Annotated in this window: 45 protein-coding genes (2 of these 45 only partly in view); 32 read left to right on the top strand and 13 right to left on the bottom strand. The window is 56.8% G+C overall.

Annotation, left to right across the window (positions count from 1 at the left end; genetic code table 11):
- Positions 1–1,539 carry the 3' portion of an SLC13 family permease gene (locus tag NUX24_RS07560; RefSeq protein WP_257830673.1) on the top strand. The gene continues 294 nt to the left of window position 1, outside the view, so only the last 1,539 of its 1,833 coding nucleotides appear in the window; the start codon falls outside the window, past its left edge; the stop codon is at positions 1,537–1,539.
- A gap of 79 nt (positions 1,540–1,618) precedes the next feature.
- Here NUX24_RS07560 and yfbR read toward each other — a convergent pair whose 3' ends face one another.
- Both yfbR and alaA read right to left on the bottom strand, forming a co-directional pair.
- On the bottom strand, positions 1,619–2,218 hold the full coding sequence (gene yfbR, locus NUX24_RS07565) for a 5'-deoxynucleotidase (RefSeq protein ID WP_023312539.1): 600 nt from the start codon (positions 2,216–2,218) through the stop codon (positions 1,619–1,621).
- A gap of 94 nt (positions 2,219–2,312) precedes the next feature.
- Positions 2,313–3,527, bottom strand: a complete 1,215-nt coding sequence (gene alaA / locus NUX24_RS07570; protein WP_008500204.1) for an alanine transaminase AlaA — start codon at positions 3,525–3,527, stop codon at positions 2,313–2,315.
- A 937-nt stretch (positions 3,528–4,464) separates the two neighbouring features.
- Between alaA and lrhA the strand changes: the two genes are divergently transcribed.
- The 14 genes from lrhA (at position 4,465) to nuoN (ending at position 20,975) form a co-directional block, all read left to right on the top strand.
- Positions 4,465–5,403, top strand: a complete 939-nt coding sequence (lrhA, locus tag NUX24_RS07575; RefSeq protein ID WP_047174162.1) for a transcriptional regulator LrhA — start codon at positions 4,465–4,467, stop codon at positions 5,401–5,403.
- Between the two features lie 631 nt (positions 5,404–6,034).
- Entirely contained in the window at positions 6,035–6,475 is a 441-nt protein-coding gene (gene nuoA, locus NUX24_RS07580; protein WP_257830678.1) for an NADH-quinone oxidoreductase subunit NuoA, read from the top strand.
- A gap of 15 nt (positions 6,476–6,490) precedes the next feature.
- Entirely contained in the window at positions 6,491–7,165 is a 675-nt protein-coding gene (nuoB, locus tag NUX24_RS07585) for an NADH-quinone oxidoreductase subunit NuoB (protein WP_003861482.1), read from the top strand.
- 89 nt (positions 7,166–7,254) lie between these two features.
- A complete protein-coding gene (gene nuoC / locus NUX24_RS07590; protein WP_023312537.1) occupies positions 7,255–9,057 on the top strand; it encodes an NADH-quinone oxidoreductase subunit C/D in 1,803 nt (600 codons plus the stop codon).
- A gap of 2 nt (positions 9,058–9,059) precedes the next feature.
- Complete coding sequence (gene nuoE, locus NUX24_RS07595; protein WP_006176513.1) at positions 9,060–9,560, top strand: NADH-quinone oxidoreductase subunit NuoE; 501 nt, start codon at positions 9,060–9,062, stop codon at positions 9,558–9,560.
- The gene (gene nuoF, locus NUX24_RS07600) at positions 9,557–10,894 is read left to right on the top strand and encodes an NADH-quinone oxidoreductase subunit NuoF (protein ID WP_023312536.1); all 1,338 of its coding nucleotides are present in this window, start codon (positions 9,557–9,559) and stop codon (positions 10,892–10,894) included. The genes nuoE and nuoF overlap by 4 nt, the downstream gene beginning before the upstream one ends.
- A gap of 55 nt (positions 10,895–10,949) precedes the next feature.
- Positions 10,950–13,673, top strand: coding sequence for an NADH-quinone oxidoreductase subunit NuoG (gene nuoG, locus NUX24_RS07605; protein WP_257830680.1), 2,724 nt, complete (start codon positions 10,950–10,952; stop codon positions 13,671–13,673).
- Positions 13,670–14,647: an NADH-quinone oxidoreductase subunit NuoH gene (gene nuoH, locus NUX24_RS07610; RefSeq protein WP_008500211.1), complete on the top strand. Its 978-nt coding sequence runs from the start codon at positions 13,670–13,672 to the stop codon at positions 14,645–14,647. The genes nuoG and nuoH overlap by 4 nt, the downstream gene beginning before the upstream one ends.
- Positions 14,648–14,660: 13 nt before the next feature.
- Positions 14,661–15,203 (top strand): NADH-quinone oxidoreductase subunit NuoI, encoded by a 543-nt coding sequence (gene nuoI, locus NUX24_RS07615; RefSeq protein ID WP_003861491.1) that lies wholly within the window; start codon positions 14,661–14,663, stop codon positions 15,201–15,203.
- A gap of 10 nt (positions 15,204–15,213) precedes the next feature.
- Complete coding sequence (gene nuoJ / locus NUX24_RS07620; RefSeq protein ID WP_023312534.1) at positions 15,214–15,768, top strand: NADH-quinone oxidoreductase subunit J; 555 nt, start codon at positions 15,214–15,216, stop codon at positions 15,766–15,768.
- A complete protein-coding gene (nuoK, locus tag NUX24_RS07625; RefSeq protein ID WP_003861496.1) occupies positions 15,765–16,067 on the top strand; it encodes an NADH-quinone oxidoreductase subunit NuoK in 303 nt (100 codons plus the stop codon). The genes nuoJ and nuoK overlap by 4 nt, the downstream gene beginning before the upstream one ends.
- The gene (nuoL, locus tag NUX24_RS07630; protein WP_014884634.1) at positions 16,064–17,905 is read left to right on the top strand and encodes an NADH-quinone oxidoreductase subunit L; all 1,842 of its coding nucleotides are present in this window, start codon (positions 16,064–16,066) and stop codon (positions 17,903–17,905) included. Before nuoK ends, nuoL begins: the two co-directional genes overlap by 4 nt.
- A gap of 76 nt (positions 17,906–17,981) precedes the next feature.
- Positions 17,982–19,511 (top strand): NADH-quinone oxidoreductase subunit M, encoded by a 1,530-nt coding sequence (gene nuoM / locus NUX24_RS07635; protein WP_023312532.1) that lies wholly within the window; start codon positions 17,982–17,984, stop codon positions 19,509–19,511.
- Between the two features lie 6 nt (positions 19,512–19,517).
- Entirely contained in the window at positions 19,518–20,975 is a 1,458-nt protein-coding gene (nuoN, locus tag NUX24_RS07640; protein ID WP_047652564.1) for an NADH-quinone oxidoreductase subunit NuoN, read from the top strand.
- 85 nt (positions 20,976–21,060) lie between these two features.
- On the opposite strand, the gene NUX24_RS07645 is transcribed toward nuoN, so the two are convergent.
- Together NUX24_RS07645 and rbn are read right to left on the bottom strand one after the other, a co-directional pair.
- A complete protein-coding gene (locus NUX24_RS07645) occupies positions 21,061–22,065 on the bottom strand; it encodes a chemotaxis protein (protein WP_033146077.1) in 1,005 nt (334 codons plus the stop codon).
- 64 nt (positions 22,066–22,129) lie between these two features.
- The gene (rbn, locus tag NUX24_RS07650; RefSeq protein ID WP_257830685.1) at positions 22,130–23,047 is read right to left on the bottom strand and encodes a ribonuclease BN; all 918 of its coding nucleotides are present in this window, start codon (positions 23,045–23,047) and stop codon (positions 22,130–22,132) included.
- 71 nt (positions 23,048–23,118) lie between these two features.
- On the opposite strand from rbn, the gene NUX24_RS07655 reads away from it, so the two are divergent.
- From NUX24_RS07655 to NUX24_RS07700, 10 genes are all read left to right on the top strand, one after another.
- Positions 23,119–23,580, top strand: a complete 462-nt coding sequence (locus NUX24_RS07655; RefSeq protein ID WP_047652562.1) for a GNAT family N-acetyltransferase — start codon at positions 23,119–23,121, stop codon at positions 23,578–23,580.
- Between the two features lie 53 nt (positions 23,581–23,633).
- Positions 23,634–23,939, top strand: coding sequence for a stress response protein ElaB (gene elaB, locus NUX24_RS07660; protein WP_008500219.1), 306 nt, complete (start codon positions 23,634–23,636; stop codon positions 23,937–23,939).
- Positions 23,940–24,025: 86 nt separating this feature from the next.
- Positions 24,026–25,321, top strand: a complete 1,296-nt coding sequence (gene menF, locus NUX24_RS07665) for an isochorismate synthase MenF (RefSeq protein ID WP_257830687.1) — start codon at positions 24,026–24,028, stop codon at positions 25,319–25,321.
- 88 nt (positions 25,322–25,409) lie between these two features.
- Positions 25,410–27,080: a 2-succinyl-5-enolpyruvyl-6-hydroxy-3-cyclohexene-1-carboxylic-acid synthase gene (gene menD / locus NUX24_RS07670; protein ID WP_257830688.1), complete on the top strand. Its 1,671-nt coding sequence runs from the start codon at positions 25,410–25,412 to the stop codon at positions 27,078–27,080.
- The gene (gene menH / locus NUX24_RS07675) at positions 27,077–27,853 is read left to right on the top strand and encodes a 2-succinyl-6-hydroxy-2,4-cyclohexadiene-1-carboxylate synthase (protein WP_257830689.1); all 777 of its coding nucleotides are present in this window, start codon (positions 27,077–27,079) and stop codon (positions 27,851–27,853) included. Before menD ends, menH begins: the two co-directional genes overlap by 4 nt.
- Positions 27,850–28,707 (top strand): 1,4-dihydroxy-2-naphthoyl-CoA synthase, encoded by an 858-nt coding sequence (gene menB, locus NUX24_RS07680; protein ID WP_023312524.1) that lies wholly within the window; start codon positions 27,850–27,852, stop codon positions 28,705–28,707. The genes menH and menB overlap by 4 nt, the downstream gene beginning before the upstream one ends.
- The gene (menC, locus tag NUX24_RS07685) at positions 28,707–29,672 is read left to right on the top strand and encodes an o-succinylbenzoate synthase (protein ID WP_257830690.1); all 966 of its coding nucleotides are present in this window, start codon (positions 28,707–28,709) and stop codon (positions 29,670–29,672) included. Before menB ends, menC begins: the two co-directional genes overlap by 1 nt.
- A complete protein-coding gene (gene menE / locus NUX24_RS07690) occupies positions 29,669–31,030 on the top strand; it encodes an o-succinylbenzoate--CoA ligase (RefSeq protein WP_257830691.1) in 1,362 nt (453 codons plus the stop codon). Before menC ends, menE begins: the two co-directional genes overlap by 4 nt.
- Positions 31,031–31,154: 124 nt before the next feature.
- Positions 31,155–31,694, top strand: coding sequence for a YfaZ family outer membrane protein (locus tag NUX24_RS07695; protein ID WP_045354282.1), 540 nt, complete (start codon positions 31,155–31,157; stop codon positions 31,692–31,694).
- A 93-nt stretch (positions 31,695–31,787) separates the two neighbouring features.
- Entirely contained in the window at positions 31,788–32,987 is a 1,200-nt protein-coding gene (locus NUX24_RS07700; protein WP_257830692.1) for a nicotinamide mononucleotide deamidase-related protein YfaY, read from the top strand.
- A 33-nt stretch (positions 32,988–33,020) separates the two neighbouring features.
- On the opposite strand, the gene glpC is transcribed toward NUX24_RS07700, so the two are convergent.
- Genes glpC through glpA form a run of 3 tightly spaced genes read right to left on the bottom strand, consistent with a single transcriptional unit; the run spans position 33,021 to position 37,043 of the window.
- Positions 33,021–34,211, bottom strand: coding sequence for an anaerobic glycerol-3-phosphate dehydrogenase subunit GlpC (gene glpC / locus NUX24_RS07705; protein WP_257830693.1), 1,191 nt, complete (start codon positions 34,209–34,211; stop codon positions 33,021–33,023).
- Positions 34,208–35,425: a glycerol-3-phosphate dehydrogenase subunit GlpB gene (gene glpB, locus NUX24_RS07710; protein ID WP_257830694.1), complete on the bottom strand. Its 1,218-nt coding sequence runs from the start codon at positions 35,423–35,425 to the stop codon at positions 34,208–34,210. Before glpB ends, glpC begins: the two co-directional genes overlap by 4 nt.
- Entirely contained in the window at positions 35,415–37,043 is a 1,629-nt protein-coding gene (gene glpA, locus NUX24_RS07715; protein WP_257830695.1) for an anaerobic glycerol-3-phosphate dehydrogenase subunit A, read from the bottom strand. Before glpA ends, glpB begins: the two co-directional genes overlap by 11 nt.
- Before the next feature lie 252 nt (positions 37,044–37,295).
- Between glpA and glpT the strand changes: the two genes are divergently transcribed.
- Both glpT and glpQ read left to right on the top strand, forming a co-directional pair.
- Positions 37,296–38,648 carry a glycerol-3-phosphate transporter gene (glpT, locus tag NUX24_RS07720; protein WP_257830696.1) on the top strand — a complete coding sequence of 451 codons (1,353 nt, stop codon included), beginning with the start codon at positions 37,296–37,298 and terminating at the stop codon, positions 38,646–38,648.
- An 11-nt stretch (positions 38,649–38,659) separates the two neighbouring features.
- A complete protein-coding gene (gene glpQ / locus NUX24_RS07725) occupies positions 38,660–39,712 on the top strand; it encodes a glycerophosphodiester phosphodiesterase (RefSeq protein WP_257830697.1) in 1,053 nt (350 codons plus the stop codon).
- A gap of 23 nt (positions 39,713–39,735) precedes the next feature.
- On the opposite strand, the gene yfaE is transcribed toward glpQ, so the two are convergent.
- The 4 genes from yfaE to ubiG form a co-directional block, all read right to left on the bottom strand.
- A complete protein-coding gene (yfaE, locus tag NUX24_RS07730) occupies positions 39,736–39,990 on the bottom strand; it encodes a class I ribonucleotide reductase maintenance protein YfaE (protein ID WP_008500234.1) in 255 nt (84 codons plus the stop codon).
- Positions 39,990–41,120, bottom strand: a complete 1,131-nt coding sequence (gene nrdB, locus NUX24_RS07735; RefSeq protein ID WP_045888629.1) for a class Ia ribonucleoside-diphosphate reductase subunit beta — start codon at positions 41,118–41,120, stop codon at positions 39,990–39,992. The genes yfaE and nrdB overlap by 1 nt, the downstream gene beginning before the upstream one ends.
- 49 nt (positions 41,121–41,169) lie before the next feature.
- Complete coding sequence (gene nrdA, locus NUX24_RS07740) at positions 41,170–43,455, bottom strand: class 1a ribonucleoside-diphosphate reductase subunit alpha (protein WP_045402753.1); 2,286 nt, start codon at positions 43,453–43,455, stop codon at positions 41,170–41,172.
- Positions 43,456–43,802: 347 nt separating this feature from the next.
- On the bottom strand, positions 43,803–44,531 hold the full coding sequence (gene ubiG / locus NUX24_RS07745) for a bifunctional 2-polyprenyl-6-hydroxyphenol methylase/3-demethylubiquinol 3-O-methyltransferase UbiG (RefSeq protein ID WP_193806120.1): 729 nt from the start codon (positions 44,529–44,531) through the stop codon (positions 43,803–43,805).
- A 146-nt stretch (positions 44,532–44,677) separates the two neighbouring features.
- On the opposite strand from ubiG, the gene gyrA reads away from it, so the two are divergent.
- Complete coding sequence (gyrA, locus tag NUX24_RS07750; protein ID WP_039263204.1) at positions 44,678–47,314, top strand: DNA topoisomerase (ATP-hydrolyzing) subunit A; 2,637 nt, start codon at positions 44,678–44,680, stop codon at positions 47,312–47,314.
- A 135-nt stretch (positions 47,315–47,449) separates the two neighbouring features.
- On the top strand, positions 47,450–50,296 hold the full coding sequence (gene rcsC, locus NUX24_RS07755; protein WP_257830702.1) for a two-component system sensor histidine kinase RcsC: 2,847 nt from the start codon (positions 47,450–47,452) through the stop codon (positions 50,294–50,296).
- Between the two features lie 90 nt (positions 50,297–50,386).
- On the opposite strand, the gene rcsB is transcribed toward rcsC, so the two are convergent.
- On the bottom strand, positions 50,387–51,037 hold the full coding sequence (gene rcsB, locus NUX24_RS07760; RefSeq protein ID WP_006176468.1) for a response regulator transcription factor RcsB: 651 nt from the start codon (positions 51,035–51,037) through the stop codon (positions 50,387–50,389).
- Positions 51,038–51,053: 16 nt separating this feature from the next.
- On the bottom strand, positions 51,054–53,726 hold the full coding sequence (gene rcsD / locus NUX24_RS07765; protein WP_058841535.1) for a phosphotransferase RcsD: 2,673 nt from the start codon (positions 53,724–53,726) through the stop codon (positions 51,054–51,056).
- A 743-nt stretch (positions 53,727–54,469) separates the two neighbouring features.
- Between rcsD and NUX24_RS07770 the strand changes: the two genes are divergently transcribed.
- The 3 genes from NUX24_RS07770 to ada all read left to right on the top strand — a co-directional run.
- Entirely contained in the window at positions 54,470–55,582 is a 1,113-nt protein-coding gene (locus NUX24_RS07770; RefSeq protein WP_047652546.1) for a porin OmpC, read from the top strand.
- 114 nt (positions 55,583–55,696) lie between these two features.
- Complete coding sequence (gene apbE / locus NUX24_RS07775) at positions 55,697–56,752, top strand: FAD:protein FMN transferase ApbE (RefSeq protein ID WP_257830706.1); 1,056 nt, start codon at positions 55,697–55,699, stop codon at positions 56,750–56,752.
- A 72-nt stretch (positions 56,753–56,824) separates the two neighbouring features.
- A protein-coding gene (gene ada / locus NUX24_RS07780; protein WP_126329764.1) for a bifunctional DNA-binding transcriptional regulator/O6-methylguanine-DNA methyltransferase Ada crosses the window boundary here: on the top strand, positions 56,825–57,671 show its 5' portion. It continues 212 nt past the right edge of the window; only the first 847 of its 1,059 coding nucleotides appear in the window; it begins with the start codon at positions 56,825–56,827; its stop codon lies off the right edge, out of view.

Here is a 57,671-nt window from a genome sequence, read left to right on the forward strand (position 1 = left end):
ATGGTGACCGTCGCCGGACTGGGAGCGTTTATGAGCTCAACGGGCGTGGTCGCCATCTTTATCCCGGTGGTGCTGAGCGTCTCCATGCGGATGCAGATCTCGCCGTCGCGCCTGATGATGCCCCTGAGTTTTGCCGGTTTGATCAGCGGCATGATGACGCTGGTGGCAACGCCGCCGAACCTGGTCGTCAACAGCGAGCTTATCCGGGAAGGATTTCAGGGCTTCAGTTTTTTCAGCGTCACCCCGCTTGGGCTGGTCATTCTGGTGATGGGCGTGGTCTACATGCTGCTGACCCGGTTTGCCCTGAAAGGTGAAAAACAGGACAAAAATAAAGAAGGGTGGAAGCGACGCACCTTCCGCGATCTGATTAAAGAGTACCGTCTCACCGGGCGCGCGCGCCGTCTGGCTATTCGTCCCGGTTCGCCGATGGTGGGACAGCGTCTTGACGACCTGAAGCTGCGTGAGCGCTATGGCGCGAACGTGATCGGCGTAGAACGCTGGCGTCGTTTTCGCCGGGTGATCGTCAACGTCAACGGGGTGTCGGAATTCCGCGCGCGGGACGTCCTGCTGATTGATATGTCCACCGCGGACGTGGATCTGCGCGAGTTTTGCAGCGAACAGCTGCTGGAACCGATGGTACTGCGCGGGGAGTATTTCTCCGATCAGGCGCTGGATGTCGGCATGGCCGAAGTATCGCTGATCCCGGAATCGGAACTGTTGGGTAAAACCGTGCGGGAAATGGGATTCCGAACCCGCTATGGCCTGAATGTCGTGGGGCTGAAGCGCGATGGCGTGGCGATGGAAGGGGCGGTGGTGGATGAGCCGATCCTGCTGGGCGATATCTTCCTCGTTGTCGGTAACTGGAAGCTGATTAGCCAGCTCGGGCAAAAAGGGCGCGATTTTGTGGTGCTCAACATGCCTGTCGAGGAGAGCGACGCATCGCCGGCGCACAGCCAGGCGCCCCATGCGATTTTTTGTCTGGTGCTTATGGTGGCGCTGATGCTGACCGATGAAATCCCCAATCCGGTCGCGGCAATTATCGCCTGCCTGTTGATGGGCAAATTCCGCTGCATTGACGCCGAAAGCGCGTATAAAGCCATTCACTGGCCGAGCATTATTCTCATCGTCGGGATGATGCCCTTCGCCCTGGCGCTGCAAAAAACCGGCGGGGTGGATCTGATCGTTAAAGGCTTAATGGACGTTGGCGGCGGGTATGGGCCGTACATGATGCTGGTCTGTCTGTTTATCATGTGCGCCACCATCGGTCTGTTTATCTCCAACACCGCGACGGCGGTACTGATGGCGCCGATTGCGCTGGCGATGGCCAAATCCATGGGCGTGTCGCCGTATCCCTTTGCGATGATGGTGGCGATGGCTGCTTCCGCGGCATTTATGACGCCGGTCTCTTCACCGGTTAACACGCTGGTGCTGGGGCCCGGGAATTATAGGTTCAGTGATTTCGTGAAGCTGGGCGTGCCGTTCACCGTGCTGGTGATGTTGGTGTGCGTGATATTGATACCGGTCCTGTTCCCGTTCTGATAATTTTGCCGGGTGGCGACTGCGCCTTACCCGGCCAACAACCCGTAGGCCCTGCAAGCGCAGCGCCGCTGGGCGAAAATCAGAGTGGCGAATCCTGGCTAATCTCATCCAGCGATAGATGGAAGCTCGGTACAAACACCTGCATAAAGTAATCCATCTCTTCGCTGCGGCGGGATTCCAGCGTTTTTTCCAGACGCGTTTTTGCCAGTAAAAATTCGTTATTCCCCGCGGACAGCTCTTCCAGACACTTCAGGTAGGCGCAGAGCGCGTCGGCCTGCTTGACCAGCGACTTTTCATCTTCCGTGTACTGATGCTCATCGATGAGCGGCTCAAAAATGTCGCGCAACTCATCCGGCACCATGTCAATCAGCTTCTGCTGGGCAATCTTCTCGATAGCCTTATATTCCTGCGCAATTTGCGAGTTGAAATATTTCACCGGCGTGGGCAGGTCGCCGGTCAACACCTCCGACGCATCGTGGTACATCGCCAGCAGGGCGATGCGCTCTGGATTGACCTGACCGTTGAATTTGCGGTTTTTAATGGCGGCCAGCGCATGAGCAACCATGGCAACCTGCAGACTGTGCTCTGACACGTTCTCTGTGCGCACGTTGCGCATCAGCGGCCAGCGGTTGATGAGTTTCAGGCGGGAGAGGTGGGCGAAGAAATGACTCTGACTCATAGGTTACCTTTTGTCTTCACTGCGACAGGCGTTCATTGTGCGGGGAGGGGAGGGAAGATGCAAATCAGGCTACCGAAGTAGCCTGATTTTAAGATTACTGATGGTACCCGGAGAGGAAGCGCCCGAAGCGGCTGATGGCCATTTCGAGGTCATCTTCGCGCGGCAGCGTCACGATACGCACGTGATCCGGCCACGGCCAGTTAAACGCCGTCCCCTGAACCAGCAGCACTTTTTCCTGCAGCAGGAAATCCAGCACCATTTTCTGGTCGTCATGAATATTGAAGCGCTTTGCGTCAATTTTCGGGAACATATAAAGCGCGCCATTCGGCTTCACGCAGGAGACGCCCGGTATATCGTTGATCAGCTCCCACGCGCGGTTGCGCTGTTCGTACAGGCGACCACCGGGAACGATGAACTCGCTAATGCTCTGATAACCACCCAGCGCCGTCTGGATCGCGTGCTGCGCCGGAACGTTGGCACATAAACGCATAGAGGCCAGCATTTCCAGCCCTTCAATATAGCCTTTGGCATGCTTTTTCGGACCGTTTAATACCATCCACCCCTGACGGAAACCGGCCACGCGGTAGGTTTTAGACAGGCCGTTAAAGGTGACGGTCAGCAGATCCGGGGCCAGCGCGGCGATGGAGTGGTGCTGTGCCGCGTCGTACAGGATCTTGTCGTAAATTTCGTCGGCAAAGATGATCAGGTTGTGCTGGCGGGCGAGCTCGACGATCTCCATCAGCAGCTCTTTTGAGTACACCGCGCCCGTTGGGTTGTTCGGGTTAATGATCACGATGCCGCGCGTGCGGGGGGTGATTTTTGCGCGAATATCATCGAGGTCCGGGAACCAGTCGGAGGACTCGTCGCACAGATAGTGCACGGCTTTCCCGCTCGACAGTGATACGGCAGCCGTCCACAGCGGATAGTCCGGCGCGGGAACCAGCATTTCGTCCCCGCTGTTCAGCAGCGCCTGCATTGCCTGCACGATCAGTTCAGAGACGCCGTTGCCGATATAAATATCTTCAACGGTAACATCGCGCATACCGCGTGCCTGATAATGCTGCATGATGGCTTTACGTGCGGAGTAAAGGCCTTTTGAATCGCAATAGCCTTGCGCAGTAGGAAGGTTGCGGATCACGTCAACCAGAATTTCATCCGGCGCTTCAAAACCAAATGGCGCAGGGTTACCAATGTTGAGTTTCAGAACCTTGTTGCCTTCCTCTTCAAGGCGTTTTGCCTCTTTCAGAACCGGGCCGCGGATGTCATAACAGACGTTATCTAGCTTGCTGGATTTTTCGATAGGGGACATGAACCTTTAACCTTTTCGCTATTATTGCCACTCCCTGCCGTGGAAGTCAGCACGGAATAATGTACTCCCCCCTCGCTTCGTTTTGAAGGGTGTGCAGTAGAAGATTTTGTGCCGGAAGCAAAATTTTGATAAATCTTTTTCGCTGTGCGTTAGCTTTTTCACTGTCTTAAAGTTGTGCTCATCGCGATATGACAGGTTAAATATGCTATTCCTTTGACAAAATTCTGTATATTGTGCTGGTGAAAATAAGTGGTGAACCTGACAAGGGTAGCAATCACCCTGAGTGACTTTTCGTAAAACCTGAATGCTTGATACATGTGCCTGTAAAAGCATAATGTGGCTAAAAGTTACTCATGTGAAATTAATGTTAAGTGCCATTAATGAATGGTCTTAATCTAAATTAAAATTTATTTATTATTAACCTATAAAATGCAACTTTAGTTAATTTTAATAAAATTAGTTTAGAAGCTTAACATTCTTCTTTAATCCTCAATATTGCAATAATACTTATAAATAAAGTGGATTTGGGTTAAGATGTCTTTCAGGAAAGCAGAGGACAGATGCAAAAATTTTGTATATCTGGCACTGGCTTTTCGAATTAATTGATTGTTATTGTTGGAATTATCTCTGGCTGGAGTGTGTCGAACATCTCCTGCTACGTTGACAGCGCTGCGATAAAGATGGCAGAAAAGGTGTTATACCTTTAATGTAATTTACATAAACCTGCGAACATCTAAATATCCTTAACGTTTAAGAGAATAAAAATAACGTCATGAAACGTGCTTTCTGACTGTTGATATAAAGCAGCACAATAACTATCTGTCAGGCAGTCTGCCGGGCCGGGATGCGAGGGAAAACCTTCAGAGGGAATTGCTTAACTGTTACACACAGCTTCAACCCGGGCAGCTCCGCACGAGCAACCTGAAAGTGAATAGATATGATAAATGCAAATCGTCCGATAATGAATCTCGACCTCGATCTGCTGAGAACGTTTGTTGCGGTCGCCGATCTCAACACTTTTGCAGCAGCTGCTGCCGCCGTTTGCCGAACTCAGTCCGCCGTTAGCCAGCAAATGCAGCGGCTGGAGCAACTGGTTGGTAAAGAGCTTTTTGCACGTCACGGGCGTAATAAGCTCTTAACGGAACACGGTATTCAGCTACTGGGTTATGCCAGGAAAATTCTTCGCTTTAATGATGAAGCATGTATGTCATTAATGTTTAGCAACCTTCAAGGGGTGCTAACGTTAGGCGCATCTGATGAGTCAGCGGATACAATATTGCCGTTTCTTCTCAACCGTATTAGTTCGGTTTATCCGAAGCTTGCGCTGGACGTTAGCGTAAAACGTAATGCCTTTATGGTTGAGATGTTAAATGAGCATAAAGTCGACCTTGTAGTGACTACGCATCGTCCCGGGCAGTTTGATTGCCTGACGTTGCGCACATCACCTACGCACTGGTATTGCGCAGCCGAGTACGTGCTGCAAAAAGGGGAGCCGGTTCCGCTGGTCTTACTGGATGACCCGAGCCCGTTCCGCGATATGGTGCTTACGGCGCTGAATGAGGCCAACATTCCTTGGCGACTGGCGTATGTGGCTTCCACGCTGCCAGCGGTTCGTGCCGCCGTGAAGGCCGGTCTGGGCGTAACGGCCCGTCCGGTAGAGATGATGAGTCCCGATCTGCGCGTCCTGGGGAAATCCGATGGTCTCCCTGCGCTGCCGGATACGGAATATCTGCTCTGCCACAATTCGTCCAGCCATAACGAGTTGGCCAAAGTGGTGTTCGAGGCGATGGAAAACTACCATAACCCGTGGCAGTTTGAGCGCATTACCTCCGAAGGGGGGGATGACTCCCTGATCGTTGAAGGGGATTTTGAGTGATCGATAGCTCAATATTCTGGTAACAAAATGTAAGTGTAAAAAAAAGCCACTCGTGTGATTTTCACATGCAGTGGCTTTTTTTAAACAACAATACCCGCTTAAGGGACATGGATTTTCAGGGTGCTATCTTACTTATCAATGAGTTGGATGCTTTGGCTTAAAACTTGTCCACTTTCCGTTCTAACTTCAACCATATCCCTCTCATGTTAAAAAAACAGGAAATATGTTGCCGTTTTCCATGTCGAATTAACAAAAGCGTGTCACAGATCAAGAAAATACTCCTATTTGGGGGGAGGAATCGTTGGCAAATCCTGTCAAAATAGGAGGGTTATTTTTTTTACTTCCGAAACGGACACGATTCAACAACATACATTTGACGGAAAGTCATGCACCCACCAGGGTTAAAGGGCACCAAATGTTAATGAGAATCGCTCGATGTAATTTAATGTGAAGAAACCTTTGTTAAAGTTGACAATAGGTTATAGAAAGGAGTAAAAAACCCCATCATTTCGCTGTCTACGTCTCATTTCTGACAGTTAGTGTAAGGTTATTTGTTCCTCCCCATGAATCGATGTGATGCCCATCTGCCAGCAAGAGCAGTGTCGTAGGTATCACTTTTGATGAGTAAGCAATGAGTATGTCAACATCCACAGAAGTCATCGCTCATCACTGGGCATTCGCAATCTTTCTTATTGTAGCCATTGGCCTGTGCTGCCTGATGTTAGTCGGCGGCTGGTTCCTGGGCGGTCGCGCCCGTGCAAGGCACAAAAACACCCCTTTCGAATCAGGTATTGATTCGGTAGGTACCGCTCGCTTACGCCTGTCTGCCAAGTTCTATCTGGTAGCCATGTTCTTCGTCATCTTCGACGTGGAAGCGCTTTACCTTTTCGCATGGTCAACGTCCATCCGCGAAAGTGGTTGGGTGGGCTTTGTCGAGGCCGCAATTTTCATTTTAGTGCTACTGGCCGGTCTGGTTTATCTGGTGCGTATTGGCGCGCTTGACTGGACGCCTGCGCGTTCACGTCGTGAACATGTCAACCCGGAAAACAGTATCTCTAATCGTCAGCAGTAACAGCGAGGCAATAAGATGGATTATACGCTCACCCGCATAGATCCTAACGGTGAGAATGACCGTTACCCCCTGCAAAAACAGGAGATCGTAACCGACCCCCTGGAGCAAGAAGTCAATAAAAGCGTGTACATGGGCAAACTCGAACATGCCATGCACGATATGGTCAACTGGGGTCGTAAGAACTCCATCTGGCCTTACAACTTTGGCCTTTCTTGCTGCTACGTTGAAATGGTGACGTCATTCACTGCGGTGCATGACGTTGCGCGTTTTGGGGCCGAGGTACTCCGTGCTTCCCCGCGTCAGGCTGACCTGATGGTGGTTGCCGGTACGTGCTTTACCAAGATGGCACCTGTTATTCAGCGTCTTTATGACCAGATGCTGGAGCCAAAATGGGTTATCTCCATGGGCGCATGTGCAAACTCTGGCGGTATGTACGACATTTATTCCGTCGTGCAGGGCGTAGATAAATTTATCCCAGTGGATGTGTACATCCCGGGTTGTCCGCCACGTCCGGAAGCCTACATGCAGGCGCTGATGCTGCTGCAGGAGTCTATCGGTAAAGAACGTCGCCCACTGTCGTGGGTGGTTGGCGATCAGGGTGTGTATCGCGCGAACATGCAGTCTGAGCGCGAGCGTAAACGTGGTGAACGTATTGCCGTCACCAACCTGCGTACGCCTGACGAAATTTAATTTGCGCCTGTAGGCCTGGAGAACACCTTCGCATATCACTACTCAAATAGCGCGAAGCCAGGCTCTACAGTCACCACGGACCATTTGCAATGGTGAACAATATGACCGACTTAACCGCGCAAGAAGCCGCCTGGCAGACCCGGGATCATCTGGATGACCCAGTCATTGGCGAACTGCGCAACCGTTTTGGGCCGGATGCCTTTACTGTTCAGGCTACCCGCACCGGGGTACCCGTTGTTTGGGTGAAGCGTGAGCAATTACTGGAAGTTGTCGATTTCCTCAAGAAATTGCCAAAACCGTACGTCATGCTGTTTGACTTACACGGCATGGATGAACGTCTGCGTACCCACCGCCAGGGTCTCCCTGCTGCGGATTTTTCCGTTTTCTACCACCTGATCTCAATAGACCGTAATACGGATATCATGCTCAAGGTGGCATTGTCTGAAAACGACATGCATCTGCCGACGATCACCAAACTTTTCCCGAACGCGAACTGGTATGAGCGTGAAACCTGGGAAATGTTCGGCATGACCTTCGACGGCCACCCGCATCTGACGCGCATCATGATGCCGCAGACCTGGACCGGCCACCCGCTGCGTAAAGACTACCCTGCGCGTGCAACCGAATTCGATCCGTTTGAGCTGACTAAAGCCAAGCAGGATTTGGAAATGGAAGCGCTGACCTTCAAACCGGAAGACTGGGGCATGAAGCGCGGTACCGACAACGAGGACTTCATGTTCCTCAACCTCGGTCCAAACCACCCGTCTGCGCACGGTGCATTCCGTATTATTCTTCAGCTTGATGGCGAAGAGATTGTCGACTGCGTGCCTGACATCGGCTACCACCACCGTGGCGCTGAGAAGATGGGCGAGCGTCAGTCCTGGCACAGCTACATTCCGTATACCGACCGTATCGAGTACCTCGGCGGCTGCGTCAACGAGATGCCATACGTGCTGGCTGTTGAGAAACTGGCGGGTATCGTTACGCCGGATCGCGTTAACGTGATTCGCGTTATGCTCTCAGAACTGTTCCGTATCAACAGCCACCTGCTGTACATCTCCACGTTCATTCAGGACGTCGGCGCGATGACCCCGGTCTTCTTCGCCTTTACCGACCGTCAGAAAATCTACGATCTGGTGGAAGCGATTACCGGTTTCCGTATGCACCCGGCCTGGTTCCGTATCGGCGGCGTGGCACACGATCTGCCGCGCGGCTGGGACCGTCTGCTGCGTGAGTTCCTCGACTGGATGCCAAAACGTCTGGCGTCATACGAGAAAGCCGCGCTGCGTAACACCATTCTGAAAGGCCGTTCCCAGGGCGTTGCTGCCTACGGCGCGAAAGAAGCGCTGGAGTGGGGGACGACAGGTGCAGGTCTGCGTGCGACCGGTATTGATTTCGACGTGCGTAAAGCCCGTCCTTACTCTGGCTACGAGAACTTCGACTTTGAAGTCCCGGTGGGCGGCGGTGTCTCCGACTGCTACACCCGCGTGATGCTGAAAGTAGAAGAGCTGCGTCAGAGTCTGCGCATCCTTGAGCAGTGCCTCAACAACATGCCGGAAGGCCCGTTCAAGGCGGATCACCCGCTGACGACGCCGCCACCGAAAGAGCGCACGCTGCAACATATCGAAACCCTGATCACCCACTTCCTGCAGGTTTCCTGGGGTCCGGTCATGCCGGCGCAAGAATCCTTCCAGATGATTGAAGCGACCAAGGGTATTAACAGTTACTACCTGACCAGTGACGGCAGCACCATGAGCTACCGTACCCGCGTGCGTACGCCGAGCTTTGCGCACCTGCAGCAGATCCCGTCCGCCATCCGCGGCAGTCTGGTCTCCGACCTGATTGTGTATCTGGGTAGTATCGATTTTGTTATGTCAGATGTGGACCGCTAATTATGCACGAGAATCAACAACCACAAACCGAGGCTTTTGAGCTGAGTGAAGCAGAACGTGCCGCCATTGAGCACGAGATGCACCACTACGAAGACCCGCGTGCGGCGTCCATTGAAGCGCTGAAAATCGTACAGAAACAGCGTGGTTGGGTGCCGGATGGGGCGATCTATGAGATCGCGAAAGTGCTGGGTATTCCGGCAAGCGACGTAGAAGGCGTGGCCACGTTCTACAGCCAGATCTTCCGTCAGCCGGTTGGCCGCCATGTGATCCGCTACTGTGACAGCGTGGTCTGCCACATTACCGGTTATCAGGGTATTCAGGCTGCGATTGAGAAAAAGCTCAATATCAAGCCGGGCCAGACCACGTTCGATGGACGCTTTACCCTGCTGCCAACCTGCTGCCTGGGTAACTGCGACAAGGGGCCGACCATGATGATTGATGAGGACACTCACAGCCATCTGACGCCGGAAGCGATTCCTGACCTGCTGGAGCAGTACAAATGAAAACTGTAATTCGTACTGCTGAGACGCATCCGCTGACCTGGCGTCTGCGCGATGACAAACAGCCGGTATGGCTCGACGAATACCAGAGCAAAAACGGCTATGCCGGCGCGCGTAAAGCCCTTGGCGGCATGGCGCCGGACGACATCGTTAACGCAGTGAAAGACTCCGGCCTGAAAGGGCGCGGCGGTGCGGGCTTCTCCACCGGTCTGAAGTGGAGCCTGATGCCGAAAGACGAATCCATGAACATCCGTTACCTGCTGTGTAACGCCGATGAAATGGAGCCGGGCACCTATAAAGACCGCCTGCTGATGGAACAGCTGCCGCACCTGCTGGTGGAAGGCATGCTGATCTCCGCGTTCGCGCTGAAAGCCTACCGTGGCTACATCTTCCTGCGCGGTGAGTACATTGAAGCGGCGGAAAACCTGCGTCGCGCGATTGCCGAAGCCACCGAAGCAGGCCTGCTGGGTAAAAACATCCTGGGAACCGGCTTTGACTTTGAGCTGTTCGTGCACACCGGTGCAGGGCGTTATATCTGCGGTGAAGAAACCGCGCTGATTAACTCCCTGGAAGGCCGCCGCGCGAACCCGCGTTCCAAGCCACCGTTCCCGGCAAGTTCCGGCGTATGGGGTAAACCGACCTGCGTAAACAACGTTGAAACCCTGTGTAACGTTCCGGCTATCCTCGCCAACGGCGTGGAGTGGTATCAGGGCATCTCCTCAAGCAAAGATGCCGGAACCAAGCTGATGGGCTTCTCTGGTCGCGTTAAAAATCCTGGCGTCTGGGAACTGCCGTTCGGTACCACCGCACGCGAAATTCTTGAAGATTATGCCGGCGGCATGCGCGATGGCCTGAAATTCAAAGCCTGGCAGCCGGGTGGGGCAGGGACAGACTTCCTGACCGAAGCCCACCTTGATCTGCCAATGGAATTCGAAAGTATTGGTAAAGCAGGCAGCCGTCTGGGTACGGCGCTGGCGATGGCCGTCGACCACGAGATCGGCATGGTCTCGCTGGTGCGTAACCTGGAAGAGTTCTTCGCCCGTGAGTCCTGCGGCTGGTGTACACCGTGCCGTGATGGTCTGCCGTGGAGCGTGAAGATCCTGCGTGCAATCGAACGTGGCGAAGGCCAGCCTGGGGATATCGAGACGCTTGAGCAACTGTGTCGATTCTTAGGCCCGGGTAAAACCTTCTGTGCCCACGCACCGGGTGCCGTCGAACCTCTGCAGAGCGCGATCAAATATTTCCGCGACGAGTTCGAAGCAGGCATCAAGCAGCCGTTCAGCAATACCCATGCCATCAATGGGATTCAGCCGAACCTGCTTAAAGCGCGCTGGTAACGACAAGAATTTTGATTAACGCTCGGTTTCGACCGAGCCAACTGGAAGCATGCTAATGGCTACGATTCATGTAGACGGCAAAGAATACGAAGTCAACGGGGCGGACAACCTGCTGGAAGCTTGTCTGTCTCTTGGCCTCGATATTCCGTACTTTTGCTGGCATCCGGCGCTGGGCAGCGTCGGTGCTTGCCGCCAGTGTGCGGTGAAGCAATATCAAAACGCGGAAGACACGCGTGGTCGCCTGGTGATGTCCTGTATGACGCCAGCCACCGAAGGCACTTTTATTTCGATTGATGACGAAGAAGCCAAACAGTTCCGCGAAAGCGTTGTGGAATGGTTGATGACCAACCACCCGCACGACTGTCCGGTCTGTGAAGAGGGCGGTAACTGCCACCTTCAGGATATGACCGTGATGACCGGCCACAGCTTCCGTCGCTATCGCTTTACCAAGCGTACCCACCGTAACCAGGACCTGGGGCCGTTCATCTCTCACGAAATGAACCGCTGCATCGCCTGCTACCGCTGCGTGCGTTACTACAAAGACTACGCAGACGGTCAGGATCTGGGCGTGTATGGCGCGCATGACAACGTCTACTTTGGTCGTCCGGAAGACGGTACGCTGGAAAGCGAATTCTCCGGTAACCTGGTAGAAATCTGCCCGACCGGCGTATTCACGGATAAAACCCACTCCGAGCGTTACAACCGTAAATGGGACATGCAGTTTGCGCCAAGCATCTGCCAGCAGTGTTCCCTCGGCTGTAACACCAGCCCGGGTGAGCGTTACGGCGAACTGCGTCGTATCGAAAACCGTTACAACGGTACCGTTAACCACTACTTCCTCTGCGACCGCGGTCGTTTCGGCTATGGCTATGTGAACCTGAAAGACCGTCCGCGTCAGCCGGTTCAGCGCCGTGGTGACGACTTCATTACCCTGAACGCCGAGCAGGCGATGCAGGGCGCGGCAGATATTCTGCGCCAGTCGAAGAAAGTGATCGGTATCGGCTCCCCGCGCGCCAGCATTGAAAGCAACTTCGCGCTGCGCGAGCTGGTTGGCGCGGAAAACTTCTATACCGGTATCGCTCAGGGCGAGCAGGAACGTCTGCAGCTGGTACTGAAAGTGCTGCGTGAAGGCGGTATTCATACCCCTGCGCTGCGCGAAATTGAATCTTATGATGCGGTCCTGGTGCTGGGTGAAGACCTGACGCAGACGGGCGCACGTGCGGCTCTGGCGGTTCGCCAGGCGGTGAAGGGGAAAGCACGTGAAATGGCAGCGGCGCAGAAAGTGGCTGACTGGCAGATTGCGGCGATCCTCAACATCGGCCAGCGCGCGAAGCATCCTCTGTTTGTGACCAACGTCGACAACACCCGTCTGGACGATATCGCCGCGTGGACCTACTGCGCGCCGGTTGAAGATCAGGCGCGCCTCGGCTTTGCCATTGCCCACGCGCTGGACAGCAGCTCGCCGGCCGTTGAACTGGATCGCGACCTGCAAAACAAGGTTGACGTGATTGTTCAGGCCCTGGCGGGTGCGAAGAAACCGCTGATTATTTCCGGGACTAACGCCGGTAGCGCCGAGATCATTCAGGCGGCAGCCAACGTTGCCAAAGCCCTGAAAGGCCGCGGTGCGGACGTCGGCGTGACCATGATTGCCCGTGCGGTGAACAGCATCGGTCTGGGTATGATTGGCGGCGGCTCGCTGGAAGCAGCGTTAAGCGAACTGGAATCCGGTTCCGCTGACGCCGTTGTGGTGCTGGAAAACGATCTGCATCGCCACGCCTCTGCCGCTCGCGTTGACGCCGCGCTCTCCAAAGCGCCGCTGGTAATGGTCATTGACCATCAGCGCACCGCGATTATGGATAAAGCGCACCTGGTGCTCTCTGCGGCAAGCTTCGCAGAAAGCGACGGTACCGTTATCAACAACGAAGGTCGCGCCCAGCGTTTCTTCCAGGTTTACGATCCGGCGTATTACGACAGCAACACCGTGATGCTGGAAAGCTGGCGCTGGCTGCACTCCCTACACAGCACCGTGCAGAGCCGTGAAGTGGACTGGACGCAGCTCGACCACGTTATCGACGCGGTAGTCGAAAAACTGCCTCAGCTGGCAGGCATTAAAGATGCCGCACCTGAAGCAAGCTTCCGCATTCGCGGCCAGAAACTGGCGCGTGAACCGCACCGCTACAGCGGCCGTACCGCGATGCGCGCCAATATCAGCGTGCACGAACCGCGTCAGCCGCAGGATAAAGACACCATGTTCGCCTTCTCTATGGAAGGGAACAACCAGCCGTCTGCGCCGCGTTCGCAAATCCCATTCGCATGGGCGCCGGGCTGGAACTCCCCGCAGGCATGGAACAAGTTCCAGGCTGAAGTGGGTGGCTCCCTGCGTCACGGCGATCCGGGCGTGCGCCTGATTGAAGCCTCCGAAACCGGTCTGGACTTCTTCACCACCGTTCCAGCGAGCTTCCAGGCGCAGGAAGGCAACTGGCGTATCGCGCCGTACTACCATCTGTTCGGTAGCGACGAGCTGTCCCAGCGTTCACCGGTCTTCCAGACCCGTATGCCGCAGCCGTACATCAAGCTTAACCCGGCTGATGCCGCGAAGCTTGGCGTTAACGCGGGCGCGAACATTGCCTTTAGCTATGACGGCCAGACCATCAGCCTGCCGCTGATTATTTCTGAAAGTCTGACAGCAGGGCAGGTCGGTCTGCCGATGGGTATGCCTGGCATCGCGCCGGTTCTGGCGGGTGCGCGTCTTGATAATCTGCAGGAGGCAAAAGCATGAGTTGGTTAACGCCGGATCTTATCGACATCCTGCTGAGCATTCTGAAAGCGATTGTTATCCTGCTGGTGGTGGTCACCTGCGGCGCGTTCATGAGCTTTGGTGAACGTCGTCTGCTCGGTCTGTTCCAGAACCGTTACGGACCGAACCGCGTGGGCTGGGGTGGTTCACTCCAGCTGGTCGCGGACATGATCAAGATGTTCTTTAAAGAGGACTGGATCCCGCGCTTCTCGGACCGCGTGATCTTTACTCTGGCACCGATGATCGCCTTCACCTCGCTTCTGCTGGCGTTTGCTATCGTTCCGGTCAGCCCGACCTGGGTGGTCGCCGATCTGAACATCGGCATTCTGTTCTTCCTGATGATGGCAGGCCTCGCGGTTTACGCGGTGCTGTTCGCAGGCTGGTCCAGTAACAACAAATACTCGCTGCTGGGTGCGATGCGTGCTTCCGCGCAGACGCTGAGCTACGAAGTGTTCCTGGGGCTCTCCCTGATGGGCGTGGTGGCGCAGGCCGGTTCATTCAACATGACCGACATCGTCAATAACCAGGCCGACATCTGGAACGTTATCCCGCAGTTCTTTGGGTTTATTACCTTTGCTATCGCGGGCGTGGCGGTGTGTCACCGTCATCCGTTTGACCAGCCAGAAGCCGAACAGGAACTGGCCGACGGTTACCACATTGAATATTCCGGTATGAAATTCGGTCTGTTCTTCGTGGGCGAGTACATCGGTATCGTCACCATTTCCGCGTTGATGGTAACGCTGTTCTTCGGTGGCTGGCATGGCCCGTTCTTACCGCCGTTCATCTGGTTCGCGCTGAAAACCGCGTTCTTCATGATGATGTTCATTTTGATTCGCGCAGCGTTACCGCGTCCGCGTTACGACCAGGTAATGTCCTTCGGCTGGAAAGTGTGCCTGCCGCTGACGCTCGTCAACTTGTTGGTAACGGCCGCTGTCATTCTCTGGCAGCAGCCATAAGGGGCTATAGACCATGACCTTAAAAGAATTACTGGTAGGCTTCGGTACCCAGGTACGCAGTATCTGGATGATCGGCCTGCACGCGTTTGCCAAACGCGAAACCCGGATGTACCCGGAAGAGCCGGTATATCTGCCGCCGCGCTACCGTGGTCGTATCGTGCTGACGCGCGACCCGGACGGTTCCGAGCGCTGCGTTGCCTGTAACCTGTGTGCGGTAGCGTGTCCGGTAGGCTGTATCTCTCTGCAGAAAGCAGAGACGGTAGACGGCCGCTGGTACCCTGAGTTCTTCCGCATCAACTTCTCACGCTGCATCTTCTGCGGTCTGTGTGAAGAAGCGTGCCCAACCACGGCGATTCAGCTGACTCCAGACTTCGAGCTGGGTGAGTACAAGCGTCAGGACCTGGTGTACGAGAAAGAGGATCTGCTGATTTCCGGTCCGGGCAAATACCCGGAATATAACTTCTACCGGATGGCGGGTATGGCAATCGACGGCAAAGATAAGGGTGAAGCAGAGAACGAAGCTAAGCCTATCGACGTCAAGAGCCTGTTACCGTAAGGAGAGGGCAATGGAATTCGCTTTTTATATCTGTGGCCTTATCGCCATCCTGGCTACGCTGCGAGTGATTACGCACACCAATCCGGTGCATGCGCTGCTGTACTTAATCATCTCCCTGCTGGCTATTTCCGGAGTGTTCTTCGCACTGGGCGCACACTTCGCCGGTGCGCTGGAAATCATCGTCTACGCCGGGGCCATTATGGTGCTGTTCGTGTTCGTGGTGATGATGCTGAACCTGGGCGGCTCTGAGATTGAGCAGGAACGTCAGTGGTTAAAACCGCAGGTGTGGATCGGCCCGGCAATTTTGTCGGCCATCATGCTGGCGGTGATTGTTTACGCCATTCTGGGCGTCAACGATCAGGGCATCGACGGCACGCCGATCGGCGCTAAAGAGGTCGGTATTACCCTCTTTGGACCATACGTTCTGGCGGTTGAACTGGCCTCAATGCTGCTGCTGGCTGGTCTGGTTGTTGCTTTCCACGTTGGCCGCGAAGAGCGTGCTGGCGAGGTGCTGAGCAACCGCACTGACGACCGCGCGAAAAGAAAAACGGAGGAGCGCGCATGATCCCCTTAACACATGGACTGATCCTCGCTGCGATTTTATTCGTTCTGGGTCTGACCGGTCTGGTTATCCGCCGCAATCTGCTGTTTATGCTGATCGGTCTGGAAATCATGATTAACGCCTCCGCGCTGGCCTTCGTGGTCGCCGGAAGCTACTGGGGCCAGACCGATGGTCAGGTGATGTACATTCTCGCCATCAGCCTCGCGGCTGCCGAAGCGAGTATTGGCCTGGCGCTGTTGCTGCAGCTCCATCGTCGCCGCCAGAACCTGAACATCGATTCAGTAAGTGAGTTGCGTGGATGAACATGCTTGCCTTAACCATTATTTTTCCGCTGATTGGCTTCGTGCTGCTGGCGTTTTCTCGCGGCCGCTGGTCTGAGAATCTGTCTGCGACCGTGGGCATTGGCTCCATCGGCCTGGCTGCGCTGGTCACAGCGTATGCGGGTATCGACTTCTTTAACAACGGGCGTCAGCCTTTCAGCGTGCCGCTGTGGACCTGGATGTCGGTCGGTGATTTCAACATCGGCTTCAACCTGGTGCTGGACGGCCTCTCGCTGACCATGCTCTCCGTGGTCACCGGCGTTGGCTTCCTGATCCACATGTTCGCCTCCTGGTATATGCGCGGTGAAGAGGGTTACTCCCGCTTCTTCGCCTATACCAACCTGTTTATCGCCAGCATGGTGGTTCTGGTGCTGGCCGATAACCTGCTGCTGATGTATCTGGGCTGGGAAGGCGTAGGTCTGTGTTCTTACCTGCTGATCGGTTTCTACTACACCGATCCGAAGAATGGCGCAGCGGCCATGAAAGCGTTCGTCGTGACCCGCGTGGGTGACGTCTTCCTCGCTTTCGCGCTGTTCATTCTTTACAACGAACTGGGCACGCTGAACTTCCGCGAAATGGTGGAACTGGCGCCGGCACACTTCGCTGCAGGCAACAATATGCTGTGGTGGGCAACGCTGATGCTGCTGGGTGGCGCCGTGGGTAAATCCGCGCAGCTGCCGTTGCAGACGTGGCTGGCCGACGCGATGGCGGGTCCAACCCCTGTCTCCGCGCTGATCCACGCCGCGACCATGGTCACCGCCGGTGTTTACCTGATTGCGCGTACCCATGGCCTGTTCCTGATGACCCCGGAAATTCTGCATCTGGTGGGTATCGTCGGTGCGGTCACGCTGGTGCTGGCAGGCTTTGCCGCGCTGGTGCAGACCGACATCAAACGCGTTCTCGCGTATTCCACCATGAGCCAGATTGGCTACATGTTCCTGGCGCTGGGCGTTCAGGCGTGGGACGCAGCCATTTTCCACCTGATGACGCACGCGTTCTTTAAAGCGCTGCTGTTCCTCTCGTCTGGTTCCGTGATTCTGGCCTGCCATCACGAGCAGAACATCTTCAAGATGGGCGGACTGCGTAAGTCCATCCCGCTGGTTTATGTCTGCTTCCTGGTGGGCGGCGCGGCGCTGGCGGCACTGCCGCTGATCACCGCGGGCTTCTTCAGTAAGGACGAAATCCTTGCGGGTGCCATGGCGAATGGTCATATCAATCTGATGGTTGCGGGTCTGGTCGGTGCGTTCATGACCTCCCTGTATACCTTCCGTATGATTTTCATCGTATTCCACGGTAAAGAACAAATTCATGCTCACGCAGGGAAGGGGATTACCCACCACCTGCCGCTGATTGTGCTGCTGGTACTGTCCACCTTCGTTGGCGCGATGATTGTGCCGCCGCTGCAGGGCGTACTGCCAGACACCACCGAGCTTGAGCACGGTCGCGTTCTGACGCTTGAAATCACCTCCGGTGTGGTCGCTATCGCGGGCATCCTGATCGCTGCATGGCTGTGGCTGGGCAAACGTACGCTGGTGACTGCCGTTGCCAACAGTGCGCCGGGCCGTCTGCTGGGCACCTGGTGGTACAACGCGTGGGGCTTCGACTGGCTGTACGACATGATCTTCGTTAAGCCGTTCCTGGGCATTGCGTGGCTGCTGAAGCGCGACCCACTAAACAGCCTGATGAATATCCCGGCGATCCTTTCCCGCTTTGCAGGTAAAGGCCTGCTGTATAGCGAGAACGGTTACCTGCGCTGGTATGTAGCGTCAATGAGCATCGGTGCGGTTGTCGTGCTGGCGCTGCTGATGGTGTTGCGTTGATCGTTAAGTGAATTTTATTCGAATTCGTTGAAAATCAGGCCCCTGCTGGGGGCCTTAAAAAGGAATGTAAATCGCCATGTTACTACCCTGGCTAATATTAATTCCCTTCATCGGCGGCTTCCTGTGCTGGCAGACTGAACGCTTTGGCGTGAAGATGCCGCGCTGGATCGCGCTGATCACCATGGGATTGACGCTCGCGCTTGGTCTGCAACTGTGGTTGCAGGGCGGTTACTCACTGACCCAGTCTGCGGGCATTCCGCAGTGGCAGTCTGAGTTCATCCTGCCGTGGATCCCGCGTTTCGGCATTACGATCCACCTGGCGATTGACGGTCTGTCGCTGCTGATGGTGGTGCTGACCGGTCTGCTCGGCGTTCTGGCGGTACTTTGCTCCTGGCGAGAAATCGAAAAATACCAGGGCTTCTTCCACCTGAACCTGATGTGGATCCTGGGCGGCGTGATCGGCGTGTTCCTTGCCATCGACATGTTCCTGTTCTTCTTCTTCTGGGAGATGATGCTGGTGCCGATGTACTTCCTGATCGCGCTGTGGGGCCACAAGGCGTCCGACGGTAAAACGCGTATCACGGCGGCAACCAAGTTCTTCATCTATACCCAGGCGAGTGGTCTGGTGATGTTGATTGCCATTCTGGCGCTGGTGTTTGTTCACCACAACGCGACCGGAACCTGGACCTTCAACTACGAAGATTTGCTGAAGACGCCAATGTCCCACGGCGTTGAATACCTGCTGATGCTGGGCTTCTTCATCGCGTTCGCGGTGAAAATGCCGGTCGTTCCGCTGCACGGCTGGCTGCCAGACGCGCACTCTCAGGCACCAACGGCGGGTTCCGTTGACCTGGCGGGCATCTTGCTGAAAACGGCGGCCTACGGTCTGCTGCGTTTCGCACTGCCGCTGTTCCCGAATGCCTCCGCAGAGTTCGCACCGATTGCCATGTGGCTGGGTGTGATCGGTATCTTCTACGGTGCCTGGATGGCCTTCACGCAGTACGACATCAAGCGTCTGATTGCCTATACCTCCGTTTCCCACATGGGCTTCGTGCTGATTGCTATCTACACCGGCAGCCAGCTGGCGTACCAGGGCGCGGTGATCCAGATGATTGCGCACGGTCTGTCCGCAGCCGGCCTCTTCATCCTGTGCGGCCAGCTGTATGAACGTCTGCATACCCGCGACATGCGTATGATGGGCGGCCTGTGGAGCAAAATTAAATGGCTGCCAGCGCTCTCCATGTTCTTCGCGGTTGCCACCCTGGGGATGCCGGGTACCGGTAACTTCGTCGGCGAATTTATGATTCTGTTCGGCAGCTTCAAAGTGGTACCGGTGATTACCGTGATCTCCACCTTTGGTCTGGTGTTCGCTTCCGTGTACTCGCTGGCGATGCTGCACCGCGCATACTTCGGTAAAGCGAAGAGCGAAATTGCTGCACAAGAACTGCCGGGGATGTCGCTGCGTGAGCTGTTCATCATCCTGCTGCTGGTCGTACTGCTGGTTCTGCTGGGCTTCTTCCCGCAGCCGATTCTGGATACCTCGCATAGCGCGATGGGTAACATCCAGCAGTGGTTTGTTAATTCTGCTTCTACTACAAGGCCGTAATTCGCCATGACAATAACTCCACAACAACTGATCGCGCTGCTACCGCTGCTGATCGTCGGATTGACGGTGGTGGTTGTGATGCTCTCCATTGCGTGGCGACGCAATCACTTCCTGAATGCCACGCTGTCGGTCATCGGCCTGAACGCCGCGTTAGTCTCTCTCTGGTTTGTTGGCCAGGGTGGGGCGATGGACGTCACCCCGCTGATGCGCGTTGACGGTTACGCCATGCTGTATACCGGTCTGGTGCTGCTGGCGAGCCTGGCAACCTGTACCTTTGCGTACCCGTGGCTCGAAGGCTACAACGACAACAAAGAAGAGTTTTACCTGCTGGTTCTGATTGCCGCGTTGGGCGGCATTCTGCTGGCGAATGCAAACCACCTGGCCGCGCTGTTCCTCGGTATTGAGCTGATCTCTCTGCCGCTGTTCGGCCTGATTGGTTACGCCTTCCGTCAGAAGCGCTCCCTGGAAGCAAGCATCAAGTACACCATTCTGTCTGCTGCTGCGTCCTCGTTCCTGCTGTTTGGTATTGCGCTGCTGTACGCACAGTCCGGTAACCTCTCCTTCATGGCGCTCGGCAAGAGCCTCGGTGACGGCATGCTGCATGAGCCGCTGCTGCTGGCAGGTCTGGGCATGATGATTGTTGGCCTCGGCTTCAAACTCTCACTGGTGCCGTTCCACCTGTGGACGCCAGACGTATACCAGGGCGCTCCGGCTCCGGTGTCGACCTTCCTGGCGACGGCGAGCAAAATCGCTATCTTCGGTGTGGTCATGCGTCTGTTCCTGTACGCACCGGTTGGTGACAGCGAAGCGGTTCGCGTGGTGCTGGGCATTATCGCGTTCGTCTCCATCATCTTCGGTAACCTGATGGCGCTGAGCCAGACCAACATCAAGCGTCTGCTGGGCTACTCGTCTATCTCTCATCTGGGCTACCTGATGGTGGCGCTGATTGCACTGCAGAGCGGTGAGATGTCGATGGAAGCCGTGGGCGTCTATCTGGCCGGTTACCTGTTCAGCAGCCTCGGCGCCTTCGGCGTGGTGAGCCTGATGTCCAGCCCGTACCGCGGCCCAGATGCCGATTCACTGTTCTCCTACCGTGGTCTGTTCTGGCACCGTCCGATCCTGTCTGCGGTAATGACCGTGATGATGCTTTCTCTGGCGGGTATCCCGATGACGCTGGGCTTTATCGGTAAGTTCTACGTGCTGGCCGTCGGTGTGCAGGCGAACCTGTGGTGGCTGACTGCGGGCGTGGTTATTGGCTCCGCGATTGGTCTCTACTACTACCTGCGCGTGGCCGTGAGCCTGTACCTGAGCGCGCCTCAGCAGCTCAACCGTGATGCCCCAACCAACTGGCAGTACAGCGCCGGCGGTATTGTGGTGCTCATCTCCGCGCTGCTGGTGCTGATCTTCGGTATCTATCCGCAGCCGCTGATTGATATCGTGCAGCGAGCGATGCCGCTGATGTAAAAACAAAAAACCCGCCTCGGCGGGTTTTTTTATGGTTTTCTCCCTCTCCCCGTGGGAGAGGGACGGGCACCAGCCCGCACCAGACTTAAGCCAGCTGCTTGCGGCTAATCAACGGCCCGTCAATCTTCTTCATCGAGCGGTCCAGCACTTCCTCAATCACTGACGACAGTTCGTTCAGCTCAAACTTCGCCACATACCCGTCCGCCTTCACCTTGCGAATATGGTCTTCGTTGGCGTTACCGGAAAGGGAAGAGTGGATCACCACCGGAATGTCCTTCAATATCGGGTCGGTTTTGATTTTGCGCGTCAGCGTAAAACCGTCCATCTCCGGCATTTCAAGGTCGGTCAGCACCAGGGCGATCTTATCGGTGATGGGAACCCCCTCAGCCTGCGCCTGCGCGGCCAGAACCCCAATTTTCTCCCACGCGTCTTTGCCGGTGATATGCAGCTGCGCGGGGATCTCCATCGCCTGCAGACCTTTTTCCAGCATCGAGCGCGCCACCTTGGAATCTTCCGCGACGATGGCGACAGCGCCCGGTTTGATATGGAATTTGGTTGTCTTTAGATTCGTGGCGTGCAGATCGTGATTGGCCGGAGTGATGTCATACAGGATCTGCTCAACGTCCAGCACCATCGCCAGATCGTTGGTATCGGTCTTCTCGTCAAGACACGCAATGCTGGTGATGTAGCGACCGCTGACGGCGGTTTCCGCCGCATGCACCTGCTTCCAGTCCAGACGCATGATGTTCTCAACCGATTCCACGGCAAACGCCTGCACGCTGCGCGCGTATTCGGTGATCAGCAGGATGTTCAGCCCGGTGGTGGGCTTGCAGCCCGCCACGGCGGCCAGGTCAATAACCGGGATCACCTGATCGCGAATATTCACCATTCCCATCAGCGGTGACTTCATCCCGGCGGGTTTCGTGAACTCCGGCATCGGCACAATTTCACGCAGCTTAAAAACGTTAATGCCAAACAGCTCGGATTTATTTTCGTTAAGAGAGGTGCCAAGACGGAACAGCAACAGTTCAAAACGGTTCGACAGGGTCAGATTCGCCCTGTCATCAATATCTTTCTGGAAATTATCCATTCTACCCTCGAGAGAAATGCTGACCTTTTAATCGTTATCGGCATCCTGAGGGAAAAATGAAGGACTAAACGCTAACCTGAGTGAAATCTTCGGCCAGCTCACATTCCGGGAACAGCGCGCGGCACTCTGCCAGCAGCTTTTCACAGCCCCGCGCGTCGTAGCGCGAGCTGACGTGGGTGACGATGAGCCTCCCGACGCCCGCGTCACGGGCAAGCTGCGCCGCCTGACGCGTGGAGCTGTGGCCCCGGCTGTTGGCTTTCTCTTCCATCGCCGTTTCAAGCGTCGCTTCATGCACCATCACGTCCACGCCCTGAGCCAGCGTGAGCGCCGCCGGGCACGGGGCCGTATCGCCAAAAATCGCCAGCTTTTTGCCGGGCTGCGGTGCGGCGAGATAATCCTGGCCGTTAATGACGCGTCCGTCCTCCAGCGTGACGGTCTCTCCGTGCTTCAGACGCTGGAACAGCGGCCCGGGTTTTACGCCGTCTGCCATCAGCGCGGCGGCATCCAGCGCGCCGGGTTTTTCATGCGCCTCAATGCGGTAGCCATAGCACTCCACAGGATGATTGAGCGGTTGAGCGGTAACCCGATAATCCCCGTCATCGAATACCAGGCCTTCGGTAATCTCAATGACCTCCAGCGGATAATCCGTCCACGACCCGCTCAGACGCAGCGTAGTTTCTACAAATTCACGAATACCCGCTGGCCCGTAAATCGTCAGCGGGTTGGCGTTACCGGCCATCGAGCGGCTGCACAGAAGGCCGGGAAGGCCAAACAGGTGGTCGCCATGCAGATGGGTGATAAAAATTTTATCCAGCTTGCCGGGGTGATAAGCGGTGCGTAACAGCTGATGCTGCGTCCCTTCACCGCAGTCAAACAGCCACAGCCCGCCGCGGGTGGGGTGCTTAAGATCCAGCAGGATCGCCGTCACGTTCCGTGAGCGGGTTGGTACGCCAGCGGACGTACCCAGAAAAATCAGTTCCATAACGCAATCAGCCCTTTGCCGAACGGGGAGGGGTTTAGTATAACGTGATGAACCCCAGGAAGGAGACTGACATGATCCAGTGGCAAGATTTACATCATAGTGACCTCACCGTAAATGAACTTTACGCGCTGCTTAAACTGCGCTGTGAAGTGTTTGTTGTGGAACAGACCTGCCCGTATCAGGACATCGACGGCGATGACCTCGTTGGTGAGAACCGCCATATCCTCGGCTGGCGGGATAACGAGCTGGTGGCGTATGCGAGGATTCTGAAAAGCGAAGACGATTTTGAGCCCGTGGTGATTGGTCGGGTCATCATCAGCGGCAACGCGCGGGGTGAAAAACTGGGCTATCAGCTGATGGAAAAAACGCTGGAGGCGTGCCGGAAACAGTGGCCGGACAAGGCGCTATACCTGGGCGCGCAGGCACACCTGCAGTCCTTCTACGGCCACTTTGGTTTTGCGCCGGTAACGCAGGTCTACGATGAAGATGGCATTCCGCACGTCGGCATGGCGCGGGAAGTGAAACAGGCGTAATGGCATGTCGTTGGCTATAGTTAGCGGACTGGTGTACTAACATGGAGAAAACTATGTCATTTCAATCCTGGGATACCCGTATCGACGACGACCTGGCCTTACTGAGCGAAACGCTGGAAGAGGTGTTACGTTCCTCGGGCGACCCTGCCGATCAGAAATATATTGAGCTAAAAGCCCGTGCCGAGCAGGCGCTGCATGAAGTGAAAAACCGCGTCAGCCATGCGTCTGATACCTACTACTACCGTGCCAAAAAAGCGGTGTACCGTGCCGATGATTACGTTCATGAAAAACCGTGGCAGGGTATTGGCGTGGGGGCTGCCGTAGGGCTGGTGCTGGGGCTGCTGCTGGCCCGTCGTTAAGCCGCTTAACCACTCCCTATACGTGGGTACTGCTATTTATTGCCAGTACCCCGTATAATACGAGGTTTTAACAGGGAGAGGTTCGCGTGAATTCGATTTTCCTCGCGCTGGAGCAACTGCGTTCCCAGCTGTCGCAAGCGTTACCCGCAGCACCCGGCATACGTCATTTCGACGTCTCTTTCCCGTTAAACGATGCTTTCGATCCCCTCGCCTGGCTTGGCGAGCAGCGGTGCTATCCGCAGTTTTACTGGCAGCAGCGTAACGGCGATGAAGAGCTGGCCGCGCTGGGGGCGGTCACTCAATTTTCCTCCCTGGCATTAGCCTCGCAGTTTTTGCGCGAGCAAAACGCGGCAGGTGATACTCGTATCTGCGGCCTGAACGCCTTTAACCCCGAACAGGGGAGCCTATTTTTACCGCGACTGCTCTGGCGACGTACCGCCGGCAACGCCACGCTGCGCCTTCAGCTCTGGAGCGACCGCTCGCTTGTGGAGGATGCCCGCGTCGCGCAGGATTTTTTACAGCAGCTCCGTCCTGCGAGATCTATCCGTCCGCTCTCCGTGCATGTTGAGCACGAAACCCATCAGCCGCAGCAGGCCGAATGGCTGGAGCTTATCCGCAGGGCGACGGAGACCATCGCGCGCGGTGAGTTTGAAAAAGTGGTTCTCGCCCGGGCAACCGATCTGCAGTTCTCGCAGCGCGTTAACCCTGTCGCGCTAATGGCCGCCAGCCGCGCCCTGAATTTACATTGCTATCATTTCTGCATGGTATTCGACGCCAGCAACGCGTTTCTCGGCTCTACGCCCGAGCGTCTCTGGCGGCGGCGCGGCAAGCTGCTGCGCACGGAAGCGCTCGCTGGCACCGTCGCCAGCCATAGCGATGATAGCCAGGCGCAGCGTCTCGGCGAGTGGCTGCTGAATGATGATAAAAACCAGCGCGAAAATATGCTGGTGGTGGAAGATATCTGCCAGCGTCTTCAGCACTCTACGCAGACGCTTGAGGTACTGCCCCCCCAGGTGGTACGCCTGCGTAAGGTGCAGCATTTGCGCCGCTGTATCTGGACCGAGCTGAAACAGGCCGACGACGAGCAGTGTCTGCTCATGTTGCAGCCGACCGCGGCCGTTGCCGGATTACCCCGACAGCCCGCGCGCGAGTTTATCCAGAAGGTTGAACCCTTTAACCGCGAGTGGTACGCCGGTTCGGCCGGGTACTTATCCCCCGAACAGAGTGAATTCTGCGTGGCGCTGCGCTCCGCGCGCGTTCAGGAGGACTCCCTGCGGCTCTACGCCGGCGCCGGTATTGTCAGCGGGTCTGACCCGGAGCAGGAGTGGCAGGAGATTGAAAACAAAGCCGCCGGATTGCGCTCTCTGCTCCTAAGGGATTAATACAGATTCGCGCAATCCCGATTCATATCAAAATTCCAATTTTTTCTATTATTTATACTGTGTCGTATTCTTGATACCGGACAATCTCATGTCAGTAAGTTCTTTTAACCGACGCTGGGCGGCGGTGATCCTTGAAGCCCTGACTCGCCATGGCGTCAGGCACGTGTGTATTGCACCGGGTTCTCGCTCCACGCCGCTGACGCTGGCGGCCGCAGAAAACCGGGCGTTGATTCACCACACCCACTTTGATGAACGTGGCCTCGGCCATCTGGCGCTGGGTCTGGCGAAAGTCAGCAAAGAACCTGTGGCGGTGATCGTCACCTCCGGTACCGCCGTGGCGAACCTCTATCCGGCCCTGATTGAAGCCGGATTAACGGGTGAAAGACTGATCTTACTGACGGCCGATCGTCCCCCTGAGCTTATCGACTGCGGCGCCAATCAGGCCATTCGCCAGCCGGGGCTCTTTGCTTCGCATCCTTCGCAGACGATTTCGTTACCGCGTCCCACCCAGGATATTCCGGCAAGCTGGCTGGTCTCCACCGTCGATCACGCCATGGAGACGTTGCGCAGCGGGGCGCTGCATATCAACTGCCCGTTTGCCGAGCCGCTGTACGGCGAGCTGGACGACACGGGTCTTGACTGGCAGCAGTCCCTTGGCGACTGGTGGCAGAGTGAAAAACCGTGGCTGCGCGAGCAGACGCATCTTGAGAGCGCGAAGCAGCGCGACTGGTTCTTCTGGCGGCAGAAGCGCGGCGTGGTGATTGCCGGGCGCATGAGCGCCGCCGAAGGCAAGCTGGTCGCTGAATGGGCGCAAACCCTTGGCTGGCCGCTGATTGGCGACGTGCTTTCCCAGACCGGGCAGCCGCTGCCGTGCGCTGACCTCTGGCTGGGTAACGCGAAAGCGGTCACCGAGCTTGCGCAGGCGCAGATTGTGGTCCAGCTTGGATCGAGCTTGACCGGCAAACGGTTACTGCAGTGGCAGGCCACCTGCACGCCGGAAGAGTACTGGCTGGTGGATTCGCTGGAAGGGCGGCTTGACCCGGCGCACCACCGCGGTCGTCGTCTGGTCAGCAGTATTGACGCCTGGCTGACGCTTCATCCGGCTGAAAAACGCAAGCCCTGGGCGGTGGCCATCCCGGACCTTTCGCGCCAGGCGTGGGAACTGACCAAAGCGCACTGTGAAGCGTTTAGCGAAGCCGGGCTGGCGCACCGTATTCACCAGTTCCTGCCCGAACAGGGGCAGCTGTTTGTCGGCAACAGCCTCGTCGTGCGGCTGATTGACGCTTTCTCGAAGCTGCCCGCGGGCTACCCGGTGTACAGCAATCGTGGCGCCAGCGGCATCGACGGGCTGATCTCTACGGCGGCGGGCGTGCAGCGCGCCAGCGCGAAATCGACCTTGGCGATCGTGGGCGATCTCTCCGCGCTCTACGATCTTAACGCGCTGGCGCTGCTGCGTCAGGCGTCAGCCCCGTTTGTGCTGATTGTGGTCAACAACAACGGCGGGCAGATTTTCTCCCTGTTGCCAACGCCTCAGAGCGAGCGCGAGCGTTTCTATCTGATGCCGCAGAACGTGCAGTTCGAACACGCCGCGGCGATGTTTAGCCTGAAATACCATCGTCCGGAAAGCTGGGAACAGCTGGACGCGGCGTTAAGCAGCGCCTGGAAACAGCCGGGCGCGACGCTGATTGAGCTGGTGGTGAACGAGGCTGACGGTGCGCAGGCCCTGCAAAGCCTGCTGGCGCAGGTGAGCCAACTGTGATCCTCTCGGGCGTGCAGCAGGCCGGAAAACCGGGCTACCCCTGGCTGGTCTTTTTGCACGGATTTTCGGGCGACTGCCGCGAGTGGCAGAGGGTCGGTGAAGGACTCAGCGATTATCCCCGGCTGTATCTGGATCTGCCGGGTCACGGCGGATCCCGGAATCTGGGCGTGACGGGGTTTGACGAGATGAGCACGTTGCTCACCCGAACCCTTCTTAGTTACAACATACTGAAGTTCTGGCTCATCGGGTACTCCCTCGGCGGCCGTATTGCGATGTTTCATGCCTGCCAGCAGCCGAAGGGGCTGCTCGGGATGATTGTTGAAGGTGGACATCCGGGCCTGCAGGATGCCGATGCGCGAAATGCGCGGCTGGCGTCCGACCGCCGCTGGGCAAGGCGTTTTCGCACCGAACCGCTGGATAAGGTGTTCGCTGACTGGTACCAACAGCCCGTGTTCGCCTCCCTTACGAACGCCCAGCGCGAGGCGCTTATTACCCTGCGCAGTCAGAACAACGGCGCGACGCTAGCGATGATGCTCGAGGCGACCTCGCTGGCCGTGCAGCCGGATTTGCGTGCCGCGCTTAGCGCACGCGATTTCTCTTTTGATTATCTCTATGGCGAACGGGATGAGAAGTTCGCGGCCCTTGCCGCGGAAGTGAACGCCGTTCGCCATGCCATTCCAGACGCCGGACACAATGCCCACCGGGAAAACCCCGATGCGGTTATCGCGAGTCTGGCTCAGATACTGCGTTATCGAATAAAGGACACTCTATGATCTACCCTGATGAAAACATGCTTTACGCCCCGGTTGAATGGCAGGACTGCTCCGAAGGCTACACCGACATTCGTTACCACAAATCCACCGACGGCATTGCCAAAATCACCATCAACCGTCCGCAGGTGCGTAACGCCTTCCGTCCGCTGACCGTGAAAGAGATGATTCAGGCCCTGGCGGATGCACGCTACGACGACAACATCGGCGTGATTGTCCTGACCGGCGAAGGCGACAAAGCGTTCTGCTCCGGTGGCGATCAGAAAGTGCGCGGCGACTACGGCGGATACCAGGACGATGCGGGTACCCACCACCTGAACGTCCTCGATTTCCAGCGTCAGATCCGCACCTGTCCAAAACCGGTGGTGGCGATGGTAGCGGGCTACTCCATCGGCGGCGGTCACGTGCTGCACATGATGTGCGATCTGACCATCGCCGCAGAAAATGCCATCTTCGGCCAGACCGGTCCGAAAGTGGGATCCTTCGACGGCGGCTGGGGCGCCTCGTACATGGCGCGCATCGTCGGGCAGAAAAAAGCCCGCGAAATCTGGTTCCTGTGCCGTCAGTACAACGCCCAGGAAGCGCTGGATATGGGCCTGGTGAATACCGTGGTGCCGATTGCCGATCTCGAAAAAGAGACCGTTCGCTGGTGCCGTGAAATGCTGCAAAACAGCCCGATGGCGCTGCGCTGCCTGAAGGCCGCGCTCAATGCCGACTGTGACGGTCAGGCGGGTCTGCAGGAGCTGGCGGGCAACGCCACCATGCTGTTCTACATGACCGAAGAGGGTCAGGAAGGGCGCAACGCGTTTAACGAAAAACGTCAGCCGGACTTTAGCAAATACAAACGGAACCCGTAATGCGTCGCGCGCAGGTTTACCGCTGGCAGATACCGATGGACGCGGGCGTGGTGCTGCGTGAACGGCGGTTAAAAACCCGTGACGGCTTCTTCGTGCATCTGCAGCAGGGCGAGCGGGAAGGCTGGGGCGAGATTTCTCCTCTGCCGGGATTTAGCCTGGAGTCGCTGGATGACGCGCAGTCTGTATTGCTGGCGTGGGCGGACGCGTGGCGTGAGGGTGCGGATCCGGCGTTGCCGGAGGTGCCTTCCGCGGCTTTTGGCATCAGCTGCGCGCTGGCGGAGCTGGACGGCAGCCTGCCTGAAGAGGCTAACTACCGCGCGGCACCGCTCTGTACGGGCGATCCTGACGAGCTATTCGCGCTGCTCTCCGCCATGCCGGGCGAGAAAGTGGCGAAAATTAAAGTCGGTCTCTACGAGGCGGTGCGCGACGGCATGGTCGCTAACCTGCTGCTGGAGGCGATCCCCGACCTTCATCTGCGTCTGGATGCTAACCGCGCCTGGACGCCGCTCAAGGCGCAGCAGTTTGCAAAGTACGTCAACCCGGCGTACCGCAGCCGCATTGCCTTCCTCGAAGAGCCGTGCAAAACCCGCGATGATTCGCGCGCGTTTGCCCGCGAAACGGGGATTGCCATCGCCTGGGACGAAAGCCTGCGCGAGGACGATTTTGAATTTGTCGCCGAGCCCGGCGTCAGCGCGGTGGTGATTAAACCAACGCTGACCGGCAGCCTGGCGAAGGTGCGCGAGCAGGTCGCGGCGGCGCACGCCTCTGGGCTGACGGCGGTCATCAGCTCGTCGATTGAGTCCAGCCTTGGGCTAACCCAGCTGGCGCGCATTGCCGCCTGGTTAACGCCGGATACCATCCCCGGCCTCGACACGCTGAACCTGATGCAGGCTCAGCTTCTTCGCCCGTGGCCGGACAGCGCGCTGCCGTGCCTTGATGTCGCGTCGCTGGAGCCGCTGCGATGAGTTTTTCCGACTGGCCGTGGCGGCACTGGTGTGCGCAGTTTGCCAATAAACCGGCCCTGAGGCTGAACGACGAGGTGCTCAGCTGGCAACAGCTGTGCGCGCGCATCGACAGCCTTGCGGCGGGCTTTCACCGTCAGGGCGTGGAGGAGGGCGACGGCGTGCTGCTGCTGGCCCATAATCATCCGCACACCCTGCTGGCGTGGCTGGCGCTGCTCCAGTGCGGGGCGCGTATTCTTCCCGTGAATCCGCAGCTGCCGCGTCCGCTGCTGGACGTGCTGCTCCCGCAGATGACGCTGCGCTTTGCGCTGGTGCTGGACGGTACCTGCGACGGTCTTCCTGCCCTGAGCATGCGCGGGGCAGCCGATGCGTATTGCGCTGCCTGGCAACCGGCGCGGCTGGCGTCGATGACGCTAACCTCCGGCTCCACCGGGCTGCCGAAAGCGGCAGTGCATACCTGCGAGGCCCATCTTGCCAGCGCGCGCGGCGTGCTGGCGCTGATGCCCTACGGCGAAGACGACGACTGGCTGCTCTCGCTGCCGCTGTTTCACGTTTCCGGGCAGGGGATTTTATGGCGCTGGCTGCAGGCCGGCGCGCAGTTAACCGTGCGCGAGAAACAGCCGCTGGCGCAGGCTTTGCGTGGTTGCACTCATGCCTCGCTGGTGCCGACCCAGCTCTGGCGTCTGCTTAACAGCCACCAGCCTGTCGCACTGAAAGCGGTGCTGCTGGGCGGGGCCGCCATTCCTGTGGAATTAACGCAGCAGGCGCGAGAGCAGGGTATTCATACCTTCTGCGGCTACGGCCTGACCGAGTTTGCCTCTACCGTCTGCGCGAAAGCGGCAGACGGCGAGCCGGACGTAGGCAATGCGCTGCCGGGCAGAGAGGTGCAGGTGGTTAACGGCGAGGTCTGGATCCGGGCGCAGAGCATGGCCTCAGGCTACTGGCGGGACGGCGAACTGGTTCCGCTGACCAACGCGCAGGGATGGTTCGCCACCCGCGATCGCGGTGAATGGCATGACGGTCGCCTGACGATCCTGGGCCGCATGGATAACCTCTTTTTTAGCGGCGGAGAAGGGATCCAGCCGGAGAGCCTTGAGCGCGTTATCGCCCGCCATCCGCAGATTAACCAGGTGTTTATCGTCCCGCTGGACGACGCCGAGTTTGGACAGCGTCCGGTGGCGGTGGTGGAGTGCGAGCCGGGAACGGATATCACCTGTTTACCTGACTGGGTCAGGGATAAGGTGGCGCGTTTTGAGCAACCCGTCCGCTGGCTGCTGTTGCCGACCGAACTCAAAAATGGCGGCATTAAAGTCTCGCGCCGCGCGTTGCAGCAGTGGGTGAACGCCTCGCTGAAGGGATAATAGCCGTTTCAAATAATTACAATCTACTGACCTGCCGCACGCAGAGTGCTTGATCCCCGGGAGACTCCGGTTAAAATCTCGCGGTTTTGGGACTTCTTTATAATAATTGTGTGGGATCACGACAATGAAAAAAGTGGCATTCGTGGGCTTCGGCCTGATGGTTGTATCTGCGGCGGCTAACGCCATCAGCATTAACGGCTCGGCGGGTCAGGATTATACCCATCTGGGTTTTGGCATGGGTACCGAGACATCCGGTCTGGCGATGACTGGCGGCTGGACGCATAACGATGACGACGGTGACGCGGCAAGCCTCGGCCTGGGTCTGAACGTTCCTCTTGGCCCGTTCCTGGCCACCGTCGGCGGTAAAGGTATCTACACCAACCCAAATGACGGTGACGAAGGGTACGCGGCGGCAGTGGGCGGCGGCCTGCAGTGGAAAATTGGCGACAGCTTCGGCCTGTTTGGTGAGTACTACTATTCGCCGGATTCCCTCTCAAGCGGTATCGAAAGCTATGAAGAGGCCAACGCCGGCGCGCGCTGGACCATCATGCGTCCAATTACCATCGAAGCGGGCTATCGCTATCTGAACCTGGCCGGTAAAGACGGAAACCGCGACAACGCGCTGGCCGACGGCCCGTACGTGGGCGTCAGCGCAGGCTTCTAATCACTCCGGCGCGGCGTTCTGTCGCGCCAGTTTCTCTCTTCTCCACCCCGCGTTTGCGCTATAGTGTTTTGACCAAATAAGCGGGAGAACATAATGATTAACGTGGAGATGTTATCCACCGGCGACGAAGTGCTGCATGGACAAATTATTGATACCAATGCTGCCTGGCTTGCCGATCTTTTCTTTGAGCAAGGATTACCGTTAACGCGCCGCAATACGGTGGGCGACAATCTTGAGTCGCTGGTCGCTATTCTGCGCGAGCGCAGCGAGCACTGCGACGTGCTGATTGTGAACGGCGGACTCGGCCCCACCTGCGACGATCTCAGCGCGCTGGCCGCCGCGACCGCAAAAGGCGAAGGGCTGGTGCTGCACGAGGCGTGGCTTTCGCAGATGGAGCGCTTTTTCTCCGAGCGTGGCCGCGTCATGGCCCCCAGCAACCGCAAACAGGCTGAAATTCCCGCCAGCGCCGAGCTGGTCGACAACCCGGTCGGTACCGCGTGCGGGTTTGCCATGCAGCTGAACCGCTGTCTGATGTTCTTCACGCCGGGCGTACCCTCAGAATTTAAAGTGATGGTCGAGCAGCAGATCCTGCCGCGCCTTCGCGATCGTTTTACCCTGCCTGAACCGCCGCTGTGCCTGCGTCTGACCACCTTTGGCCGCTCGGAAAGCGATCTGGCCCAGAGCCTTGACCCTCTCCCGCTGCCGCCGGGCGTCTCCATGGGCTACCGCTCCTCCATGCCGATCATTGAACTTAAGCTGACAGGCCCGGCCGAGCAGAAAGAGGCGATGCTGGCCCTGTGGCCCGAGGTGCAGCGCGTGGCGGGCGAAAGCCTGATCTTTGAAGGGACGGAAGGGCTGCCCGCGCAGATTGCGACGCATCTGCAGTCGCGTCAGCTGAGCGTGACCTTAAGCGAGCAGTTCACCGGTGGCCTGCTGGCACTGCAGCTGTCGCGCGTCAACGCGCCGCTGCTCGCCAGCGAAGTGGTGCCGTTCCAGCAGGAGACGCTGGCGCAGACCGCCCGCTGGGCGTCCGAGAGAAGGGTGAAGCATTTTGCCGGTCTGGCGCTGTTTGTCGGCGGGCTGGACGAGGAATACCTTAACTTCGCGCTGGCGACGCCGGAAGGCACCTGGGCCCTGCGGGTAAAAATGAGTATCACCCGCCACAGCCTGGCGGTGCGTCAGGAGGTTTGCGCGATGATGGCGCTGAACATGCTGCGCCGCTGGCTGAACGGTAAAGAAGTCGCCAGCGAGCACGGCTGGATTAACGTTGTCGAGTCGCTGTTCGTGGAGTAATGCCTTTGCCGGGGCGTTTCGCCCCGGCACTGTTCAGCCCAGCGCCTTCGCCAGCAGGGTAATCGGATGTTCGCAGCGCTTGCCGGTGGACATCTCAATCTGCCACTTGCAGGTTTCGCAGTCCGTTACCACGATATCCGCGCCGCTCTCTTCAATCTGACGGAACAGCGGGGCGCCGATCGCCTGCGACGTTTCGTAGTTTTCACGCTTAAAGCCGTAGGTTCCCGCAATCCCGCAGCAGCGCGAATCCAGCACCGTCAGCTCCAGGCCCGGAATTAACCGCAGCAGCTCAAGCGTATAGAGCGACCAGCCCATTTTCTCCATATGACACGGCGTGTGATACACCACTTTCAGGGGCAATTTCCCCAGCGGCAACGTCTGCCCGCTATCGAGCTTGCGCCACAGGAAGCGTGTCGCCAGCTCAATGTGCTCGCGCAGGCCGGTATTATCCACGTCCAGCAGATGCGGGTACTCATCACGCAGGGTGAAGGTACAGGTGGACGAGGTCGCCAGCACCGGAATACCTTTATCGACAATCGCTTCGCGCAGTGACGTAACATTGCTCTGAGCCTGCCTGCGCGCTTTATCGGTAAATCCGTTGGCGATCAGCGGTACGCCGCAGCACTTCTCTTTGTTCAGTAGCTGAACGCCCGTTCCCATGGCGTTTAGCACCTTCAGCAGATCTTTACCCAGCTGCGGGTGGTTGTAATTCACATAGCAGCCGTGGAAAAAGGCCACCTGGTCGGCATACTTCGCTTGTTCCGCCGCGACGGATTTGTACCAGCGGCGGAAGGTGCCGTGAGAATATTTCGGCAGGCTGCGGTGATGGTCTATCTTCAGCGTGGCATCCAGCAGCTGACGCACCGGTTTGAGGGAGGTCGCGGCATTCACCAGCGGGGCAAACGGCGTCGAGACGCTGCCCATCAGATCGGTATGGCTCAGAATAGCGTCACGCAGCGTCGGCTTTTGCGTGCTGTAACGCGCCCGGGCGCGCTGGATGATGTCGCCGATTTTAACATCCGACGGGCAGGCGACTTCGCAGCGTTTGCAGTTGATGCAGTATTTCAGCGCCTCGTCGTAGAGCTTGCCGTCCTTCAGGCGCAGACGCTCGCCGTCCGGCCCGGCCTGCTTTGGCCCGGGATAGCGTGGATTCACGCCGCTGACCGGGCAGACGGTGGTACACACCGTGCATTTAATGCAGCTTTCAAAACGGGTGTCGTTCATTGTTCAGCCTCCGTGCGCTGGCTAATCTGCTCTGCCACATACAGCGCCGTGACGGCGCAGACCCCGCCACCGCATCCCTGGGCAATGGGATCGTACCCGCCCAGCAGCGAGCCGATGGCAAAAAGATTACTGACGGGCTTACCAGAAAGTTGCGGATGCAGCTGGTTATCGACAATCACGCCGAACTGCTGCCAGGGCTGCGGCGAGAAGAAATCACTCTGATACCAGTCCGCGCGGGAGGCACGCTGGCGAACATCCAGCCCCATAATGGCTTCCCGGATGCCCTCCCGGCTGCTCAGCAGCCCGTTGCTGAAGAAACTGCCGCTTGCCAGCACCGTAAAGCGGGCGCGAAGCGGAATATCCTCGTGGTTTCGCGTCCAGATTTCGCTTACCGCGCCGTCCACCAGCGTAATTTTCTTCACCTCATCCCCCGCCATCCACACGCCGCCCTGGGCAACAAACTGGCGCTGGAGCTGGGTGTGCAGGCGAATGCCGGGGACGGAAGGGGGCAGGGTTGGCAGGAGGCCGAGCGTGCAGGGCAGACGATCCGAGAGCCAGCGCCAGAGCCGGTTGTCGCGTAAACCAAAGCAGGCCGGCATCAGCAGGGCGTCACAGCTGTCGCTGAGGGGCCTGAGCGCGTCATACAGCAGCGGCCATTTGTCCTCGTTATCCAGAAAACGGGCGATATTCACCGCGCGAAACTCGCTCGGGTTATCGCGCAGGACATCCAGCTCAGGCAGCTCTATCTCTGCCGTTTCGGCATTGACGCCCTGGCGACAAAGCGACGCCGCCGCGAGATGGGGCTGAAAATCCAGAAAGCCGCTAATACCCACGACGCGCACGCGTGCGGCGTTGAAGGGAGCAACGGGCACTTCTTCCGGGCTGAGCCAGGCAGAGCGCAGGGTGCCGAGCGGCGTAACGCGCTGGTGATTGAACCTGGCGCTGCCCTGCAGACGCGCGCCGCACTCCGCCAGCAGCGCTTCGGTTTCCAGCGCAAAGCGGTCAATATGCTGGGCGCCAATCAGGTGATACGGGTGCTCCGGCGGCAGCTTATCGCGGTACGCTTCGTCCACCAGATCCAGAGAGCCCGACGAGAAGTGCAGGGCGCTCTGCCCCCGGGTGATAATGGCGCAGCGCAGTCCCTGCTTCGTGAGCCTGATGCCGCAGAGCAAGCCTGCCAGCCCGCCGCCGACAATCACGGTATCAAATTTCATCGCGTTGCTCCTTCTCCAGACCGCAAAGCCCCTGGTAGACCCAGCGGGTAAACTCGCTTTCGCGCAGGGCATCGCCCCAGGCGACAGGCTGAATGCCTTTCCAGCGCTCGTTTAAAAACGCGCTGAGCTGATCGAGCGACTGGGTGGCGCTGGTGGTATGAAAACGCTGCAGCAGCCCGGCGGCACGACAGGCGCACAGCTCGCCCTGACAGGTCCCCATTCCGACGCGGGTGCGGCGGCGGAGATCGAGCAGGCTGTTGACCGTCAGGTTCTCCACCGCGTACTGCACCTCACCGGCCGTCACGGCTTCGCACTCGCACACCAGGCTGCGGCTCAATCTTCCTTCACCAAGCCACGGTGGCGTTCTGTCGCCGTGGCGGTATACCGCTGATCCGCGCAGCGGCGCGGGCAGGGAGATGATTTTTTGCAGCGTTTTTTCGGTGGACTGACGCGAGCCGGGCAGAGCTTGTTCTGCCGTCACGCACCGTTCGGTATTGCCCAGCTTGCGGCAGACGGCGTCGGTCGCCCACTCGGCCATCAGGCGGTAGGTCATCAGCTTGCCGCCGGTGATGGTGATAAACCCGTCCATGCCGTCGCGCTCGGCGTGATCGAGCAGCACGATGCCCCGGCTGACGTTACGCCCGCTCGGGTCGTTATCGCTGGCGACCAGCGGACGCACGCCCGCGTAGGCGCGCAGAATACGCGTCTGCGCCATCACCGGGGCCAGTTTTTCCCCTTCGCGCAGCAGGACGTCGACCTCTTCGGCGGTCACGCGGTTGTAGTCAATCTCTCCGTAGTCCACGTGGGTTGAGGTGGTACCGATTAACGAAATGGTGTCGCCTGGGACGAGGATATCGGCATCAGACGGCTTGCGGCAGCGGTTAATAACGTGGTTATTGATGCGGTGGTCGAGGATCAGCAGCGAGCCTTTCGCCGGGAACATGCGTACCGACAGGTCCGCGTATTCCGCGATGCGCTGCCCCCAGATCCCCGCCGCGTTGACCACCACGGCGGCATACAGCTCGCTGTGTTCGTTATATTGCGTATCGAGGATCCGCACGCCGCAGATACGATGACCTTCACGGATAAGCCCGCTCACTTCGTGCCCGGTCAGAATGCGTGCGCCATGCTCGCGGGCGTCCAGCATATTGGCGGCGGTCAGGCGGAAGGGGTCAACGGTGCCGTCAGGCACTTTCACCGCGCCGATAAGCGCCGGGTTAACAGACGGTTCCAGCCGTCGCGCCAGCGTCGGGTCCATGGCCTCAGCCTGAATGCCCGCCGCAGTGCAGGCGGTAATAAAGGTGTCCTGAAAGGTGAGGTCATCTTCGGGAAGAGTAATAAAGAGGCCGTCGGTCGGCTCAATGCAGTGGCGGGCGATACGCTTGAGGATCTGGTTTTCAGCAATACATTCGCGTGCGGATTCACCGTCGGTAACCGCATACCGCGCGCCGCTGTGCAGCAGGCCATGGTTACGCCCGGTTGCGCCCGTGGCGATATCGTGGCGCTCCAGCAGCGTGACGCTTAAGCCGCGAAGGGCGCAGTCGCGTGCGATCCCGGCGCCGGTTGCGCCACCGCCAATGATTATCACATCGCTGTAGCGAGGATCGTGAATGGTCATTGTTTACCCTCTATGTTCGTTTTTCTATCATTTAGCCATATCAATAGTGTGGTTTGTTTGATTTCGAACATAAACGCGCGAAATTCGAAAGTGAAACGTGATTTCATGCGCTTTTTTGCGCATTCTGTCATATTTCTGTAACAATCTGTGCGTTGATTCACAGTAACAATCACCGTGATTTCTTAACATCCCCGCCTCTGGAATTCAGGTGCGAGCCACCTGCCCATTCAATTCAAGGCCACGGAGGCTGTTATGCTCAGTATCTTCAAACCTGCGCCGCACAGGGCGCGTCTGCCAGAGGCAGAAATTGATCCGCTATACCGCCGTCTGCGCTGGCAAATTTTCCTGGGGATCTTCTTCGGGTACGCGGCGTACTACCTTGTACGTAAAAACTTCGCGCTCGCGATGCCGTATCTGGTGGAGCAGGGCTTCTCCCGCGGCGATCTGGGGTTCGCGCTGTCGGGGATCTCAATCGCCTACGGTTTTTCCAAATTCATCATGGGGTCGGTATCGGATCGCTCGAATCCGCGGGTGTTCCTGCCCGCCGGCCTGATCCTGGCGGCCGCGGTCATGCTGTTCATGGGCTTTGTGCCGTGGGCAACCTCCAGCATCGCCGTCATGTTCGTCCTGCTGTTCCTCTGCGGCTGGTTCCAGGGGATGGGGTGGCCGCCGTGCGGACGCACCATGGTTCACTGGTGGTCGCAGAAAGAGCGCGGCGGCATCGTGTCGGTGTGGAACTGCGCCCATAACGTGGGCGGCGGTATTCCGCCTCTGCTGTTCCTGCTGGGGATGGCCTGGTTCAACGACTGGCATGCGGCGCTCTATATGCCTGCCTTTGGCGCCATTCTGGTGGCGATTATTGCCTTCGCGCTGATGCGCGATACGCCGCAGTCCTGCGGCCTGCCGCCGATTGAAGAGTACAAAAACGACTATCCGGATGATTACAGCAAGGAGCACGAAGAAGAGCTGACCGCAAAACAGATCTTCATGAAGTACGTCCTGCCGAACAAGCTGCTGTGGTACATCGCGGTGGCGAACGTGTTCGTTTACCTGCTGCGCTACGGCATCCTCGACTGGTCGCCAACCTACCTGAAAGAGGTGAAGCACTTCGCGCTGGATAAGTCCTCCTGGGCCTATTTCCTGTATGAATACGCCGGGATCCCGGGCACGCTGCTTTGCGGCTGGATGTCAGATAAGGTGTTTAAAGGCAACCGCGGCGCGACGGGCGTGTTCTTTATGACCCTGGTGACCATCGCGACCGTGGTGTACTGGCTCAACCCGCCGGGCAACCCATCAGTAGATATGGCCTGCATGATTGTTATTGGCTTCCTGATCTACGGTCCGGTGATGCTGATTGGCCTGCACGCGCTGGAACTGGCGCCGAAAAAAGCGGCGGGCACGGCGGCAGGCTTTACCGGTCTGTTCGGCTATCTGGGCGGTTCGGTCGCGGCGAGCGCCATCGTGGGCTACACCGTTGACTTCTTCGGCTGGGACGGCGGCTTTATGGTGATGATCGGCGGCAGCGTGCTGGCGGTACTGCTGCTCATTGTGGTCATGATCGGTGAGAAACGTCGCCATGCGGAAGTGCTGGCGCGTCGTCAATAAGGAGTATTGCGATGAAATTATCTTACGTAACAACCGGCCTGCTGCTGGCGGGCCTGATGACAGGCTCTGCGCTGGCGGCGGATAAAATCGTGATCGCCCACCGCGGCGCGAGCGGCTATCTGCCGGAGCATACGCTCCCGGCGAAGGCGATGGCCTATGCCCAGGGCGCGGATTATCTGGAGCAGGATCTGGTGATGACGAAGGACGACCAGCTGGTGGTCCTGCACGATCACTATCTGGACCGCGTGACGGATGTGGCGGAGCGTTTCCCGGACCGCGCGCGCAAAGATGGTCGTTTCTACGCCATCGACTTCACGCTGGCGGAGATCCGCTCTCTGAAGTTTACCGAAGGCTTTGAGATTGAAAACGGCAAGAAGGTGCAGGTCTATCCGGGACGTTTCCCGATGGGCAAATCTGACTTCCGCATTCATACCTTCCAGGAAGAGATTGAGTTTGTTCAGGGGTTGAATCATTCAACCGGTAAAAATATCGGTATCTACCCTGAAATCAAAGCGCCGTGGTTCCACCATCAGGAAGGGAAAGACATTGCCGCGAAGACGCTGGAGGTGCTGAAGCAGTACGGCTACACCAGCAAGCAGGACAAAGTTTACCTCCAGTGCTTTGATGCCGCCGAGCTGAAGCGCATCAAAACCGAGCTGGAGCCGAAAATGGGGATGAACCTCAATCTGGTGCAGCTGATTGCCTATACCGACTGGAATGAAACCCAGGAGAAACAGCCGGACGGCAAGTGGGTGAACTATAACTACGACTGGATGCTTAAGCCGGGCGCGATGAAGCAGATTGCGCAGTACGCCGACGGCATCGGGCCGGATTACCACATGCTGGTGGCGGAAGGATCCACCCCGGGTCACGTGAAGCTGACGGCGATGGTGAAAGAGGCGCACGCCAGCAGGATGCAGGTCCACCCGTATACGGTGCGTGCAGACCAGCTGCCGCCATATGCCACGGATGTGAATCAGCTTTATGAGGTGTTGTATAACCAGGCGGGCGTGGACGGGCTGTTTACCGATTTCCCGGATAAAGCGGTGACGTTCTTAAAATAGAAAAAGGGCCGGAAGGCCCTTTTTTACATCTCGATCTCAATATCGCCTTTTGCCCGGCAGCAGCAGGGCAAAATTTCCCCTTCGTTGATAAAGGCCAGCGGCTCGGTCAGCCAATCTACCTGGCCTGCGACCAGACGGCAGCGGCAGGAGCCGCAGTAGCCGGAACGACACTGGTACTCTACTTCTACCTGATGCGCCTCAAGCGCCACCAGCAGAGAAGGGTGCTCCTCCCGACACAGCACCTCAGTACCGGAAAGACTTAACGTGACGCGTGACATCAGAGCTGGAAGTTGCTCAGGTCGTCGGTGTTGACTTCAGAATCAATCTGACCGACCAGATAAGAGCTGACTTCAACTTCCTGCGGCGCAACCTGCACGTTATCGGACACCAGCCAGGTGTTGATCCACGGAATCGGGTTAGAGCGCGTCTGGAACGGCAGGTCGAGGCCAACAGCCTGCATGCGGATGTTGGTGATGTACTCAACGTACTGGCACAGGATGTCTTTGTTCAGGCCAATCATGGAGCCGTCGCGGAACAGGTAGTCTGCCCACTCTTTCTCCTGCTGAGCCGCCAGCACGAACAGGTCGTAGCACTCCTGCTTGCACTCTTCGGCGATTTCCGCCATCTCCGGATCGTCCGTACCGCTGCGCAGCAGGTTCAGCATGTGCTGGGTACCGGTCAGGTGCAGGGCTTCATCACGAGCGATGAGACGGATGATTTTGGCGTTGCCTTCCATCAGCTTGCGCTCGGCAAAGGCGAAGGAGCAGGCAAAGCTCACGTAGAAGCGGATCGCTTCCAGCGCGTTAACGCTCATCAGGCACAGGTACAGCTGCTTTTTCAGCGCGCGCAGGTTCACGGTAACGGTTTTACCGTTCACGTTGTGGGTGCCTTCGCCCAGCAGATGCCAGTAGCTGGTCATCTCGATCAGCTCGTCGTAGTAATGGGCAATGCCTTCCGCGCGCTTCTGGATCTGCTCGTTGGTGACGATATCGTCAAACACCACCGCCGGATCGTTCACGATGTTGCGGATGATGTGGGTGTAAGAGCGGGAGTGGATTGTCTCGGAGAACGCCCAGGTTTCCACCCAGGTTTCCAGCTCCGGAATGGAGATCAGCGGCAGCAGCGCCACGTTCGGGCTACGACCCTGAATGGAGTCCAGCAGCGTCTGGTACTTCAGGTTGCTGATGAAGATATGTTTTTCGTGATCCGGCAGCGACTGGTAATCAATACGGTCGCGGGAGACGTCCACTTCTTCCGGGCGCCAGAAGAAGGAGAGTTGCTTTTCAATCAGCTTTTCGAAGATGTCATATTTTTGCTGATCGTAGCGTGCCACGTTGACCGGCTGGCCGAAGAACATCGGCTCTTTGAGCTGGTCGTTTTTCGTCTGTGAAAAGGTGGTATATGCCATGAGTGTGTCCTGTCTTACGAAATAAAGGCGGGGATATCCCCGCCCTTCATTAGATCTTACATGCGCCGCTTTCGCAGCCATCGTCCTGAATTGACGGTACCAGGTCGTCCTGCGCGTCTTCCGCACCATCACGGGTGTTGTGATAGTACAGCGTTTTCACGCCAAATTTGTAGGCGGTGAGCAGGTCTTTCAACAGCTGCTGCATCGGTACCTTGCCGGACGGGAAGCGCGTCGGGTCATAGTTGGTATTGGCAGAGATCGACTGGTCGATAAACTTCTGCATGATACCCACCAGCTGCAGGTAGCCGTCGTTGTTTGGCATTTCCCACAGCAGCTCGTAGTTATTACCCAGCGTTTCGTAATCCGGTACCACCTGACGCAGGACGCCGTCTTTCGACGCTTTGATGCTCACGTGGCCGCGCGGTGGTTCAATACCGTTGGTGGCGTTAGAGATCTGCGAAGAGGTCTCGGACGGCATCAGGGCAGAGAGCGTGGAGTTGCGCAGGCCATGGGTCTTGATGGACTCGCGCAGACCTTCCCAGTCGAGGTGCAGCGGCTCGCTGACGATCGCATCCAGGTCTTTCTTGTAGGTGTCGATCGGCAGAATGCCTTTCGCGTAGGTGGTTTCGTTGAACCACGGGCACGCGCCTTGCTCTTTCGCCAGCTCGTTAGAGGCCTTCATCAGGTAGTACTGAATCGCTTCGAACGTCTGGTGCGTCAGGTTATTAGCGCTGCCGTCAGAGTAACGCTTGCCGTTTTTCGCCAGCCAGTAGGCGAAGTTGATCACGCCGATACCCAGGGTACGGCGGCCCATTGCACCGCGTTTAGCGGCCGGGATTGGGTAATCCTGGTAGTCCAGCAGAGCGTCGAGCGCGCGAACCGCCAGCACGGCCAGCTCTTCCAGCTCATCCAGGCTTTTAATTGCGCCCAGATTGAACGCGGACAGCGTACACAGCGCGATTTCGCCGTTTTCGTCGTTCACGTCTTCCAGCGGTTTGGTTGGCAGGGCGATCTCCAGGCACAGGTTAGACTGGCGCACTGGCGCAACCACCGGGTCAAACGGGCTGTGGGTGTTGCAGTGGTCCACGTTCTGGATGTAGATACGACCGGTTGAGGCACGTTCCTGCATCATCAGGGAGAACAGGTCTACCGCCTTCACGCGCTGCTTGCGGATGCTATCGTCTTTTTCGTATTTGGTGTACAGACGCTCGAACTCGTCCTGATCGGCAAAGAACGCGTCATACAGGCCTGGAACGTCGGACGGGCTGAACAGGGTGATGTCTTCGCCCTTCAGCAGACGGGTGTACATCAGCTTGTTGATCTGCACGCCGTAGTCCATGTGACGCACGCGGTTGCCTTCCACGCCGCGGTTGTTTTTCAGAACCAGCAGGCTTTCCACTTCCAGATGCCACATCGGGTAGAACAGGGTCGCAGCACCGCCGCGCACGCCGCCCTGAGAGCAGGATTTTACTGCCGTCTGGAAGTGTTTATAGAACGGGATACAGCCGGTGTGGAACGCTTCACCGCCGCGAATCGGGCTGCCCAGCGCACGGATGCGACCGGCGTTGATGCCGATACCGGCACGCTGGGAAACGTATTTCACGATGGCGCTGGAGGTGGCGTTGATGGAATCCAGGCTGTCACCACACTCGATCAGTACGCAGGAGCTGAACTGACGGGTTGGGGTACGCACGCCAGACATGATTGGCGTCGGCAGAGAAATCTTGAACGTGGATACCGCATCGTAGAAACGCTTCACGTATTCCAGACGGGTGTCACGCGGGTAGTTAGAGAACAGGCAGGCGGCCACCAGAATATAGAGGAACTGGGCGCTTTCGTAGATCTCACCGGTTACACGGTTCTGAACCAGGTATTTGCCTTCGAGCTGCTTCACCGCCGCGTAGGAGAAGTTCATGTCGCGCCAGTGATCGATAAACCCGTTCATCTGCTCGAACTCTTCTTCCGTATAGTCTTCCAGCAGATGCGTGTCGTATTTGCCCAGCTCAACCATTTTCACTACGTGATCGTAAAGCTTCGGCGGCTCAAACTGGCCGTAGGCTTTTTTACGCAGGTGGAAAATCGCCAGACGTGCAGCGAGGTACTGATAATCCGGTGCTTCGCGGGAGATGAGGTCTGCCGCTGCTTTAATGATTGTTTCGTGGATATCAGACGTTTTGATGCCGTCGTAGAACTGAATGTGGGAACGCAGTTCAACCTGGGAGATAGATACGTTGTTCAGTCCTTCTGCTGCCCAGTCGAGAACTCGATGGATTTTGTCCAGATTGATACGCTCGGTAGTACCGTCGCGCTTTGTCACCAGCAGACTCTGATTCATGTGGGTTTTACCTGTCCGTGAAATAAAAAATATCCCCCGTTTATCCACAGATCCGTCTTGTGACTAACTCTGTGGATAAATACTACATGTAGGGGGTTTGCGATAAGAAAAACGCTATATGGTGAGTATTCTAGTATCGAATCTTTTCAGCACAAGGGTTGATTTTGGCGTTAAATTGAGGTTGTGAAAGGGTAAAAAAGGCTAAGTCCTCGTACCGTAAGGCCTGGAAGACATGTCAATAATTAAGAAAAAAAATTCAAAATTTGATCGAGTGCTGATTTCTTCAACGGGAGGTCAGAATTGCGCAACATGATGTCGCGCAATCTTTATAAGAATAACGAATGACGTTAGTCGTTTTTGGCAGTTGTATGCAACATATAGTTAACATCAACGCCCGGTGCGAGTTTGAATTTATTGGTCAGCGGATTGTAGTGCAGGCCGGTGATGTGCTGCTCTTTGAGCCACGTCTGGTCAACCCAGCCTAACAGCTCCGCAGGCTTGATGAATTTCTTCACGTCGTGCGTCCCTTTCGGCACCATGCGCAGCACATACTCCGCGCCGACGACGGCCATCAGCCAGGCTTTACCGTTACGGTTGATGGTTGAGAAGAAGACCTGGCCGCCCGGTTTCACCAGTTTTGCACAGGCGTGCACCACCGACTGCGGATCGGGAACGTGCTCCAGCATCTCCATGCAGGTCACCACATCGTACTGATGGGCGTGTTTTTCCGCGTGCTCTTCCACGGTTTCCTGCACGTATTCCACCTGTATGCCGGACTCCAGCGCGTGAAGGCGGGCCACCTGAAGCGGTTCAAAGCCCATGTCCAGGCCAGTAACATTCGCCCCTTCGCGCGCCATGCTCTCAGCCAGGATGCCGCCGCCGCAGCCGACGTCGAGCACTTTCTTACCGAACAGACCGCCGGAACGCTCCGCGATATAGCCCAGACGCAGCGGGTTGATGCGATGCAGCGGTTTGAACTCACCTTCGAGATCCCACCAGCGGGACGCCACCGCTTCAAATTTGGCAATCTCTTCGTGGTCAACGTTGTGAGCCACCGGGGATTTTTCGGCATTCATGGGCGCTTTTACTCCTTATTTAGCAAGACAAAGGAGTATATCAGGCAATCCCCGTGAATAAAGCGTATAGGTTTACCTCAATCACCTCGGCTGTGTTATAATTTGCGACCTTTGAATCCGGGATACAGTAGAGGGATAGCGGTTAGATGAGCGACCTTGCGAGAGAAATTACACCGGTTAACATCGAGGAAGAGCTGAAGAGCTCCTATCTGGACTATGCGATGTCGGTCATTGTTGGCCGTGCGCTGCCGGACGTCCGCGATGGCCTTAAGCCGGTACACCGTCGCGTACTATACGCCATGAACGTATTGGGCAATGACTGGAATAAAGCCTATAAAAAATCTGCCCGCGTCGTCGGTGACGTCATCGGTAAATATCACCCGCATGGTGATACCGCCGTTTATGACACCATCGTTCGTATGGCGCAGCCATTCTCCTTGCGCTACATGCTGGTAGATGGTCAGGGTAACTTTGGTTCAGTCGACGGCGACTCCGCTGCGGCGATGCGTTATACGGAAATCCGTATGTCGAAAATCGCTCATGAGCTGATGGCCGACCTGGAAAAAGAGACCGTTGATTTCGTCGATAACTACGACGGCACCGAGCGCATCCCAGATGTGATGCCAACCAAGATCCCGAACCTGCTGGTTAACGGTTCGTCCGGTATCGCAGTCGGTATGGCAACCAACATTCCGCCGCACAATATCACCGAAGTGATCAACGGCTGCCTGGCCTATATCGACGATGAAGACATCAGCATTGAAGGGCTGATGGAACACATCCCGGGTCCGGACTTCCCAACGGCGGCGATCATCAACGGTCGTCGCGGTATTGAAGAAGCGTACCGTACCGGCCGCGGCAAGATTTACATCCGTGCCCGCGCCGAAGTGGAAGCGGACGCCAAAACCGGCCGTGAGACCATCATTGTTCACGAGATCCCGTATCAGGTGAACAAAGCCCGTCTGATTGAAAAAATCGCCGAGCTGGTAAAAGAAAAACGTGTTGAGGGCATCAGCGCGCTGCGTGACGAGTCTGACAAAGACGGTATGCGCATCGTGATTGAGATCAAACGCGACGCGGTGGGTGAGGTTGTGCTGAACAACCTGTACTCCCAGACTCAGCTTCAGGTCTCCTTCGGTATCAACATGGTTGCGCTGCACCATGGTCAGCCGAAGATCATGAACCTGAAAGAGATCCTGAGCGCGTTCGTGCGTCACCGCCGTGAAGTGGTGACCCGCCGTACCATCTTCGAACTGCGCAAAGCGCGCGACCGTGCGCACATCCTTGAAGCGCTGGCGGTTGCGCTGGCCAACATCGACCCGATCATCGAACTGATCCGTCGTGCGCCAACCCCGGCGGAAGCGAAAGCCGCCCTGATTTCCCGTCCGTGGGATCTGGGTAACGTCGCCGCGATGCTGGAACGTGCGGGGGATGACGCAGCGCGTCCTGAGTGGCTGGAACCTGAGTTCGGCGTGCGCGACGGCCAGTACTACCTGACTGAACAGCAGGCCCAGGCGATTCTGGATCTGCGTCTGCAGAAACTGACCGGCCTTGAGCACGAGAAACTGCTCGACGAATACAAAGAGCTGCTGGAACAGATTGCTGAACTGCTGCATATTCTGGGCAGTGCAGAGCGTCTGATGGAGGTGATCCGCGAAGAGCTGGAGCTGGTCCGCGATCAGTTCGGCGATGCGCGTCGCACCGAAATCACCGCGAACAGCTCTGATATCAACATTGAAGACCTGATCAACCGCGAAGACGTGGTGGTCACCCTGTCTCACCAGGGCTACGTGAAGTATCAGCCGCTGACCGACTACGAAGCACAGCGTCGTGGCGGTAAAGGTAAATCTGCGGCACGTATTAAAGAAGAAGACTTTATTGACCGCCTGCTGGTGGCGAACACCCATGACACGATCCTCTGCTTCTCCAGCCGCGGTCGTCTGTACTGGATGAAGGTCTATCAGCTGCCGGAAGCGAGCCGCGGCGCGCGTGGCCGTCCAATCGTTAACCTGCTGCCGCTGGAAGCGAATGAACGTATCACCGCTATCCTGCCGGTACGCGAGTACGAAGAGGGCGTGAACGTCTTTATGGCGACCGCCAGCGGTACCGTGAAGAAAACTGCGCTGACCGAATTCAGCCGTCCGCGTTCTGCCGGTATTATCGCCGTGAACCTGAACGAAGGCGACGAGCTGATCGGTGTGGATCTGACCTCCGGTTCTGATGAAGTGATGCTGTTCTCTGCGGCCGGTAAAGTGGTGCGCTTTAAAGAGAACGCCGTTCGTGCAATGGGCCGTACCGCGACGGGCGTTCGTGGTATCAAACTGGCTGGCGAAGACAGCGTTGTTTCTCTGATTATTCCGCGCGGTGAAGGGGCAATCCTGACCGTGACGCAGAATGGTTACGGTAAACGTACGGCGGAAGGGGAATACCCAACCAAGTCTCGCGGCACGCAGGGCGTTATCTCTATCAAAGTGACCGAGCGCAACGGTTCCGTTGTGGGCGCGGTGCAGGTAGACGATGCCGACCAGATCATGATGATCACCGATGCCGGTACGCTGGTGCGTACCCGCGTCTCTGAGATCAGCGTGGTGGGGCGTAACACCCAGGGCGTGATCCTCATCCGTACAGCGGAAGATGAAAACGTGGTGGGTCTGCAGCGCGTTGCTGAGCCGGTGGATGACGAAGAGCTCGATTCCATCGACGGTAGCGTTGCGGAAGGCGATGATGATATCGCGCCGGAAGCCGACACCGACGATGACGTAGCGGATGACGCTGACGAGTAATGTCTCCTGATGCAAAAAAGGGCCGGATTCCGGCCCTTTTCTTTTGCACAAGCAGACAAGTCAACGTTGCGACCTGGCGCGTTTACCGCTACCTTAACCACATTCTTTTGACCCCGACGGCGGAGCCTCGCCCCCTTGAAATACCTCGTCTCCTTTCGTACTACGCTGAAAGTTTCTCGCTACCTGTTTCGGGCGCTGGCGCTCTTGCTTTGGCTGCTGGTGGCCTTGTTCTCGGTGTTTTACATCGTTAACGCGCTACACCAGAAAGAAGCGGAGATTCGCCAGGAGTTTAACTTAAGCTCCGACCAGGCCCAGCGCTATATTCAGCGAACGTCTGACGTGATGAAGGAGCTGAAGTATATTGCCGAAAATCGTCTGACGGCGGAAAACGGCATCCTTGCGCTTCGCGGACGCAACGACAAAACCGAAGTCCCGGACTTCCAGCCGCTGTTCCCGGACTCCGATTGCTCCACCATGAGCAATACCTGGCGCGGGTCGCTGGAATCCCTTGCCTGGTTTATGCGCTACTGGCGCGACAATTTCTCCGCCGCCTATGACCTGAACCGCGTATTCCTGATTGGCAGTGAAAATCTCTGCATGGCTGACTTTGGCCTGCGCGACGTGCCCGTTGAGCGTGACGATGCGCTGAAAAGCCTGCATGAACGTATTGTGAAATACCGCAATGCGCCGCAGGACGAGCGCGGGAATAACATCTTCTGGGTTAGCCAGGGCCCGCGCCCGGGCGTGGGCTATTTCTACGCCCTGACGCCGGTGTATCTGGGCAATCGCCTGCAGGCGCTGCTGGGGATTGAGCAGACCATTCGTATGGAAAACTTTTTCACCCCGGGCAGCCTGCCTATGGGGGTGACCATTCTGGATGAAAACGGTCATCAGCTGATCTCACTTGCCGGGCCGGATAACCGGTTAAACGTCGAACCGCACTGGATGCAGGAACGGTCGTGGTTTGGCTATACCTCGGGTTTCCGCGAACTGGTGCTGAAGAAGAGCCTGCCGCCTTCGTCGCTGAGCATTGTCTACTCGGTGCCAGTGGACATGGTGCTTGAGCGGATACGCATTCTCATCATGAATGCCATTCTGCTGAACCTGATCGCGGGTGGGGCGCTGTTCACCCTGGCGCGCATGTATGAGCGGAAAATCTTTATTCCGGCCGAAAGCGACGCCCAGCGGCTGGAGGAACACGAGCAGTTTAACCGGAAGATTGTCGCGTCGGCGCCGGTGGGGATCTGCATTCTGCGTACCCAGGACGGAACCAACATCCTGAGTAACGAGCTGGCGCATAACTACCTGAACATGCTGACGCACGAAGACCGACAGAGGCTGACGCAAATTATCTGCGGTCAGCAGGTTAACTTTGTCGACGTGCTCACCAGCACGCACACCAACCTGCAGATCAGCTTTGTGCATTCCCGCTATCGCAATGAAAACGTGGCGATTTGCGTGCTGGTGGATGTCTCCGCGCGCGTGAAGATGGAAGAGTCGTTGCAGGAGATGGCGCAGGCCGCGGAGCAGGCCAGCCAGTCGAAATCCATGTTCCTTGCCACCGTCAGCCACGAGCTGCGTACGCCGCTGTACGGGATTATCGGTAACCTCGACCTGCTGCAGACCAAAGAGTTGCCGAAAGGGGTCGACCGGCTGGTGACGGCGATGAACAACTCTTCCAGCCTGTTGCTGAAGATCATCAGCGATATTCTCGACTTCTCTAAAATCGAGTCTGAGCAGCTGAAAATCGAACCGCGGGAGTTCTCGCCTCGCGAGGTGATGAACCATATCAGCGCCAACTATCTGCCGCTGGTGGTGCGTAAACAGCTGGGGCTCTACTGCTTTATTGAACCGGACGTGCCGCTGACGCTGCACGGCGATCCGATGCGCCTGCAGCAGGTCATTTCTAACCTGCTCAGCAACGCCATTAAATTCACCGATACCGGCTGTATCGTCTTGCATGTATGCCGGGCGGGGGATTACCTGAGCATTCGCGTGCGCGACACGGGCGTCGGCATCCCGGCGAAGGAAGTGGTCCGCCTGTTCGACCCGTTCTTCCAGGTCGGGACCGGCGTGCAGCGTAACTTCCAGGGCACCGGACTGGGGCTGGCGATTTGTGAGAAGCTCGTCAGCATGATGGACGGTGATATTTCCGTGGATACCGAGCCCGGCATGGGCAGCCAGTTCACCATCCGTATTCCGCTCTATTCGGCGCAGTATCCGGCAAAAGCGACGGTGGACGGGCTGAGCGACAAGCGCTGCTGGCTGGCGGTGCATAACGCCTCGCTGAATGATTACCTGACGGCGCTGCTTGCCCACAGCGGCGTGAGGGTGTGCCGCTATGAAGGCCAAACGCCGGACGTGGACGATGTGCTGATCGCCGACGAGATGCCGGATCAGCCGTGGCAGGGGAGAGGGTCGGTGCTCTTCTGCCGTCGCCACATCGGCATTCCTGTCGAGCGCGCGCCTGGTGAATGGGTACACAGCGTCGCAACGCCGCACGAGCTGTTGAGCCTGCTGGCGCGCATCTACAAAGTGGAGCTGGAAGAGCGCGACGGCGCGGGCGGATTGCCGTCACCGGAGTCTCTGGCGTCGGTGAATGACGATATGATGATTCTGGTGGTGGATGACCATCCGATTAACCGTCGCCTGCTGGCAGACCAGCTTGGATCGCTGGGCTACCAGTGCAAAACCGCCAATGACGGCGTGGATGCGCTGAATGTGCTGAGTAAAAATCATATTGATATCGTGCTTAGCGACGTCAACATGCCAAACATGGACGGCTACCGTCTGACGCAGCGCATCCGTCAGCTTGGCCTGACGCTGCCGGTAGTGGGCGTAACGGCGAACGCGCTGGCGGAAGAGAAACAGCGTTGTCTGGAGTCAGGCATGGACAGCTGTCTGTCGAAACCGGTGACGCTGGACGTGCTGAAGCAGACGTTGTCGATTTACGCGGATCGCGTGAGAAAAACCAGAATATAAAAAAGGCCCACAAGGGCCTTTTCGCTTTTCAACCCTCTCACCGTGGGAGAGGGACGGGGTGAGGGCCTCAGGCCGCACACCCGTCCGGGATCAATCCTTGTCCGATGCGCTCAGCGTAACGGAGGAGAGATAGTTCAGCAGGGCAATATCATTGTCCACGCCCAGCTTCATCATCGCTGATTTCTTCTGGCTGCTGATGGTTTTAATGCTGCGGTTCAGCTTCTTGGCAATCTCGGTTACCAGGAAACCTTCTGCAAACAGGCGCAGAACTTCACTCTCTTTCGGGGACAGGCGTTTGTCACCGTAGCCACCCGCGCTGATTTTTTCCAGCAGACGAGAGACGCTCTCAGGCGTGAACTTCTTGCCTTTCTGCAGCGCAGCGAGCGCTTTTGGCAGATCGGTCGGGGCGCCCTGTTTCAGCACAATCCCTTCAATGTCCAGATCCAACACCGCGCTCAGGATCGCCGGGTTGTTGTTCATGGTCAGAACAATGATCGAAATATCCGGGAAGTGACGTTTAATGTATTTGATGAGCGTGATCCCATCACCGTACTTGTCCCCAGGCATAGAGAGATCGGTAATGAGCACGTGCGCATCAAGCTTTGGGAGGTTATTGATCAGTGCTGTAGAGTCTTCAAATTCACCGACTACATTCACCCACTCGATCTGTTCAAGTGATTTGCGAATACCGAACAGTACAATCGGATGGTCATCGGCAATAATTACGTTCATATTGTTCATGTATAAGGCTACCTTGCTACAGCAAGCTTTTGACGTAGGCGTCAATGTCGCTGATGTATTTTTCAATGCCAGAGGCATCTTTCTCACGAATTAGATGTTCCAGCGTTTCACATAACTGCTTGCCGGGAACCAGATTAAGCATGGCAAACACCCCTTTAAGCCGGTGTGCTGTCTGTGCCAGCGCTGCAAAATCGTTCGCAGCGGACTCAGTATACAACCGCTTAACATCATCTGGTACTGTATCAACAAAGAGTGAATAGTATCCGCTGGCGTGAAGCTCGGCATTTTCATTGCCGCCTAACGGTGACTCCGTTATCTCTTCCTGCGCCAGCTGCTCTTCTATTAGTTGTAGTACAGCTTCCTGCATCGCATTGCTTATATTAAAGTTGACGCGCAGCTGGCCAGGGCCGATTTTCCGCACGCCTGACTCATCATCGCTTAAAAGCAAGCCGGAGGCAGTAAGATTAGACGGATTATCAGTTAAAAACAGATCAAATTCTTGACTTGCAAGTCTTTCATCCGGCGTGATGCAGGCCGCTCCCCAGTTTTCTAACTGACGAACGACAATATTGCGGATCTCGTTCGAGGTCACATCGACCATCACCACCACATCATCCAGCAGACGTTCCTCATCTTCTTCCTGCGGATTGGCCGCCATTTTCACGTGCAGAGAATAGCGGGTGCCGAGTGATTCACGGGCTTTGATATTCAGGTGGCCGCCGAGCTTACGCGCCAGCTGATCGCACAGCCAGAAGGTCAGAGCATTGGCCTTGCCGTAGCGATCGCTCTGCGTGTCATTCAGGAACGGGAAGTGCAGATTATCAATTTCGCTCGTTGTGACGCCTTCCCCGGTGTCCAGAATGCGGAACGTCAGACGGTCTTCTGCCGACTCCTCGGTGCTGACTTCAAGGGTGATCTTGCCGATCTGCGTGGTGGTTACGGCGTACTGAATAATCATCAGCAGAATGCGGCGCAGCGCTTCGCGATCGCCGTGGCGTTCGTCATTCGCAGGGAGATTGTTATTGATCAGCAGCTGCAGCCCTTTGCGTTTGATGACGGGCAGCACTTCCGGCACCACTTCATCGATCAGATCCTGAATGGAGAAGAGGGCAGGCGTTCCCTTCCAGAAATCATTCTCCAGCATGTTCGCCAGCTGGATCTCATCAACCATTCTGACCAGCGAATCTGCCTGGCAGGCAAGCTGGTGGCTTTCAGAGGTGTTTAACGCCGCTGCCTGGGTCGCCAGCGTTTTTAACGGCTGCTTGAAGGCATCGCCAATGTTCTGCATAAATGCGGCGCGCCCCTGCTGGTTTTTCTCATACAGCCTTTGCGCCTGCTTGAGCTTCTTATTGACCAGCACTTCGCGATCCTGATCGCGAATAATGAAGATTTGCGTGCGGGGAGCCACCTGGCTGCGGAACTGACGGATCTCGTACAGTTCATTGTTGATGGTGGCCTGAATCACCCCCTGGTGTTGATCCGCCATGGTGGTGATGTTCTGCAGGTTAAGATGCGGCAGCAGATGGTCGGCAATTTTGTTGCTCATCACCGTACGATTCGCCTCCTGGTCGTGAACCAAGACCCCAAGCGGAAGCACGGAAACAATCTCTTCATTCAGCGCGCGTAATACGCGCAGCTCATTGCTGGTGCCGGCCGGAACCGCAGAGGCGTCGCTCTGACGCCCCGTCTGGAAACGGAAGGTGCTATAGCCAAACAGCGCCAGCGCCAGCAGACCGATATTCAGCAGCAGAGGCAGCAGGATATTTTGCAGGGTGTCGAGCAACAGCGTGCCAAAGGGCACCTGCCACACCAGGCGCATACCGGTCGAATTCAGCGATGAGGCAATTTCGATTTTCGAGCCGTTAAAGGAGATCGATACGCTCTCTGCGGCCTCTTTGTCAGACGCCGCACGCATGTTCTGGGTGCTGCTGTCTGGCTCCAGGCGGAAGCTGTCGAGCGGCATATCCGGCGGGATTAAATCATTAATCGGTAAATCGAAGGCCACTACCGTCGCCAGATGTCCTGGCTGGTTGAACGTGGTACGCAGGGTAAAATAATGGCCGTTTTGCCAGGCCAGACGACGCAGGGAAGAGAAACTCTCACGTTCATCAAGGGCGTTCGCCTGCTGCAGCATCTCTGCCCGGCGGGAATCGACGATGCTGCCCACGGTTGTCTCTTTAAAGCCGGACGAGAGATCTTTTAACGGCAGCGTTGAGATCAGGATCATGCTGTTATCCTGACCGTTCAGATAATACATCGACCACGGTACCGTTTCGGCACCCCAGAGGGTATCCAGATAGGTAGAAATACGCTGCGTCATCTCAAGCGTCGCGCTGTCGTGAGAGCCAAAGATAAGAGCTTCGGTCTTACGCTGCGGTTTTTCGAGGTAGTAGACGTCCTGCTTCAGCCGCGTCTCCTGAAGTCCATCTCCGGACGATGAGGTCGGGGCAGCCGCGATATTGTCGTAAATCTGCCAGGTGGCGTAGCGCCAGGTGTCTATGCGCTTGTGCACGGCATGGGTGATATCAACGACCTGATAGCTCTTATCCTTCAGCCAGGCGTTAACCGCGCTTTGTACCATCACCCCCATGGTGACTAACAGCACAACGATCAAAAGAAGAAAGAAACGAGTGATGCTCCCGGGGAGAAGGGAGAATTTGCTCGGGGCGGTAGTTTCAGTCTGACTCATTGATATCTTTAACCCGTTATGGTCGTGCTCTGTGGCGATAGGGCAGTATAAAGGGTAATAATTGAATTTCCAGCGCGACTGTCCGGGAAGAGGCGACTTTTTCTCCGGACAATATCGGCGGCGGGGAGTGCAGAAAACATGTACAAACTCGCCATGCGCGTACAAATAATCAACCCACGCCGTCAATAAATAGCACGAATTAACAAGAAATTAAGTTTTGCCCCAATTTATGCACTTCGAAGGATATCCGACGAGAATTTAGTTAATAGTCGTTACAATTACGGTGCGGTAGCACAAAAAAAGAGAAGTTACGTAAAGAAAGGTAAAAAAAAACCGAATGCGGAGCATCCGGTTCAATTAGGGATAAACAGACATTCAAAACTGAATGACGGTAATAAATAAAGTTAATGATGATAGCGAGTATTATTTTAGAGATTAGCTGCGATCTTGTTTTGTCATTCAGTGCTGTAACGAATTTTATTGTAACTTGCTGATATTTATAGGGTGATTTTTCTGTTTGATTATAAGTGCTAATTTTCTAAGCTATTTGTGCTTTGTAAAAGTTCCTTGATATTTACATTTTGAAACATGTTGATAGATAAATGAAACATCTTCAAAGTTTTCGTATCATATTCGCATTGGATTATTCTGTAATTTTGAGGAGAATGAAATTGCCGACTGGTTAATGAGGGTTAACCAGTAAGCAGTGGCAATTATAAGGCATATAACAGAGGGTTAATAAAATGAAAGTTAAAGTACTGTCCCTCCTGGTACCAGCACTCCTGGTGGCAGGCGCAGCAAATGCGGCCGAAATTTATAACAAAGATGGCAACAAATTAGATCTGTACGGCAAAGTCGATGGTCTGCACTATTTCTCTGACGACAAGGGTGCCGACGGCGACCAGACCTACATGCGTCTTGGCTTCAAAGGCGAAACTCAGGTTAACGATCAGCTGACCGGTTACGGCCAGTGGGAATACCAGATCCAGGGCAACACCTCAGAAAGCGAAAACGATGCCTGGACGCGTGTGGCGTTCGCGGGTCTGAAATTCGCTGACGCGGGTTCTTTCGATTACGGTCGTAACTACGGCGTAATCTACGACGTAACCTCCTGGACCGACGTTCTGCCAGAATTTGGCGGCGATACCTACGGCGCAGACAACTTCCTGCAGTCCCGTGCTAACGGCGTGGCGACCTACCGTAACCAGGACTTCTTCGGTCTGGTGGATGGTCTGAACTTTGCCCTGCAGTATCAGGGTAAAAACGGCAGCGTAAGCGGTGAAAACGTCGGTGGCCGTAGCCTGCTGAAACAGAACGGCGACGGCTACGGTGCATCCGTGACCTATAACCTGGGTGAAGGTTTCAGCGTAGGTGGTGCGATGTCCTCCTCCAAACGTACCGCCGATCAGAACGGCGCAAGCGTTTACGGTCATGGCGACAACGCAGAAGTCTACTCTGGTGGCCTGAAATACGATGCCAACAACATCTATCTGGCAGCGCAGTACTCTCAGACCTACAACGCAACCCGTTTCGGTACCTCTAACGGCAGCAGCCCGACTACCGCTTACGGCTTCGCTAACAAAGCGCAGAACTTCGAAGTGGTTGCTCAGTACCAGTTCGACTTCGGCCTGCGTCCATCCGTGGCTTACCTGCAGTCTAAAGGGAAAGACATCGAAGGTTACGGCGATCAGGATCTGCTGAAATATGTTGATGTGGGTGCGACTTACTACTTCAACAAAAACATGTCCACCTACGTGGATTACAAAATCAACCTGGTTGATGAAAATGAATTCACCCGTCAGGCGGGTATCGGTACTGACGATATCGTCGCGCTGGGCCTGGTTTACCAGTTCTAATCGCTTCACCGTGTGACGTAAGGGGCCTGATGGCCCCTTTTTTGTGCCTCCCGGATTCTCACAACTCACCCGTTTTGGTGTACTCTTGCCGCCCTGGCATGAGGATAATAATGAATGGACATGACTTTTTTACGCGCCAGCTTTCTGGCTATGCTTTTTTTCCTGACCGCGTGTAACGATCCCACACCCGTGGCGAAAACCGACGCACCCGCCGCGACGGTGCTCGAAGGCAAAACGATGGGCACCTTCTGGCGCGTCAGCGTGATGAACCTCGATAAAACACGTACAGATGAGCTTCGCGGCAAAATCCAGGCACAGCTGGACGCCGACGATCAGCTGCTCTCAACCTATAAAAATGACTCGGCGCTGATGCGCTTTAACCTCTCCACCAGCACCTCCCTGTGGCCGGTGAGCGAGGCGATGGCCGATATCGTGACCGAATCCATACGCGTGGGTTACAAAACCAACGGGGCGATGGATGTGACCGTCGGCCCTCTGGTGAACCTCTGGGGATTTGGCCCGAATAAACAGCCGGTGAAGACGCCCGAACAGGCTGCCATTGATGACGCCCGCGCCCGGACGGGGCTGCAGCATCTGACGGTGATCAATCAGTACGGGCAACAGTACCTGCAAAAAGATATCCCCGATCTGTTTGTCGATCTGTCGACGGTAGGGGAAGGCTATGCGGCGGATCATCTTGCTGCACTGATGGCGCAGGAAGGCATTTCACGTTATCTGGTCTCGGTGGGCGGCGCGTTGGTCAGCCGGGGCATGAACGCCAGCGATAAGCCGTGGCGCGTAGCGATTCAAAAGCCGACCGATCGGCAAAATGCCGTGCAGGCGATAGTGGATATCAACGGACATGGCATCAGTACTTCCGGAAGCTACCGTAACTATTACGAGCTTGACGGGAAGCGTATTTCGCACGTGATTGATCCGCAGACCGGGCGTCCTATCACGCATAACCTGGTCTCGGTGACGGTCATCGCCCCCACCGCGCTGGAAGCGGATGCCTGGGATACCGGATTAATGGTTCTTGGCCCGGAAAAAGCCAAAGAGGTGGTCCGTCAGGAAGGGCTGGCGGTTTATATGATCGTTAAAGAGGGCGACGGGTTTAAAACCTGGAGCTCGCCGCAGTTCAACAGTTTCCTGGTCAGCGACAAAAATTAAAAAGCAAGGTTGCGGGTTTTTTATCACTGGCGCTCAGGCACGCTCTATGTATGCTTACATGAGGAGCCGATAATGAGAAACCCGACCTTTACTACCGATGAGGATCGCTGGCAGGCCGTGCTGGCCCGCGATCCGCGCGCTGACGAGCGGTTTGTCTTCGCCGTGCAGACCACGGGGATTTTCTGCCGCCCGTCATGCCGCGCCCGCCACGCGCTGCGTAAAAACGTCCGCTTTTATCCCGATGCCCACCACGCCGTTCAGGCAGGATTTCGCCCGTGCAAGCGCTGCATGCCGGACAAACGCGATCCGCAGGCGCAGAAGCTGGCAAAAGTGGAACACGCCTGCCGGCTTCTGGAGCAGGATCCTGCGTTAACCCTGGAGAGGCTGGCGCAGCAGGTCGCCATGAGTCCTTTCCATTTTCACCGTCTGTTTAAGTCCGTGACCGGCATGACGCCAAAAGCCTGGCAGCAGGCGGCGCGAGGCCAGCGCCTGCGCAACGCGCTTGCGCAGGGAGACAAAATTACCGACGCCGTGTTGGCGGCGGGGTTTCCCGACAGCAGCAGCTATTATCGTAAAGCCAACGACGCGTTGGGCATGACGGCGAAGCAGTACCGCAAAGGGGATGTGGCCGTGCGATATGCCATTAGCGACTCTTCGTTAGGACGCTGTCTGGTGGCAGAAAGCGAGCGGGGGATCTGCGCGATCCTGTTGGGTGACAGCGATGAAAAATTAGCCGAAGAGCTTGCCGCGCAATTTCCAAAAGCAGAGCTTGCGCCGCTGGAAGAGGGTTTCGCGCGTCGGGTCCAGCAGGTGATTGTCAGTATTGATAACCGCGACGTACCGCTTGCGCTGCCGCTGGATATTCGCGGAACCGCGTTCCAGCAGCGCGTCTGGCAGGCTCTTCGCAACATTCCCTGCG

This window comes from Enterobacter sp. HG048 (assembly GCF_024702055.1).
Lineage (GTDB): Bacteria > Pseudomonadota > Gammaproteobacteria > Enterobacterales > Enterobacteriaceae > Enterobacter > Enterobacter dykesii.

What these genes read in the sequence shown, in the direction of transcription:
- apbE (WP_257830706.1), top strand. Translation starts at nt 55,697, where the DNA reads ATGGACATGACTTTTTTACGCGCCAGCTTTCTGGCTATGCTTTTTTTC.
- NUX24_RS07655 (WP_047652562.1), top strand. Translation starts at nt 23,119, where the DNA reads ATGATCCAGTGGCAAGATTTACATCATAGTGACCTCACCGTAAATGAA.
- yfaE (WP_008500234.1), bottom strand. Translation starts at nt 39,990, where the DNA reads ATGTCACGCGTCACGTTAAGTCTTTCCGGTACTGAGGTGCTGTGTCGG.
- rbn (WP_257830685.1), bottom strand. Translation starts at nt 23,047, where the DNA reads ATGGAACTGATTTTTCTGGGTACGTCCGCTGGCGTACCAACCCGCTCA.
- nuoE (WP_006176513.1), top strand. Translation starts at nt 9,060, where the DNA reads ATGCACGAGAATCAACAACCACAAACCGAGGCTTTTGAGCTGAGTGAA.
- menE (WP_257830691.1), top strand. Translation starts at nt 29,669, where the DNA reads ATGAGTTTTTCCGACTGGCCGTGGCGGCACTGGTGTGCGCAGTTTGCC.
- gyrA (WP_039263204.1), top strand. Translation starts at nt 44,678, where the DNA reads ATGAGCGACCTTGCGAGAGAAATTACACCGGTTAACATCGAGGAAGAG.
- glpQ (WP_257830697.1), top strand. Translation starts at nt 38,660, where the DNA reads ATGAAATTATCTTACGTAACAACCGGCCTGCTGCTGGCGGGCCTGATG.
- menC (WP_257830690.1), top strand. Translation starts at nt 28,707, where the DNA reads ATGCGTCGCGCGCAGGTTTACCGCTGGCAGATACCGATGGACGCGGGC.
- menB (WP_023312524.1), top strand. Translation starts at nt 27,850, where the DNA reads ATGATCTACCCTGATGAAAACATGCTTTACGCCCCGGTTGAATGGCAG.
- NUX24_RS07700 (WP_257830692.1), top strand. Translation starts at nt 31,788, where the DNA reads ATGATTAACGTGGAGATGTTATCCACCGGCGACGAAGTGCTGCATGGA.
- nuoK (WP_003861496.1), top strand. Translation starts at nt 15,765, where the DNA reads ATGATCCCCTTAACACATGGACTGATCCTCGCTGCGATTTTATTCGTT.
- alaA (WP_008500204.1), bottom strand. Translation starts at nt 3,527, where the DNA reads ATGTCCCCTATCGAAAAATCCAGCAAGCTAGATAACGTCTGTTATGAC.
- NUX24_RS07695 (WP_045354282.1), top strand. Translation starts at nt 31,155, where the DNA reads ATGAAAAAAGTGGCATTCGTGGGCTTCGGCCTGATGGTTGTATCTGCG.
- elaB (WP_008500219.1), top strand. Translation starts at nt 23,634, where the DNA reads ATGTCATTTCAATCCTGGGATACCCGTATCGACGACGACCTGGCCTTA.
- nrdA (WP_045402753.1), bottom strand. Translation starts at nt 43,455, where the DNA reads ATGAATCAGAGTCTGCTGGTGACAAAGCGCGACGGTACTACCGAGCGT.
- yfbR (WP_023312539.1), bottom strand. Translation starts at nt 2,218, where the DNA reads ATGAGTCAGAGTCATTTCTTCGCCCACCTCTCCCGCCTGAAACTCATC.
- glpC (WP_257830693.1), bottom strand. Translation starts at nt 34,211, where the DNA reads ATGAACGACACCCGTTTTGAAAGCTGCATTAAATGCACGGTGTGTACC.
- nuoN (WP_047652564.1), top strand. Translation starts at nt 19,518, where the DNA reads ATGACAATAACTCCACAACAACTGATCGCGCTGCTACCGCTGCTGATC.
- nuoC (WP_023312537.1), top strand. Translation starts at nt 7,255, where the DNA reads ATGGTGAACAATATGACCGACTTAACCGCGCAAGAAGCCGCCTGGCAG.
- nuoF (WP_023312536.1), top strand. Translation starts at nt 9,557, where the DNA reads ATGAAAACTGTAATTCGTACTGCTGAGACGCATCCGCTGACCTGGCGT.
- NUX24_RS07770 (WP_047652546.1), top strand. Translation starts at nt 54,470, where the DNA reads ATGAAAGTTAAAGTACTGTCCCTCCTGGTACCAGCACTCCTGGTGGCA.
- glpA (WP_257830695.1), bottom strand. Translation starts at nt 37,043, where the DNA reads ATGACCATTCACGATCCTCGCTACAGCGATGTGATAATCATTGGCGGT.
- glpT (WP_257830696.1), top strand. Translation starts at nt 37,296, where the DNA reads ATGCTCAGTATCTTCAAACCTGCGCCGCACAGGGCGCGTCTGCCAGAG.
- nuoJ (WP_023312534.1), top strand. Translation starts at nt 15,214, where the DNA reads ATGGAATTCGCTTTTTATATCTGTGGCCTTATCGCCATCCTGGCTACG.
- rcsD (WP_058841535.1), bottom strand. Translation starts at nt 53,726, where the DNA reads ATGAGTCAGACTGAAACTACCGCCCCGAGCAAATTCTCCCTTCTCCCC.
- menD (WP_257830688.1), top strand. Translation starts at nt 25,410, where the DNA reads ATGTCAGTAAGTTCTTTTAACCGACGCTGGGCGGCGGTGATCCTTGAA.
- glpB (WP_257830694.1), bottom strand. Translation starts at nt 35,425, where the DNA reads ATGAAATTTGATACCGTGATTGTCGGCGGCGGGCTGGCAGGCTTGCTC.
- rcsB (WP_006176468.1), bottom strand. Translation starts at nt 51,037, where the DNA reads ATGAACAATATGAACGTAATTATTGCCGATGACCATCCGATTGTACTG.
- nuoG (WP_257830680.1), top strand. Translation starts at nt 10,950, where the DNA reads ATGGCTACGATTCATGTAGACGGCAAAGAATACGAAGTCAACGGGGCG.
- NUX24_RS07645 (WP_033146077.1), bottom strand. Translation starts at nt 22,065, where the DNA reads ATGGATAATTTCCAGAAAGATATTGATGACAGGGCGAATCTGACCCTG.
- nuoH (WP_008500211.1), top strand. Translation starts at nt 13,670, where the DNA reads ATGAGTTGGTTAACGCCGGATCTTATCGACATCCTGCTGAGCATTCTG.
- nuoA (WP_257830678.1), top strand. Translation starts at nt 6,035, where the DNA reads ATGAGTATGTCAACATCCACAGAAGTCATCGCTCATCACTGGGCATTC.
- ubiG (WP_193806120.1), bottom strand. Translation starts at nt 44,531, where the DNA reads ATGAATGCCGAAAAATCCCCGGTGGCTCACAACGTTGACCACGAAGAG.
- nuoM (WP_023312532.1), top strand. Translation starts at nt 17,982, where the DNA reads ATGTTACTACCCTGGCTAATATTAATTCCCTTCATCGGCGGCTTCCTG.
- nrdB (WP_045888629.1), bottom strand. Translation starts at nt 41,120, where the DNA reads ATGGCATATACCACCTTTTCACAGACGAAAAACGACCAGCTCAAAGAG.
- nuoL (WP_014884634.1), top strand. Translation starts at nt 16,064, where the DNA reads ATGAACATGCTTGCCTTAACCATTATTTTTCCGCTGATTGGCTTCGTG.
- lrhA (WP_047174162.1), top strand. Translation starts at nt 4,465, where the DNA reads ATGATAAATGCAAATCGTCCGATAATGAATCTCGACCTCGATCTGCTG.
- nuoI (WP_003861491.1), top strand. Translation starts at nt 14,661, where the DNA reads ATGACCTTAAAAGAATTACTGGTAGGCTTCGGTACCCAGGTACGCAGT.
- nuoB (WP_003861482.1), top strand. Translation starts at nt 6,491, where the DNA reads ATGGATTATACGCTCACCCGCATAGATCCTAACGGTGAGAATGACCGT.